This is a genomic window from Sphingomonas spermidinifaciens, from assembly GCF_002351485.1.
GTDB lineage: Bacteria > Pseudomonadota > Alphaproteobacteria > Sphingomonadales > Sphingomonadaceae > Sphingomonas > Sphingomonas spermidinifaciens.
Window position 1 is genome coordinate 227,457 of sequence record NZ_NWMW01000003.1, and the last position, 57,671, is coordinate 285,127.

Annotated in this window: 52 protein-coding genes (1 of these 52 only partly in view); 31 read left to right on the top strand and 21 right to left on the bottom strand. The window is 66.5% G+C overall.

All coding sequences use genetic code 11. The annotated features are described in order from the left end of the window. The 4 genes from COC42_RS16440 to COC42_RS16455 all read left to right on the top strand — a co-directional run. Positions 1-621: the 3' portion of a hypothetical protein gene (locus tag COC42_RS16440; RefSeq protein WP_096344447.1), read on the top strand. Its footprint begins 177 nt before the window's first position; the window shows 621 of its 798 coding nt (coding positions 178-798); the start codon falls outside the window, past its left edge; it ends in the stop codon at positions 619-621. Between the two features lie 93 nt (positions 622-714). After that, a complete protein-coding gene (gene rplM, locus COC42_RS16445; protein ID WP_096344448.1) occupies positions 715-1,194 on the top strand; it encodes a 50S ribosomal protein L13 in 480 nt (159 codons plus the stop codon). Then, positions 1,194-1,739 carry a 30S ribosomal protein S9 gene (gene rpsI / locus COC42_RS16450; RefSeq protein ID WP_096344449.1) on the top strand — a complete coding sequence of 182 codons (546 nt, stop codon included), beginning with the start codon at positions 1,194-1,196 and terminating at the stop codon, positions 1,737-1,739. The genes rplM and rpsI overlap by 1 nt, the downstream gene beginning before the upstream one ends. A 133-nt stretch (positions 1,740-1,872) precedes the next feature. Continuing rightward, the gene (locus COC42_RS16455) at positions 1,873-2,622 is read left to right on the top strand and encodes a class I SAM-dependent methyltransferase (protein WP_096344450.1); all 750 of its coding nucleotides are present in this window, start codon (positions 1,873-1,875) and stop codon (positions 2,620-2,622) included. A 106-nt stretch (positions 2,623-2,728) separates the two neighbouring features. Here COC42_RS16455 and COC42_RS16460 read toward each other — a convergent pair whose 3' ends face one another. Continuing rightward, on the bottom strand, positions 2,729-3,475 hold the full coding sequence (locus COC42_RS16460) for a metallophosphoesterase family protein (RefSeq protein ID WP_096344451.1): 747 nt from the start codon (positions 3,473-3,475) through the stop codon (positions 2,729-2,731). After that, the gene (locus COC42_RS16465; RefSeq protein WP_096344452.1) at positions 3,472-4,305 is read right to left on the bottom strand and encodes a diacylglycerol/lipid kinase family protein; all 834 of its coding nucleotides are present in this window, start codon (positions 4,303-4,305) and stop codon (positions 3,472-3,474) included. The genes COC42_RS16460 and COC42_RS16465 overlap by 4 nt, the downstream gene beginning before the upstream one ends. A 114-nt stretch (positions 4,306-4,419) precedes the next feature. Here COC42_RS16465 and COC42_RS16470 point away from each other — a divergent pair, with 114 nt between their 5' ends. Beyond that, complete coding sequence (locus COC42_RS16470; RefSeq protein ID WP_096344453.1) at positions 4,420-5,757, top strand: Nramp family divalent metal transporter; 1,338 nt, start codon at positions 4,420-4,422, stop codon at positions 5,755-5,757. Here COC42_RS16470 and COC42_RS16475 read toward each other — a convergent pair. Continuing rightward, positions 5,754-7,136 (bottom strand): helix-turn-helix domain-containing protein, encoded by a 1,383-nt coding sequence (locus COC42_RS16475; protein ID WP_096344454.1) that lies wholly within the window; start codon positions 7,134-7,136, stop codon positions 5,754-5,756. The genes COC42_RS16470 and COC42_RS16475 overlap by 4 nt on opposite strands. A 42-nt stretch (positions 7,137-7,178) precedes the next feature. Here COC42_RS16475 and COC42_RS16480 point away from each other — a divergent pair, with 42 nt between their 5' ends. The 4 genes from COC42_RS16480 to COC42_RS16495 are packed head-to-tail and all read left to right on the top strand — an operon-like array spanning position 7,179 to position 10,848. Beyond that, a complete protein-coding gene (locus tag COC42_RS16480; RefSeq protein WP_245844332.1) occupies positions 7,179-7,769 on the top strand; it encodes an NUDIX domain-containing protein in 591 nt (196 codons plus the stop codon). A 45-nt stretch (positions 7,770-7,814) separates the two neighbouring features. Next, positions 7,815-8,939 (top strand): non-hydrolyzing UDP-N-acetylglucosamine 2-epimerase, encoded by a 1,125-nt coding sequence (wecB, locus tag COC42_RS16485; RefSeq protein ID WP_096344455.1) that lies wholly within the window; start codon positions 7,815-7,817, stop codon positions 8,937-8,939. Continuing rightward, positions 8,923-10,224, top strand: coding sequence for a UDP-N-acetyl-D-mannosamine dehydrogenase (wecC, locus tag COC42_RS16490; RefSeq protein WP_096344456.1), 1,302 nt, complete (start codon positions 8,923-8,925; stop codon positions 10,222-10,224). Before wecB ends, wecC begins: the two co-directional genes overlap by 17 nt. Before the next feature lie 36 nt (positions 10,225-10,260). After that, entirely contained in the window at positions 10,261-10,848 is a 588-nt protein-coding gene (locus COC42_RS16495; RefSeq protein ID WP_245844334.1) for a PRC-barrel domain-containing protein, read from the top strand. Here the strand turns inward: COC42_RS16495 and COC42_RS16500 are convergent. Next, positions 10,845-11,528 carry a L,D-transpeptidase family protein gene (locus COC42_RS16500; protein ID WP_245844336.1) on the bottom strand — a complete coding sequence of 228 codons (684 nt, stop codon included), beginning with the start codon at positions 11,526-11,528 and terminating at the stop codon, positions 10,845-10,847. The two genes, COC42_RS16495 and COC42_RS16500, sit on opposite strands and share 4 nt — an antisense overlap. 194 nt (positions 11,529-11,722) lie before the next feature. Here COC42_RS16500 and COC42_RS16505 point away from each other — a divergent pair, with 194 nt between their 5' ends. From COC42_RS16505 to COC42_RS16515, 3 genes are read left to right on the top strand one after another with little or no spacing between them, the layout of a single operon-like run. Then, positions 11,723-12,439: a murein L,D-transpeptidase catalytic domain family protein gene (locus COC42_RS16505; protein WP_245844338.1), complete on the top strand. Its 717-nt coding sequence runs from the start codon at positions 11,723-11,725 to the stop codon at positions 12,437-12,439. Positions 12,440-12,484: 45 nt separating this feature from the next. Then, a complete protein-coding gene (locus tag COC42_RS16510; RefSeq protein ID WP_096344458.1) occupies positions 12,485-12,997 on the top strand; it encodes a CinA family protein in 513 nt (170 codons plus the stop codon). Then, on the top strand, positions 12,994-15,042 hold the full coding sequence (locus tag COC42_RS16515; RefSeq protein WP_096344459.1) for an NAD(+) synthase: 2,049 nt from the start codon (positions 12,994-12,996) through the stop codon (positions 15,040-15,042). The genes COC42_RS16510 and COC42_RS16515 overlap by 4 nt, the downstream gene beginning before the upstream one ends. Positions 15,043-15,093: 51 nt before the next feature. Here the strand turns inward: COC42_RS16515 and COC42_RS16520 are convergent, their stop codons facing one another. Continuing rightward, positions 15,094-15,759, bottom strand: coding sequence for an RBBP9/YdeN family alpha/beta hydrolase (locus tag COC42_RS16520; RefSeq protein ID WP_096344460.1), 666 nt, complete (start codon positions 15,757-15,759; stop codon positions 15,094-15,096). Between the two features lie 174 nt (positions 15,760-15,933). On the opposite strand from COC42_RS16520, the gene COC42_RS16525 reads away from it, so the two are divergent. The 4 genes from COC42_RS16525 to COC42_RS16540 all read left to right on the top strand — a co-directional run bounded on the left by COC42_RS16525 (position 15,934) and on the right by COC42_RS16540 (position 18,681). Beyond that, positions 15,934-16,683, top strand: coding sequence for a TlyA family RNA methyltransferase (locus tag COC42_RS16525; protein WP_096344461.1), 750 nt, complete (start codon positions 15,934-15,936; stop codon positions 16,681-16,683). A gap of 58 nt (positions 16,684-16,741) precedes the next feature. Continuing rightward, positions 16,742-17,362, top strand: coding sequence for a TspO/MBR family protein (locus COC42_RS16530; RefSeq protein WP_096344462.1), 621 nt, complete (start codon positions 16,742-16,744; stop codon positions 17,360-17,362). Continuing rightward, a complete protein-coding gene (locus tag COC42_RS16535; RefSeq protein WP_096344463.1) occupies positions 17,317-17,583 on the top strand; it encodes an accessory factor UbiK family protein in 267 nt (88 codons plus the stop codon). Before COC42_RS16530 ends, COC42_RS16535 begins: the two co-directional genes overlap by 46 nt. A gap of 96 nt (positions 17,584-17,679) precedes the next feature. After that, positions 17,680-18,681 carry an NAD-dependent epimerase/dehydratase family protein gene (locus tag COC42_RS16540; RefSeq protein WP_096344464.1) on the top strand — a complete coding sequence of 334 codons (1,002 nt, stop codon included), beginning with the start codon at positions 17,680-17,682 and terminating at the stop codon, positions 18,679-18,681. Positions 18,682-18,693: 12 nt separating this feature from the next. Here COC42_RS16540 and COC42_RS16545 read toward each other — a convergent pair whose 3' ends face one another. The 4 genes from COC42_RS16545 to COC42_RS16560 all read right to left on the bottom strand — a co-directional run bounded on the left by COC42_RS16545 (position 18,694) and on the right by COC42_RS16560 (position 23,254). After that, positions 18,694-19,314, bottom strand: coding sequence for an FKBP-type peptidyl-prolyl cis-trans isomerase (locus COC42_RS16545; RefSeq protein ID WP_096344465.1), 621 nt, complete (start codon positions 19,312-19,314; stop codon positions 18,694-18,696). 95 nt (positions 19,315-19,409) lie between these two features. Next, entirely contained in the window at positions 19,410-19,616 is a 207-nt protein-coding gene (rpsU, locus tag COC42_RS16550) for a 30S ribosomal protein S21 (RefSeq protein ID WP_034160206.1), read from the bottom strand. Between the two features lie 114 nt (positions 19,617-19,730). Continuing rightward, positions 19,731-21,122 (bottom strand): HlyD family type I secretion periplasmic adaptor subunit, encoded by a 1,392-nt coding sequence (locus tag COC42_RS16555; protein ID WP_096344466.1) that lies wholly within the window; start codon positions 21,120-21,122, stop codon positions 19,731-19,733. After that, positions 21,119-23,254: a type I secretion system permease/ATPase gene (locus tag COC42_RS16560; protein ID WP_096344467.1), complete on the bottom strand. Its 2,136-nt coding sequence runs from the start codon at positions 23,252-23,254 to the stop codon at positions 21,119-21,121. Before COC42_RS16560 ends, COC42_RS16555 begins: the two co-directional genes overlap by 4 nt. A 264-nt stretch (positions 23,255-23,518) precedes the next feature. Between COC42_RS16560 and COC42_RS16565 the strand changes: the two genes are divergently transcribed. The 3 genes from COC42_RS16565 to COC42_RS16575 all read left to right on the top strand — a co-directional run bounded on the left by COC42_RS16565 (position 23,519) and on the right by COC42_RS16575 (position 28,579). After that, entirely contained in the window at positions 23,519-26,908 is a 3,390-nt protein-coding gene (locus COC42_RS16565; RefSeq protein WP_096344468.1) for an RHS repeat domain-containing protein, read from the top strand. Positions 26,909-26,984: 76 nt separating this feature from the next. Continuing rightward, a complete protein-coding gene (locus COC42_RS16570) occupies positions 26,985-27,242 on the top strand; it encodes a spike base protein, RCAP_Rcc01079 family (protein WP_096344469.1) in 258 nt (85 codons plus the stop codon). 2 nt (positions 27,243-27,244) lie between these two features. Next, entirely contained in the window at positions 27,245-28,579 is a 1,335-nt protein-coding gene (locus COC42_RS16575; RefSeq protein WP_096344470.1) for an SGNH/GDSL hydrolase family protein, read from the top strand. Here the strand turns inward: COC42_RS16575 and COC42_RS16580 are convergent. Together COC42_RS16580 and COC42_RS16585 are read right to left on the bottom strand one after the other, a co-directional pair. Continuing rightward, positions 28,533-29,726, bottom strand: a complete 1,194-nt coding sequence (locus COC42_RS16580) for a glycosyltransferase family 4 protein (protein ID WP_096344471.1) — start codon at positions 29,724-29,726, stop codon at positions 28,533-28,535. The genes COC42_RS16575 and COC42_RS16580 overlap by 47 nt on opposite strands. Continuing rightward, complete coding sequence (locus COC42_RS16585; protein ID WP_141395876.1) at positions 29,727-30,983, bottom strand: glycosyltransferase; 1,257 nt, start codon at positions 30,981-30,983, stop codon at positions 29,727-29,729. 42 nt (positions 30,984-31,025) lie between these two features. Here COC42_RS16585 and COC42_RS16590 point away from each other — a divergent pair, with 42 nt between their 5' ends. From COC42_RS16590 to COC42_RS16635, 10 genes are all read left to right on the top strand, one after another. Then, entirely contained in the window at positions 31,026-32,351 is a 1,326-nt protein-coding gene (locus COC42_RS16590; protein ID WP_141395877.1) for a lipopolysaccharide biosynthesis protein, read from the top strand. Further along, entirely contained in the window at positions 32,348-33,409 is a 1,062-nt protein-coding gene (locus tag COC42_RS16595; RefSeq protein ID WP_096344474.1) for a glycosyltransferase family 4 protein, read from the top strand. Before COC42_RS16590 ends, COC42_RS16595 begins: the two co-directional genes overlap by 4 nt. A 25-nt stretch (positions 33,410-33,434) precedes the next feature. Next, a complete protein-coding gene (locus tag COC42_RS16600; protein WP_096344475.1) occupies positions 33,435-34,532 on the top strand; it encodes a glycosyltransferase family 4 protein in 1,098 nt (365 codons plus the stop codon). After that, positions 34,529-35,110: a serine O-acetyltransferase gene (locus tag COC42_RS16605; RefSeq protein WP_096344476.1), complete on the top strand. Its 582-nt coding sequence runs from the start codon at positions 34,529-34,531 to the stop codon at positions 35,108-35,110. The genes COC42_RS16600 and COC42_RS16605 overlap by 4 nt, the downstream gene beginning before the upstream one ends. 11 nt (positions 35,111-35,121) lie before the next feature. Further along, a complete protein-coding gene (locus COC42_RS16610; protein ID WP_096344477.1) occupies positions 35,122-36,324 on the top strand; it encodes a glycosyltransferase family 4 protein in 1,203 nt (400 codons plus the stop codon). Between the two features lie 32 nt (positions 36,325-36,356). After that, entirely contained in the window at positions 36,357-37,331 is a 975-nt protein-coding gene (locus COC42_RS16615; RefSeq protein WP_096344478.1) for a polysaccharide pyruvyl transferase family protein, read from the top strand. Positions 37,332-37,418: 87 nt separating this feature from the next. Further along, a complete protein-coding gene (locus COC42_RS16620) occupies positions 37,419-38,915 on the top strand; it encodes a cellulase family glycosylhydrolase (RefSeq protein ID WP_141395878.1) in 1,497 nt (498 codons plus the stop codon). Positions 38,916-39,315: 400 nt separating this feature from the next. Next, complete coding sequence (locus COC42_RS16625) at positions 39,316-40,521, top strand: nSTAND1 domain-containing NTPase (RefSeq protein WP_141395879.1); 1,206 nt, start codon at positions 39,316-39,318, stop codon at positions 40,519-40,521. After that, entirely contained in the window at positions 40,518-41,876 is a 1,359-nt protein-coding gene (locus tag COC42_RS16630; protein WP_096344481.1) for a GNVR domain-containing protein, read from the top strand. The genes COC42_RS16625 and COC42_RS16630 overlap by 4 nt, the downstream gene beginning before the upstream one ends. Continuing rightward, positions 41,873-42,610, top strand: a complete 738-nt coding sequence (locus tag COC42_RS16635) for a P-loop NTPase family protein (RefSeq protein WP_096344482.1) — start codon at positions 41,873-41,875, stop codon at positions 42,608-42,610. The genes COC42_RS16630 and COC42_RS16635 overlap by 4 nt, the downstream gene beginning before the upstream one ends. A gap of 116 nt (positions 42,611-42,726) precedes the next feature. On the opposite strand, the gene COC42_RS16640 is transcribed toward COC42_RS16635, so the two are convergent. The 6 genes from COC42_RS16640 to COC42_RS16665 all read right to left on the bottom strand — a co-directional run bounded on the left by COC42_RS16640 (position 42,727) and on the right by COC42_RS16665 (position 49,943). Further along, positions 42,727-43,896, bottom strand: a complete 1,170-nt coding sequence (locus tag COC42_RS16640; protein ID WP_141395880.1) for a hypothetical protein — start codon at positions 43,894-43,896, stop codon at positions 42,727-42,729. 194 nt (positions 43,897-44,090) lie between these two features. After that, positions 44,091-45,233, bottom strand: coding sequence for an acyltransferase family protein (locus COC42_RS16645; protein WP_096344484.1), 1,143 nt, complete (start codon positions 45,231-45,233; stop codon positions 44,091-44,093). Further along, on the bottom strand, positions 45,230-46,600 hold the full coding sequence (locus COC42_RS16650; RefSeq protein WP_141395881.1) for a glycoside hydrolase 5 family protein: 1,371 nt from the start codon (positions 46,598-46,600) through the stop codon (positions 45,230-45,232). Before COC42_RS16650 ends, COC42_RS16645 begins: the two co-directional genes overlap by 4 nt. A gap of 47 nt (positions 46,601-46,647) precedes the next feature. Then, positions 46,648-47,478: an SLBB domain-containing protein gene (locus COC42_RS16655; protein WP_096344577.1), complete on the bottom strand. Its 831-nt coding sequence runs from the start codon at positions 47,476-47,478 to the stop codon at positions 46,648-46,650. 14 nt (positions 47,479-47,492) lie between these two features. After that, positions 47,493-48,704 (bottom strand): hypothetical protein, encoded by a 1,212-nt coding sequence (locus tag COC42_RS16660; RefSeq protein WP_141395882.1) that lies wholly within the window; start codon positions 48,702-48,704, stop codon positions 47,493-47,495. 162 nt (positions 48,705-48,866) lie between these two features. Further along, a complete protein-coding gene (locus COC42_RS16665) occupies positions 48,867-49,943 on the bottom strand; it encodes an acyltransferase family protein (protein WP_096344487.1) in 1,077 nt (358 codons plus the stop codon). A gap of 320 nt (positions 49,944-50,263) precedes the next feature. Here COC42_RS16665 and COC42_RS16670 point away from each other — a divergent pair, with 320 nt between their 5' ends. Beyond that, complete coding sequence (locus COC42_RS16670) at positions 50,264-51,664, top strand: sugar transferase (protein WP_245844340.1); 1,401 nt, start codon at positions 50,264-50,266, stop codon at positions 51,662-51,664. 24 nt (positions 51,665-51,688) lie between these two features. Here COC42_RS16670 and COC42_RS16675 read toward each other — a convergent pair whose 3' ends face one another. After that, a complete protein-coding gene (locus COC42_RS16675; RefSeq protein ID WP_096344488.1) occupies positions 51,689-52,171 on the bottom strand; it encodes a PilZ domain-containing protein in 483 nt (160 codons plus the stop codon). A 223-nt stretch (positions 52,172-52,394) separates the two neighbouring features. Here COC42_RS16675 and galU point away from each other — a divergent pair, with 223 nt between their 5' ends. Beyond that, complete coding sequence (gene galU / locus COC42_RS16680) at positions 52,395-53,255, top strand: UTP--glucose-1-phosphate uridylyltransferase GalU (protein ID WP_096344489.1); 861 nt, start codon at positions 52,395-52,397, stop codon at positions 53,253-53,255. Between the two features lie 51 nt (positions 53,256-53,306). On the opposite strand, the gene COC42_RS16685 is transcribed toward galU, so the two are convergent. The 3 genes from COC42_RS16685 to COC42_RS16695 all read right to left on the bottom strand — a co-directional run bounded on the left by COC42_RS16685 (position 53,307) and on the right by COC42_RS16695 (position 57,573). Beyond that, on the bottom strand, positions 53,307-53,699 hold the full coding sequence (locus COC42_RS16685) for a response regulator (protein WP_096344490.1): 393 nt from the start codon (positions 53,697-53,699) through the stop codon (positions 53,307-53,309). Positions 53,700-53,761: 62 nt separating this feature from the next. After that, entirely contained in the window at positions 53,762-56,077 is a 2,316-nt protein-coding gene (locus COC42_RS16690) for a tetratricopeptide repeat-containing hybrid sensor histidine kinase/response regulator (RefSeq protein ID WP_096344491.1), read from the bottom strand. 185 nt (positions 56,078-56,262) lie between these two features. Next, entirely contained in the window at positions 56,263-57,573 is a 1,311-nt protein-coding gene (locus COC42_RS16695; protein WP_096344579.1) for a putative bifunctional diguanylate cyclase/phosphodiesterase, read from the bottom strand. Positions 57,574-57,671: the final 98 nt, after the last annotated feature.

Genomic DNA, 57,671 nt, shown 5'->3' on the forward strand with positions numbered 1-57,671 from the left:
TGGCGGGGCACGTTGACGCACGGCGGGGCGAGCGTCGATGCGCCGGGCGACGCCTTTGCCCGCGCATTGTCGGCGACGCTCGCGCAGCCGATCGTCTTCCGCATCGACAAGGCGGGCGCCGTCGTCGGCGTCGACGAGATAGAGGCGGTTTGGGGGCGGCTGGTCGCCGCGATGCACGCGGCGGCGGGCGATCGCGCCTCTGCTCCGCTCGTCGCGCTGCCACCCGCCGCGCGGCCGGGGATGCTCGCCAGCCTGATCGGCGACGCGATCGAGGCGCGCGCGGCCGGGGACGGCGCCTTTGCCGAGGAGCCCATCGACCTGCCCGCGGCGCCCGTCGCGGGCGGCGGCGCGCCGGCGATGCTCCCGGGCAAGCGGAGCGCCGCGATCGAGGGCGACCGGCTGGTGGTCCGGCTCGCCGCTGCAGGCCCGCTCGCCCTTCCCGCCGGCGCCACCAGCTCGATCGAGCGCACGACCCGGATCGATCCGGCGACAGGCCTGCTCGACGAACGGCGCGAGCGGGTCGAGAGCCGGATGAGCGACGGCACGCTTGGCCAGTTTCGCGAGATGCATTATCGGCTACGGTATCAAGATACCCGTCAGCAAACCCGCCGCCAACCTTGACTTTGCCCGCCCGGCGCGACATTGAGCGCGCCAGCACGCCGCCCCGCAACGGGCGGCGTTCGGTATTCCTCTACCCATAAAGGTCGAAGAGCCATGAAGGCGCTCATGAAGACCACCAAGTCGGTCAAGCCGGCCGAGGTGGAAAAGAAGTGGCATATCGTCGATGCCGACGGCCTGGTGGTCGGTCGCGCGGCGACGATTATCGCCAATGTCCTGCGCGGCAAGCACAAGACGAGCTTCACCCCGCACGTCGATTGCGGTGACAATGTCGTCGTCATCAACGCCGACAAGGTCCGGTTCACCGGCAAGAAGCTGGCACAGAAGACCTATTACAAGCACACCGGCTATGCCGGCGGCATCAAGGAAGTGACCGCGGCCAAGGTGCTCGACGGCCGCTTCCCCGAGCGCGTGCTCGAAAAGGCGGTCGAGCGGATGATCCCGCGTGGCCCCCTCGGTCGCCAGCAGATGCGCAACCTGCGCATCTACAAGGGCGCGGAGCATCCGCACACCGCGCAGAACCCCGAAGTGCTCGATATCGCGGGCATGAACCGCAAGAACAAGGTGGGCGCATAATGTCCGACAACCGCCAGTCCCTGTCCGACCTGGCCGCGCTGACCTCGGGCCAGACGCAGCCGGCGCAGACCTCGACCGAAGCCGAGGGCACGGAGGGCGCCGCCCCCGCCCAGCCGCAGGTGCCGACCACGCCGCTGCGCGAGCAGGAAATCGACGCCTATGGCCGCGCCTATGCGACCGGCCGCCGCAAGGATGCCGTCGCGCGCGTGTGGCTGAAGCCCGGCTCGGGCAAGATCACGGTCAACGGCCGCGATCAGGAAGTCTATTTCGCGCGTCCGACGCTGCGCCTCGTCATGAACCAGGTGTTCCAGGTCGCCGAGCGCGAGGGCCAGTACGACGTCGTCTGCACCGTCAAGGGTGGCGGCCTGTCGGGCCAGGCCGGCGCGGTCAAGCACGGCATCGCCCAGGCGCTGACCCGCTACGAGCCGGCGCTGCGTCCGCCGGTCAAGGCCGCGGGCTTCCTGACCCGCGACCCGCGCGCCGTCGAGCGTAAGAAGTACGGCAAGGCGAAGGCCCGCCGCAGCTTCCAGTTCTCGAAGCGCTGATCGGATTTCGATCGAACGAAGGGGGCGGTCCGGCGACGGGCCGCCCTTTTTCGTGGCGGTTTCGGCGTTCGGCCGCCCATTTTGGTCGCAGCGCGCTTGACCCCGGCCGGCCGAACGGCTTGACCGGCGCGCGATGACCACGCGCGAGGTAACGGGCTTCCTCCCCCGCAACGATGTCCGCCTCGGGCCGGAGGACTGGCGTCACACGCTGGCCGACCGTGCCTTCACCATCGCGTGGGGCGCGATCCAGTGGCCCTGGCTTGCCAAGAGCCTGTCGGGCGGGCGCAAGGCGCAGAAGGCGGCGCTGCTGAAGCGCCTCGACCTCGCGCCCGACGCGCTCCCCAACCTGGGCAGCTGGAAGGCCGATACCGGCCTCCTCCACCTCGTCGTGGACGAGATCGAGGCGCGCCGGCCCGCCGTTGTCGTCGAACTCGGCGCCGGCGCCTCGAGCCTGATCGTCGCGCGCGCGCTTCAGCTTCATGGCGGCGGGCGGCTCGTCAGCCTCGACCAGCATGGCGATTTCGTCGCGGCGACTCGCGACTGGCTGCGCGAGCACGGCCTCGACGCCGACATGCGTGCCGCCCCGCTGATCCCCGCGCCCGCCGGCTGGCCCGGCCTTTGGTACGATGTCAGCGACCTGCCCGACCGGATCGACCTCCTCCTGATCGACGGGCCGCCCTGGACCCTCCACCCCTTCGTCCGCGGCGCGGCCGAGGTGCTGTTCGATCGGATCTCGGTCGGCGGCGCGGTCATGCTCGACGACGGCGCGCGGCCCGGCGAGCGGGTAGTGGCAGCACGGTGGCGGCGCAAATGGCCGCAGTTCGACTTCGGGCTGGAGCTGGGCGGCACCAAGGGCACGCTGATCGGGCGGCGGTTGCGATAACCTCTCTCGGCCCCGGACTTGATCGGGGAACCCAATCATCCGCTCTAAGCGCTCTAGGAGAAAAGAAGCGGAACCCGAATCAAGTCGCAGGTAAAGGTACAGGCGGTCACACCCGGTGGTCCGGTCCGTCCATCACCCGCGCAATCGTCTCGAACGCGCGTCCCTCGACCCGGATCTCGTTGAACGAGGGCCGCGTCTCGCGAACCCGTTCCGACAGCGTGCCGGCGCCGATCAGGCGGACGGTGCGGCCCTCGATCTGATGCGTGACATCGAACGGGTCGTGGACATGGCCCGTCAACACCGCGTCTGCGCCCGCCCTCGCCAGCGCGGCCAGCGCGCGCTCGCCGCCATGCGTGCGCGCCTCGGTCCGGGTCCCCGCTTCGATCAGCGGATGGTGCGCAGTGACGAAGACGAGGTCGCCCTCGCCCGCCGTTTCGACCAGGCGGACGGTGTGCGCCAGCCGCTGCGGCGTCACGAACCCCTTTGACCAGTTGAGCCGAAACTGGAAGCGCGCGGTGGTGCGCAGCGGCGCGATCGTCACGCCGCGCACTTCAAGCGGCCGCTCGATCATCCGCTCGAGAACCTTGTAGCGGCGATAAGGCAGGAACAGCCGCGCGAGGGGGTTGTAGACCGGCAGGTCGTGATTGCCGACCTCGACCGTGGTCGGCCGACCGAGCGATTCGAGCCACGCCGCCGCCGCCGCGAACTCCTCCGACCGCGCGCTCTGGGTCAGGTCACCGGTCATCAGGATCGCGTCCGGCACCTCGTCGCGCACGATCCCCGAGAACCAGTCGAGCGCGGCCTTGTCCTCGGCGCCGAAATGGAGATCGCTGACATGGAACAGCCGAATCATGCCGCCTCCTTCCGCGTGGCGATGAAACGCTCGGCGCTCATGCCGCCGACGATGCGGGTGCCGGGTTCCAGCCGCTCGGGCTCGCCGTCGAACAGCGCCAGCACGGGCCGCCGGCCCTCGATCACCAGATGCCGTGACAGCGCGTGCGTGACGGCGTCCGCGTTGACCCACTCGCCCGTCACCCAGTTCCAGCCAAGCGCCGCGATCGACCGCCAGTCGCGCGCATCGATCCCCGCCACGTCGAGGCCTTGGGGATCGGGCTTGACCAGCACCGCCTGATAGCGGCGGCGCAGCCGCACCGTCCCTGACACCCGCACCCCCTTGCCGAAGGTGCGCCCCCAGGCATGGCGCAGCGCCCGGAAAAGCGCGAGGAAGCGCCGCTGGCGGACCGCCTCTCGCGCACGAAACCACTGCGCGGCGGGGCCGATGATGAGGCCGACAAAGGCGCGGTGCGGTCCCGCCTCGATATAGGGCATGGCGAGCCTGCGATCGTTTTCATGCGCGGCATGGATGATCTCGTGCGGGTCGAGGCTCTCGTGCAGCGCGCGCGCCAACAGATTCATCGTGCCGCCCGGCAGGATCAGGAATCCGCCCTCCCAGTCGGCCAGTTTGCACAGCGCCGCGTTGATCGTGCCGTCGCCGGCGAACAGCACGACGGTGTCGGCGCCGACGCGATCGAGTGCCTCGCCATCCGGCAGCGCTTCGTCGGGAAAGCCCGTGCGGCCGACCAGCTTCAGCCCGCGCTCCTCGAACACCGCCTCGATCGCATCGCATTTCTCGCGCGTGGCCGATCCCGAGCTGGGGTTGGTGACGAACCAGAGATTTTGCATAGGCCCCCGATCTTTCCGTACCCTCAACGATCGGTCCGGACGAAGGATGCAGCCAAGCGACCGCCTTTGCGTTAGGGGTGCGGGTGCGATCGAACCGCCAAGGGGAATAAAGGGATGGCACCACCGCCGCCGGCCAGCGCGACGATGGACGCAGGGCTTAGCCAGAGCCTGCCCGAAAGTTATCGCACCATTGCGGTGCCGGCGCCCGCTGCCTCGTTCTGGCGGCGGCTGGGGGCGTTCGCGGGGCCGGGCTATCTGGTCGCGGTCGGTTACATGGACCCCGGCAACTGGGCGACCGACATCGCCGGCGGGTCGGCGTTCGGCTACACGCTCCTGTCGGTCATCCTCTTCTCCAACCTGATGGCGATGGTGCTCCAGTCGCTGTCCGCCAAGCTCGGGATCGTCGCCGGCCGCGATCTCGCCCAGGCTTGCGCCGAGCAATATGGTCCGGTCGCACGCTATGTCCTGTGGGCGCTGTGCGAACTGGCGATCATCGCCTGCGACCTGGCCGAGGTGATCGGCACCGCGATCGCGCTGCAACTCCTGTTCGGCATTCCGCTCGTCGCCGGCATCGCGATCACGGCGGTCGACGTGATGCTGATCCTCGCGCTCCAGCGCTTCGGGTTCAGGAAGCTCGAGGCGTTCATCGTCGCGCTGCTCGTCATCATCGCGGGGTGCTTCCTCGCCGAGCTGATCTTCGCGCAGCCCGAATGGGCCGCAGTGGCGGCGGGGCTGGTCCCCTCGCCGCAGATCGTCACCAACCCGGCGATGCTTTACATCGCCATCGGCATCCTCGGCGCGACGGTGATGCCGCACAATCTCTATCTCCACAGCTCTATCGTGCAGACGCGCTCCTTTACGCAGGACGAGGCCGGACGCCGCGACGCGCTGAAGCTTGCGACGATCGATTCGACGGTGGCGCTCGCCCTCGCCTTCTGCATCAACGCCTCGATCCTGATCCTGGCGGCCGCCACCTTCCACACCGCCGGCCGCACCGAAGTCGCCGAGATCCAGGAGGCGTATCAGCTCCTCACGCCGATGCTTGGCGTCGGCCTCGCCAGCACGCTGTTCGCCGTCGCGCTGCTCGCCTCGGGCCAGAACTCCACGGTGACGGGCACGCTCGCCGGCCAGATCGTGATGGAGGGCTTCCTCAAGATCCGGCTACCCGTCTGGCTCCGCCGCCTCGTCACCCGGCTGATCGCGATCGTGCCCGCGGCGGTAGTCGCGGCGCTCTATGGCGAGAGCGGCACCGCGCAGCTCCTGATCCTCAGCCAGGTCGTACTGAGCCTGCAATTGCCCTTCGCGGTCTGGCCGCTCGTTCGCTTCACCAGCGATCGAAAGCTGATGGGTGGCTTCGTCAACGGGCCAGTGCTCAAGGTCGTTGCCTGGGCGATCTGCTTCATCGTCATCGGTCTCAACGTGACGCTGCTCGCGCAGACGTTTGCTGGCTAATCCCCGCCGAACGCAAACGGCGTCATGCCCGCCTCGCGATCGCTGACGATGCGGGTCCTTCCTGACGGCGGGGCGCTCCGCTGCGAGCAGTCGGGGCGGGTGCAGGCGGTGCAACCGAGGCCGATTGGCATCGCCCGGCCAGCAAGGTCGACGCCGCGCGCCGCGGCGAGGCCGCCTGCTTCCGCCGCCGCCACGCCGATCGCCACGGCGAACCGCCCGCGCACGCCGCCCACCGGCCCGGCATGCGGCTGCACGCTCCGGGCCATCGTCAGCCAGCGGCCGCCATCCTCACTCTCGACCAGTTGCGTCACGAGTTCGCCCGGCCGCGCGAGCGCCGCGAACACGTCCCACAGCGGACAGAGCCCGCCCTCGACCAAGGGCGACACGCTTGCCCCGGCATAGCGTTTCGACACCTGTCCCGCCCGATCCACGCGGAGCATGAAGAAAGGGAGCCCGCGCGCGCCCACCCGCTGCAGCGTCGTCAGCCGGTGCGCCACCTGCTCGAACCCCGCGCCGAAGCGGCGTTGCAGGAGTTCGACGTCATAGCCCGTCGCCTCGCACGCGCGCAGGAAACGAGCATAGGGCATCATCACCGCGGCCGCGAAATAGCCGATGACATGGCGGCGAAGCAGCCGATCGGCGATACGGTCCGACAACCCGGCGCCGCGGACGATCGCATCGACCTCCCCCTGCACTTCGCCCGCCAGCCGCTCGGCCATGGCAAAGATGCGGCTGGCCGGATCGAGCAGTTCGGACAACTGGAGCTGGCGGGCATGGAGGTCGAGCCGCTTCAGCCGGTCGGGCATCACCTCGACCGGAAGGATGCGCACCGACAGTTGGTGCCGGGTGCGCAGCCGCTCGGCCAGCGCTTGGCCCAGGTCGCCGTTTGCGAGGCGAAGCTCGTCGGCGAGCGCTTCAGCTGCCGCGTCGAGATCGGGGAAATGGTTGCGCCAATGCTCGATCGCGCGGCGCACCTCCCGCGCGACGCGGTCGTGTCCGTCGTCGAGCCCCGCCCCCGCGGCGCCCCGCGAATCGAAAGCGCGCGCGAACGCCTCCGCCCCGCCCGGCGCGCTCGCCAGCCATTCCTCGAGCTCGCCGCGGTCGATGTCGAGGTCGGCGAACATCGGATCGGCCAGCCGCCGCCGCATCGCCGCCGCGCCGCCGCCCGGCTCGCTCGCCGCCAGCGTGCGCGCGTCAAAGTCGAACCGCTCGGCCAGCCGCACGAGCAAAGTAGCCGAGATGGGCCGCTGGTTGCGCTCGACGAGGTTGAGATAGCTTGGCGAGATGTCGAGCGCCTCCGCCATCGCCGCTTGTGTGAGGCCCAGCTGCCGGCGCACGCGGCGGACGGCGTGGCCTGCGATCAGCTTGCGTTCGGCCATCGGCTGTGTCCTTCCCTGTCGCGGCAGAGGCTGGAGGGCAGGTTGAGCGAAGTCAATTCTTCACAAGCGCACATCGAGATCGTCGGGCGCGACACGCCCTACCAGGCCTGGCTCGACGTTGTGCGCCTGCATCTCAGAATCGACGGCGGCACCCCATTTGTGCGCCATGTCGTTCGGCTATGGCACGCGGTCTCGGTGCTGCCCTACGATCCGGAGCGGCAGACGGCGCTGGTGATCGAGACGCCGCGCGCGCCGCTGCTCCACATGGGGCATCCGGGACTGGTCGAAGCGATCGCCGGCGCGATCGATCGCGACGCCGCGCCCGAGGCGGTCGCCCGCGCCGAGGCGCTGGAGGAAGCAGGCGTCCGGCTGGACGATCTGGCGCATGTCGGCCATGTCTGGACAACGCCGGGCGCGACGACCGAGCGGCTCGACTATTTCCTCGCCCGCTATACCGCTGCCGACCGGATCGGCACGGGCGGCGGTCTGGCGCACGAAGATGAGCACATCGTCGTCCACGAGCGTTCTCTTGTCGATTTGTGGGCGCTCACCCACGATCCAGGCGGTATCGACGGCAAGCTGATGGTGCTGCTTCAGGCGCTGCGCCTGCGCGAGCCCGACTTGTTCGCGTGAAGCGGGTTAGCGCTTGCTTCACCCTGCAACGCTAAAGCGGGGGCCATGACCCGCGTCCTCACCGTCTTCGGCACCCGGCCGGAAGCCATCAAGCTGTTCCCCGTCGTCGCGGCGCTGCGCGACCAGCCGGGGCTGCACGTCACAACCTGTGTCACCGCACAGCATCGCGGGCTGCTGGACCAGGTGCTGGAGATTGCCGGGCTGACCCCCGACATAGACCTCGACCTGATGGAGCCGGGCCAGAGCCTTGATCGGCTGACCGCGCGGCTGCTGACGGGTCTTGGCGAGGTGATGGATGCCGAACGGCCCGACCGGGTGATCGTGCAGGGCGATACCGCGACCGCGATGGTCGGCGCGCTCGTCGCCTATTACCGCAAGATCCCCGTCGCGCATGTCGAGGCGGGGCTGCGTTCGGGCGACATCCATCATCCCTGGCCGGAGGAAGTGAACCGCCGCATCGTCGCGCCGATCGCCGACCTGCACTTCGCCCCGACCGAAACCGCGGCAAACGCGCTGCGCCGGGAGAATATCGACCCCGCCACGATCCACGTCACCGGCAACACGGTGATCGACGCGCTCCACTGGACCCGCGCCAGGATCGAGGCGCGGCCCGAACTTGCCGCCGGGCTGGACGACCTCGCGGCACGGTTCGCGGGCAAGCGGATCGTCCTCGTCACCACCCATCGGCGCGAGAATTTCGGGGGCGGCATGGAGAATATCGCCCGCGCCATCGCCGCGATCGCCGACCGGCCCGACACGGCGATCGTCTTTCCCTGTCACCCCAACCCCAATGTGGTGTCGGTGATGGACGCGATGCTGGGCGACCGGCCCAACATCGCGCGGATCGATCCGCTCGACTATCCCCACTTCATCCGCGCGCTCGACCTGTCGACGATCGTCCTCACCGATTCGGGCGGCGTGCAGGAGGAAGCGCCCGCACTCGGCAAGCCGGTGCTGGTCATGCGCGAGACGACCGAACGGCCCGAAGGGGTCGAGGCCGGCACCGCGCGGCTCGTCGATACCGACCCGGCGCGTATCGTTTCCGAAATCTTCAGCCTTCTCGGCGACAAGGCGGCCTATTCCGCGATGGCCCGCGCCCACAATCCGTTCGGCGACGGCCATGCCGCGGCACGGATATCGGAGCTTGTCGCGGATGCCCACCGACGCTGAACTGAAGGTCGCGGTTCTCGGGCTCGGCTATATCGGCCTGCCCACCGCCGCGGTGATCGCCCGCACGGGCGCGCAGGTGCTGGGCATCGACGTGAGCGAAGCGGTCGTCGAGACGGTCAATTCGGGGCGCGTGCATATCGAGGAAATCGACCTCGACGGCCTCGTCTCAGGCGTGGTCGCACGCGGCAATCTGCGCGCCTCGACGCTGATCGAACCCGCCGATGTGTTCGTCATCGCGGTGCCGACGCCCTTCGGCGACAATCACGCGCCCGACATCGGCTATGTGCTCAAGGCCGCGACGACGATCGCCGCGGCGTTGAAGGCCGGCGACGTCGTCATCCTCGAATCGACCTCGCCCGTCGGCACGACAGAGAAGGTTCGCGACCTGCTGGCGAAGCTCCGCCCCGACCTGAAGGTGCCGGGCATGGGACCGGGCACGCCCGACATCGCCATCGCCTATTGCCCCGAGCGGGTGCTGCCCGGCCGCATCCTGGTCGAGCTGATCGACAATGATCGCGTCATCGGCGGCATCACGCCGCGATGCGCGCGCAAGGCCCTGCAATTCTATCGCCGATTCGTGCGCGGCGCGTGCGTCACCACCACCGCGCGCGCGGCGGAGATGACGAAGCTCACCGAAAACGCCTTTCGCGACGTCAACATCGCCTTCGCCAACGAATTGTCGGTGGTCGCGGGCAATCTCGGCATCGACGTTTGGGAGGTCATTCGCCTCGCCAACCGGCACCCGCGGGTCAATATCCTGTCGCCCGGCCCGGGCGTTGGCGGCCACTGCATTGCCGTCGATCCCTGGTTCCTCGTCCACGGCGACCCGGAGAACACGCCGCTGATCCGCACCGCGCGCGAGGTCAACGATGCGAAGACCGGCTATACGATCGGCCGCGCCGAGGCGCTGATCGAGGCGATGCCGGCCGTGCCGGTCGCGTGCCTCGGCCTCGCGTTCAAGGCCAATATCGACGATTTCCGCGAAAGCCCGGCGCTCAAGGTGGCCGCCACCCTCGCCCACCGTTTCGGTGAGCGCGTCCGCATCGTCGAGCCCTATGCCGACGCGCTGCCCAAGGCATTCGACGGCAGCGGCGCCAGCCTGATCGACATCGATACCGCGCTCGAGACTTGCCCGATCCTGATCGTGCTCGTCGATCACGACGTCTTCCGCTCGGTCCCGCTCGAGGAGCGCGCCAGCAAGCACGTCTACGACACCCGCGGCATCTGGCCTGACCAGCCGCAGCCGAGCGTCAACGAGGTGCCTTCGATCCGCCTCGCCAGCTAAAGGAACGCGCCTTCAACAGCCGCGTTTCGCGGTCAGATGGAGACACTTAGCAACCTCGCCGGATGGATCGCCCCGGCCGCGACGATGATCGCGGCAATGATGACCGCGGCTAATCTGGGCGCGCGCGTCACCGGCTGGGGATTTGTCGTGTTTGCGGTCGGATCGGTCGCCTGGTCGCTGGTCGGGCTCTCCTCCGGGCAGACCAACCTGCTCCTCACCAATGGCTTCCTCACGATCGTCAACCTGGTCGGCATCTGGCGCTGGCTGGGGCGGCAGGCGCGCTACGACAAGGGCGGCGAGCGGGCACAGCGCGACAGCCGCGACACCGATGCCGAAACCAAGATCGCGCTCGGCACTATCGTCGGCGCGCGCGTCGTCGATCGCGACGGGACCGCGATCGGCCATGTCGCCGACGCGATGCTCGGCTGCGAGAACCACGCCATCGCCTATCTCGTCATCGGCTGCGGCGGCGTCGGCGGGGTCGGCGAGACGCTGCACGCGGTGGCACCCGACCGGCTGAGCTTCGGCGAGACACTGCGCTTCGAGGGACGGCGCGAGGATCTTTGCGCATTGCCTGCCCTGGCGCCCGACGACTGGCCGGGACAAAAGCCAGAGGCGGCCTAGTTCGCGCCGCGGGCGCCGTAGCCTTGAGCGAAGACGGCGTCATAGGAGACAAAGGACGCGGTTTCCGCCGCCAGTTCGATCCGCGGCGCGGCGCTTTCATCGCCCGCGCGCGCGGCATCGTCGTGGCGCAGGGCGCTGCCGGCATCGGCCACCAGCACCGGCGCGACGGGTGCTGCGGGTCGCGAAGCCCGCGCCACCTGCACCGGCGGCAACTCGCGCGGCTGCTGGCGCGCGGGCCCGCCCGGCAGGTCTGCCACCACGCGAACCGCCCCGCCCATGTCGGTGATCGCATAGAGCTGTTTGGCGAATGCGGCCGGAAAGCGGATGCAGCCGTGCGAAGCGGGATAGCCCGGCAGCTGCCCCGCATGGAGCGCGATGCCCGTCCACGTCAGCCGCTGCATATAGGGCATCGGCGCATTCGAGTAGAGGTTCGACCGGTGGAAGACCTTCTTCTGAAGAATGGTGAACTCGCCCACGGGCGTCGATTTGCCCGGCTTGCCGGTGGAGACGGTCGAGACTCCAATCAGGGCGCCGCCGCGATAGACATAGGCAACCTGGTCCGCGAGACTGATGACGATCGCAACGGCGCCCGCGCCCCCACGATCGGCCCAGACATGCTCGCCATTCCGCAGCGATTGCGCTCGCGATTCGAGGTCGGGAAGTTGCGCATATGCAGGCAACGAACCCCCAGTGATCAGGATCAGCAGGCCCGCAATCAACGCCCCGGTGCGCCGCAACCTTCGTGCCGATGTCGGCGAGTCGTGGTCACAGCGGGACGAACTCGCAGCCGAGGCCAAGTCAAGTCCCCGCTTTTGCAGCCCCATCATGCTATACGCTCGCATATGCCAAGACCAATGTTGGGGCTTAGCTCATCGTGAACGATTTGTTAACCGGAACCGCGTCCCGGCGAGGGATGCTGCGCGCGGGCGGGATCGCCGCTGCCGCGCTGTTCGTGCCGGGCTGCATGCGCCAGCCGCTCCAGTCGGTAAGCAGCCTCGGCGCCAAGCCTGTGCCGCAGCCTGCGCCGGTGCCCCAGCCGACTCCTGTCGCTGCCGCCCCTGCCCCGCTCCCGCGCGTGCCGGGCGTCGCGCAGGCACTGGTCGAGCGCGCCGTCGCCGCGCGCGACGCCAATGCCGGCCAGCTTCGCCAGCGCGACCGCATCGCGATCATCGACTTCACCCCTGCCTCGTACCGCTCGCGCCTCGCCCTCGTCGATCTCGCCAATGGACGCGTCGACAAGCTCCTGGTGGCGCACGGCATCGGATCTGACCCCGGCCACACCTCTTTCCTCCAGCGTTTCTCGAACGACGACGGGTCCGAGGCGACGTGCGAAGGCGCGTTCATCGCCAGCGACTATTATGTCGGTCAGCACGGGCGGTCGCAGCGGCTGGTCGGGCTCGATCCCACCAATTCGAACGCGCTCGCCCGCGCTATCGTCATTCACGCCGCCTGGTATGCGAACAAGGACATGCTGACGACGCACGGCAAGCTCGGCCGCAGCCAGGGCTGTTTCGCGGTCGGCGAAGCCGAGTTGCAACGGGTGTTCGACCATCTGGGCGAGGGTGCGCTGGTCTACGCCGCCAAGAGCTAATACGCTTTATGGGCAGGTTTTTTTGTCCGCCCTACGTTCCGGCGGATGAGCGAAGCCGACGAACTCTCCCCAGCCCTTCCCGACGATGTCGAAACGCTGGCCGCCCGCGTGCTCGATCTGGCCGATTCGCGTGACTGGCGACTCGCTACCGCCGAAAGCTGCACCGGCGGCCTGCTCGCCTCGCTGCTGACCGATGTCGAGGGCAAGTCGAGCGCGTTCGAGCGCGGCTTCGTCACCTATTCGATCGAGGCGAAATGCGAGTTGCTCCATCTCGCCCGCGACATGGTCGAGCGGTGCAACGCCGTCAGCCATGACGTCGCCGTCGCAATGGCCGATGGCGCGCTCGCGGCGAGCCGGGCACAGGTCGCCGTCGCGATCACCGGCTTTGCGGGCGCGGGCGGCCCCGACGACGAAACGGGCCTCGTCCACTTCGGCTGCGCCCGGGTGGACGGCGAAACGATGCACCGCGCGGAACATTTCGGTGATATCGGACGCGGACCCACGCGGATCGCCGCGGTGCGCGTGGCGCTGAAGATGTTCGAGGAGGCGCTTTCTTGACGCACCGTTTCTGGTCGCACCATGCCCATGGCTTCGTCCGCGTCGCCGCCGCGACGCCGCCGGGTGTCGTCGCCGATCCGGCGGCGGCGACCGAGCATGCGGTCCGGTTGGCACACGAGGCCGATGCCGCGGCGGTGGATCTGGTCGTGTTCCCCGAACTCAACCTCAGCGGCTATGCGATCGACGACCTCCATATGCAGGATGCGCTGCTCGGAGGCGTCGAGGCGGGGATCGCGCGGATCGTCGAGGCGAGTGCGGCGATCCGGCCCGTGCTGCTGGTCGGCGCGCCGGTGCGACGCAATGGGCGGCTCTACAACTGCGCGATCGTCGTCGCGCGCGGCCGCATCCTGGGGGTGGTGCCAAAAAGCTACCTGCCCAACTATCGCGAATATTACGAGAAGCGCTGGTTCGCGCCCGGTGTCGGCCTGTCGGGTCTGGAGATCGCGCTTGCCGGACAGGTCGCGCCCTTCGGCCCCGACCTGATCTTCGCCGCCGCCGACCTGCCCGACTTCATCTTCCATGCAGAGATCTGCGAGGATTACTGGGCACCGCTCCCTCCTTCGACCGCCGGGGCGATGGCGGGGGCCTTGATCCTCGCCAACCTGTCGGCCTCGAACATCGTCGTCGGCAAGGCGCGCGAGCGGATGCTGCTCTCGGCGGCGCATTCGGCGCGGACGATGAGCGCCTATGTCTATTCGGCGAGCGGGCCGGGCGAGAGCACCACTGACCTCGCCTGGGACGGTCAGGGGATGGTGCATGAGCTCGGCGAACTACTCACCATCTCCGACCGCTTCGATCTCGCCAGCGAGCTGGTGATCGCCGACGTCGATGCCGGCCGGTTGCGGCTCGAGCGCGCGCGGACGGGCACCTTCAACGACTGTGCGGCGGCGAACGGGCATCCCGAAACGCGCTTCCGCCGCATCGCCTTCTACCACCAGCCCGATTTCGCCGACGTGGGACTGAAGCGGATCGTGCGCCGCTATCCCTTCGTGCCCGACACCCCCGAGACGCTCGACGCCGACTGTTACGAGGCGTTCAACATCCAGGTCGAGGGGCTGCGCCAGCGCCTCGCCGCGACGGGGACGAAGCGGCTGGTGATCGGCGTGTCGGGCGGGCTCGATTCGACGCACGCGCTGCTCGTCGCCGCCAAGGCGTTCGACCGGCTCGGCTATCCGCGCGGCGATATCCTCGGCTTCACCATGCCGGGATTTGCGACTGGCGACACCACAAAGGCGAGCGCCTGGGGGCTGATGCGCGCGCTGGGCGTGACGGGCGAGGAGATCGACATCCGCCCCGCCGCCAACCAGCTGCTCAAGGACATGGGCCACCCCTTCGCCGCGGGCGAGCCGCAGTACGACGTGACGTTCGAGAATGTGCAGGCGGGGCTGCGCACCGACTATCTCTTCCGCCTCGCCAATCAGCGCGGGGGGATCGTGCTCGGCACCGGCGACCTGTCCGAGCTCGCGCTCGGCTGGTGTACCTACGGCGTCGGCGACCAGATGAGCCATTATGCCGTCAATGCCGGCGTGCCCAAGACGCTGATCCAGCACCTGATCCGCTGGACGATCGCGAGCGGGCAGTATGACGAGGGCACCGACCGGGTGCTGGAAGTGATCCTCGGTACCGAGATCAGTCCCGAGCTGGTCCCCGCCGACGAAAGCGGCGCGATGCAGTCGACCGAGGGGCGGATCGGCCCCTATGCGCTGCACGACTTCTTCCTGCACCATGTCGTGCGGCTGGGCCTGTCGCCGTCGAAGATCGCGTTCCTCGCCTGGCACGCATGGAACGATGCGGATGCCGGGCACTGGCCGGCGAACCTGCCCGAGGCGGCGCGGGGTGCTTACGACCTCGCCACGATCGCCAAGTGGCTGGAGTCGTTCCTCGACCGCTTCTTCCGCACCAGCCAATTCAAGCGCTCGGCAATCCCCAACGGACCGAAGGTGGCCGCGGCGGGGGCGCTGTCACCCCGCGGCGACTGGCGCGCGCCGTCGGACGGGAATGCGCGGGTGTGGATCGAGGAATTGCGCGCGGGCTTGCCGGATTAACCCTGACCACACCGTCACCTCGGCTCGGGGGGCGGGGTGACGTAGAGAGAGTCAGCGCAAATAATGCCGCTCGGCCGCCTCGGTGGCATTGACCGACAGCACCTGGCGCGCTTCGCCCGGATTGCGCGGCTGGCCGCGCCGGTCGGCGCCCGCGTCGATCACGCGTTCGAGCAGCTCCTGCCCCTCGATCCAGCTGCCGATCCCGCTGGCGGCGTTGAGATGCCCCTGCGCGCCGGCATCGACGAAATGGCTGCCCCACTGCGCCGCCAGGCTGCGCGCCTTCTCGTTCTCGATCCACGGATCGTCGGTCGAGGCGACGAGGATCGACGGGAACGGCAGGAGCTGGCGCGGCGATGGCTTGAACGCGGCGATGTCGGGGTGGACGTCGGGACGATCGACATCGGCGGGAGCCACCAGCAGCGCGCCGGCGACCGGCCAGCCATAGGGCTGCGGCGACAGCGTCGCCCACCATGCAACCGCCAGACAGCCAAGGCTGTGCGCCACCAGCACCACCGGCGCGCGCGTCGTGCGGATCGCTTGGTCGAGCTTCGTCACCCAGGCGTTGCGATGCGGCTTGTTCCACATGCCGAGCTCGACCCGATGCGTGTCGGGCAGCGAGTCTTCCCACAGGCTCTGCCAGTGACTGGGCCCCGAGTTGCCGAGGCCGGGCACCGTCAGCACGGCGGGCCGCGCTGCGGTTTCGGAGAAGATCGTCATGGCCGTTCTCCTTGAAGTCAGGTGACGAGGCGGCGCCGCAAAGTCGCTCTAGGGTACGGCCGGCAGACCACCGCCTCGTCACCCCCGATTTAATTCCTACTTCTATGGTGTACAATGGCCATGCGGCTCGTCGCAGGGCTTTTGCGTCGGGCCGTTACCGGGTAGGCGCGGCCGATGCCCAAGAAGCGCCTCGACCAGCTGATCGTCGATCGTGGCCTTGCCGAGAGCCGCACGCGTGCGCAGGCGCTGGTGATGGCGGGGCTCGTCTTCTCGGGCGAGCGAAAGCTCGACAAGCCGGGCACCGCCCTGCCCGAAGATGCCGCGATCGAGGTGCGCGGGCGCGATCATCCCTGGGTTTCGCGCGGGGGACTAAAGCTCGACCATGCGCTTACGCATTTCGGCATCGTGGTGACTGGCATGGTGGCAATCGACGTGGGATCGTCGACCGGTGGCTTCACCGACGTGTTGCTGACCCGCGGGGCGGCGCGCGTGTACGCCGTCGATTCGGGCACCAACCAACTCGCCTGGAAACTGCGCCAGGACGACCGCGTCGTCGTTCACGAACAGACGAGCGCGCGCATCCTCACTGACGCGCACATTCCCGAGAGCGTCGATCTCGTCGTCTGCGACGCGAGCTTCATCGGCCTCGCCAAGGTGCTCGAACGCCCCCTTGCCTTTGTCTCCCCCGGCGGCCGCCTCGTCGCGCTGATCAAGCCGCAGTTCGAGGCGGGGCGCGAGGAGGTCGGCAAGGGCGGCGTCGTGCGCGATCCCGCCGTCCATGCCCGCGTCTGCGACGAGGTCGCCGGATGGCTGACCGGCATCGGCTGGACGGTCGAGGGGATCGTCGAAAGCCCGATCACCGGGCCCGAGGGCAATGTCGAGTTTCTGATTTCGGCACGCCGTGCCGGTCCTTCGCCCGATTGATGGCGGCGGCACGCCCCGCTAGGGCACCGAGTCGGCTGACCTGAAGCAAGGGATGGGAATGCGCGAGATCGCCTCGAAGGGACAACTCCGCTGGTCGTTCGCCAGGTGGTCGTTCGTGACGGTGCCGCTGGTCCTGTTCCTCGGATTTGCCGCGGGCGCGGTGGTGCCGTCGGGCGACGCAAATCCCTGGTACATGGCGCTGTCGAAGCCGAGCTGGCAGCCGCCGGGCGCCGCCTTTCCGATCGTCTGGTCGATCCTCTACGCGCTGATGGGCTTTGCGCTCGCGATGATCCTCGATGCGCGCGGCGCCAAGGGACGCGGGATCGCGATCGCCCTGTTTGCGGCGCAGTTCGCAGTCAATCTCAGCTGGTCGATCGTGTTCTTCGGAATGCATCTGGTGAGCGTCGCGGCGGTCCAGATCATCGTCATCCTCGCGCTCGCGATCGCGACCACCTTCGCCTTTGCGCGCGTGCGGCGGCAGGCGGCGTGGCTCTTGGTGCCCTATCTCGCCTGGCTCAGCTTCGCCTCGATCCTCGCCTTCGACATCGACCGGCGCAATCCCGAGGGCGAGACCCTTGTGCCGGCCGGCGCGACCACCCAGATTCAGCTTCGAACCGATTGGATATCCGACCCATGCAGACCGAAAACCGCCTGTTCGACGACCTCGCCAAGATCCTGAATGGCGCCGCGGGCACGATCGCCGGCATGGGCCGCGAAGCGGAGTCGGCCGCGCGTGAACGCGCGCGTGAGTGGATCGGCGGTCTCGACTTCGTCTCGCGCGACGAATTCGAGGCCGTGAAGGCAATGGCGGCAGCGGCTCGCGACGAGAACGACGCGCTCAAGGCGCGGGTCGACGCGCTCGAAGCGAAGCTGGCGGGGGGTACCGCGCCAGCCGCTTAGTTCGGCCCCGAGTGGAACTTCGCCAGGCCGCACCCTCCTTGACGCTTTGCAAAGCTTCCTGCCCTAAGCGACACGTGTCTAGTGTTCGGGGAAGCAATGGCGGTTCTGGTCAGCGGTGCGGCGGGGTTTATCGGAATGCATGTCGCCGATGCGCTACTCGCGCGCGGCGAACAGGTGATCGGCCTCGATAACCTCAACGCCTATTACGACCCGCGGCTCAAGACCGCCCGACTTCAGCATCTGGCGGACCGGCACGGCGACGCCTTCACTTTCCTTCGCCTCGATTTCGCCGACGAGGCTGCGCTCGGCGCGGCGCTCGCCGGGGTCCAGTTCGACCGGATCGTACATCTCGGCGCACAGGCGGGCGTCCGCTATTCGCTCGAAAACCCGCATGCCTATGTTCGCTCGAACCTGGTCGGGCACGTGAACATGCTCGAGCTGGCCCGCGACCGCGGCGTTGCCCACCTCGTCTATGCCTCATCCTCTTCGGTTTACGGCGCCAATGCCAAGCTGCCGTTCGCGGTCGAGGACCGGGTCGATCATCCCGTCTCGCTCTATGCCGCGACCAAGCGCGCGGACGAGTTGATGAGCGAGACCTATGCCCATCTCTATCGCATCCCGCAGACCGGCCTGCGCTTCTTCACCGTCTATGGCCCATGGGGCCGGCCGGACATGGCGCCGTGGCTGTTCACCAGTGCCATCCTAGAGGAACGCCCAATCCAGGTTTTCAACGAAGGACGGATGCAGCGCGATTTCACCTATATCGACGACATCGTTGCTGGGGTGATTGGGTGCCTCGACCGGCCGCCCGCCGACGACGGCGCGCGCAAGGCCGGTGGCAGCCACGCGCCGCACGTCCTCTACAATATCGGCAACAACCAGCCCGAACAGCTCGGCACCTTTATCGAGTTGATCGAGGCGGCATGCGGGAAGAAGGCAATTCGTGACAATCGGCCGATGCAGCCGGGTGACGTGCCGGCCACTTACGCCGACATCGACGCAATCGCGCGTGATAACGGCTTTGCGCCGAAGACCTCGCTGGCCGAAGGAATCACGCGGTTCGTCGATTGGTACCGGGCATATCACGCCCGGCTGTGACGTCCGCGCGCGTCAGGGGCGCGGCGCGGCGTCCGCAGGATTGCCGCCCGGTGCCCCGCCGCCCTGCTGCATCATCTGCTGCTGCTGCATCTGGCGGACCATCGCCTCGGGCACGAAGTCAACCAGCTCGACATCGAAGATGAGGAGCGAGTTGGCGGGCAGCACTTCCTGGCCCGTCCGCGGGTCGGTGCGCGCCTCGGCCCCGTAGGCGAGTTCGGGCTTGATCCAGAACCGGTACTTCGACCCCTTGGGCATCAGCTTCACCGCCTCGCCAAAGCCGGGCACCACGCCCTTGGGGCTCATCGGGGTCGGCTGGCGGCTCTCGTCAAAGACGGTGCCGTCGCGCAGCGTTCCCTTGTAGTTCACAAGCACCAGGTCTTCGTCCGTCGGCTTGGCGGTGCCCGTCCCCTTCTCGAGCACGCGGTACTGAAGGCCGCTCGCCGTCTGCACAACGCCCGGCTGACCCGCATTGTAGCTGAGGAACTGCGCGTTCGAGCCCCGATCGGCGATGACCGCTGCCGTTCCCTTCCAGGCAAGCGCAAAGCCGAGAAGAAGCGCCGCCGCGATCCCGATCCACAGCCAAACGAGATAGCCGCGCTTGACGGGGGCAATCGGAACTGCGGTAATCGACATGAAACAGGGGCCTTTGCACAAGAGAAGGGCGGCGATTGCCGCCGCCCTGTCGCAACCTCATCGGCAAGCCGGCCGCATGCGACCGGCCGGCGGACTTACCGGGCGCCGTCGCGCTCCAGGCGCTTGCGCTCCAGCTTGCGGGCGCGGCGGACCGCGGCGGCGCGCTCACGCGCGCGCTTCTCGCTCGGCTTCTCGTAGTGGCGGCGCAGCTTCATCTCGCGATAGACGCCCTCACGCTGAAGCTTCTTCTTCAGCGCCCGAAGCGCCTGATCCACATTGTTGTCGCGAACGATGATTTGCATAAAGCCGCCGAACTCCGGTCCAAATCGTGTAAATGACAAGGGTCGTCGAAGGAATGCCTCCGAACGTTGGCACCGCCTTACGCGTTGCGTGCCGCCGATACAAGCGCAATCACGTCAGCGTTCCCGCCCCGCAGTGCCCGACAGGTCGAGCACCGGTTCGAGCAGATAGTCGATCAGCCGCCGCTTGCCGACGCGAATGTCGCTGGTGGTGGCAAGGCCCGAGGTCAGCAGCACCTGCTGTCCGTCATGGGTCAGATGGCGCGAATCGAGCGCTATGCGGACGATGTAGAATGACCGCCCCTTGTCGTCGGCGACCGAGGTCTTGCTGACCGACACGACCCTGCCCCGCGCCGAGCCGTAACGGGTAAAGGGATAGGCGTCGAACTTCACATCGGCGATGCTGCCCGCGCGGACCGCGGCAATATCGCGGTTGGGGAGCTGCGCCTCGATCAGCAAGGCGTCTTCCGGCACGACCACCATCAGCGGCTTGGCCGGTTCGACGACGCCGCCGACCGTATGCACGGCAAGCTGCTGGACCGTGCCGTTCTCGGGCGCGCGCAGGCGCGTGTGCGCCTCCATCTCCACCGCGCGCCGATGTTCCGCCTGGCGGACGGAGAGCTGGGTCCGTGCCTCCGCCAACGACGCGAGCGCCGATTGTCTGGCCCCTTCGCCGGTCTTGGCGAGCTGGCTGGCCGCGCGCGCGGTTTCCGCACGGGCTCGTGCCGCCTGCGCGGCGAGCGCGCGGGCGTTGCCCGCCTCGATCGCACGTTGCCGCTCCATCTCGACCAGCCGGAGCCGGGGGGCATAGCCGCGCTCGGTCAGTTTGCGGATCGCAGCGATCTGTTCGTCGAGCTTGGGCAGCGCCGCGGCGGAGGCGCGCTGTTGCGCGTTCGCGGCCGCCACGTCGGCGGAGGAGGCGGCGCGCGCGGCCTCGAACTCGGCGGTCTGCGCGCGAAGGGCCGCGAGGTCGGCCTCGACCAGTCGGCGCTGCGCGGCCGCATCCTCTGCCGCGACGCCGGCCGGTGCGCGAAACACCACCCGCCCGGTGGTCAGCGCGTCCACCACCGCCTGAGCGCGCGCATAGGCGAGCGCTGCGCCCTGCAGCTCGGCACGGCTCTGCGCCACCACGGCCCGCGCCTGCGTCGGATCGAGCTCGATCAGCAGCTGGCCCTTCCGCACCGGATCGCCCTCTCGCACGAGCAGCCTGCGAATGATGCCGCCATCGGGCGCCTGCACCAGCTTGACGCTGCCCTGCGGCGATGTGCTGCCGGGCGCCGAAACCACGACGTCGACCCGGCCGAAAACCAGCCAAGCAAGCGTCGCGAGCAGCGCGGCGATCAGCAGCCAGGCCGTCACCCGCGCCGTGGGCGACACTGGCCGCTCGAGCACCTCGAGCGCGGCGGGCAGGAACTCGGGCTCGCGGATCATGCGATACGCCCGCTCGCGCTCGCGTTCGGCCAACATGGCCGACCGGATCATCACGGCGCTGCGACTGATCGCGTTCATGCGCCCACCCCGGCGGCAACGCCGATCTGTCGCTGATGCAGTTCGCGGAAGCGCCCCTCGCGGTGCACCAGCTCGTGCCACGATCCCATGTCGACGATCGAGCCGCGCTCGATCACCGCGATCTGGTCGCACTGGCGGATCGCCGACAGGCGATGGGCGATAATGATGACCGTCCGCCCCTTGGCGATCGCCTGCAGATTGTTCTGCACGATCTCCTCGCTTTCGGCATCGAGCGCCGAGGTCGCCTCATCGAAGATCAGGACGCGCGGGCTCGTGGAGAGTGCGCGTGCGATCGCGAGCCGCTGGCGCTGGCCGCCGGACAGGTTGCTGCCCCGCTCCTCGATCAGCGTGTCATAGCCCTGCGGCATCCGCCCGATGAACTCGTGCGCCCCGGCCAGTTCGGCCGCGGCGATCACCTGCTCGATCGGCATCGCCGGATTGGCGATGGCGATATTGTCGCGCACCGATCGGTTGAAGAGGATGTTCTCCTGAAGCACCACGCCGATCTGGCGGCGCAGCCAGGCCGGGTCGATCTGACCGATGTCGATCCCGTCGACCAGCACCCGGCCCTGTTCGGGCAGGTAGAGCCGCTGGAGCAATTTGGTCAGCGTCGACTTGCCCGATCCCGACGACCCGACAATGCCAAGCGTGGTGCCCGCTGCGATATCGAGGCTGATCCCGTCGAGCGTATAGGGTCCCTCTCTGTCGTAGCGGAAGCGCACCTGCTCGAAACGGATGCTGCCCTGCAGCGCCGGCAGCGCGGCCGCACTCGCCGCCACGGGCTCGGCCGGCTGGTTGAGGATGTCGCCAAGTCGGTCGACCGACATGCGGACCTGCTGAAACTCCTGCCACAGCTGCGCCATGCGGATGACCGGCGCGGCGACCCGCTGTGCGAACATGTTGAACGCGACGAGCCCGCCGACGGTCAACTCGTTGTTCATGACCGCAAGCGCGCCGAAATAGAGGAGCGCGGCGGTATTGAGCTTCGAGATCAGCTGGATCGCCTGGCTGCCGGTGTTGCTAAGGTCGATCACGCGCTGGTTGGCGGTCGAATAGCCGGCCAGTTGCTGCTCCCAGCGCTCACGCCATTGCGGCTCGACAGCGGCGGCCTTGATCGTCTGGATGCCGCCGATGCTCTCGACCAGCAGCGCATTGTTGGCGGCGCCGCGTTCGAACTTCTCGTCGATGCGCCGGCGGAGCGGCCCTGTCAGCGCGAACGCGACGATGAAGAAGGCAGGCAAGGCGATCAGCGAAATGAGGAACAGCTTCAGCGAATAGAGCGCCATCGCGACGAGGAAGACAATCGCGAAGAGGGGCTCGACGAGCACCGTCAGCGAGGCGTTGGTCAGAAACTCGCGGATCGTCTCCAGCTGGCGGACGCGCATCACCGTATCGCCGACGCGGCGCTTTTCGAAAAAGCCCAGCGGCAGCGAGAGGAGATGGCGGAACAGGCGGGCACCGAGCTCGACGTCGATCTTCTGGCTCGTCTCGGAATAAAGTCGCGTTCGTAGCCAGCCGAACGCCGTTTCCCACAGCGATACCGCGACGAAGCCGATCGCCAGCACCGTCAGCGTCGACACGGCCTGATGCACCAGCACCTTGTCGACGACGGCCTGGAAGAACAGCGGCGCGGCGAGGCCGAGCAGATTAAGGACAAGCGTGATCAGCAGCACTTCGCCGATCAACCGGCGATAGCGCACGATCTGCGGCAGGAACCACGACACGTCGAAGCCGCGCTGCGCCAGCCGCCCGCTCTCGCGTGTGGTGATGAGGACGAGCGCACCGTTCCACATCTGCTCGAACGCCGCGCGGCTGACCTTCGTCACGTCCTCACTGGCACGCTGGACGAGCACCTCGTCGTCGATGACCCGCCCGACCAGAAACCAACCGCCCGGACCATCGGCGATCGCCGGCAATGGCAGACGGTCAAGGTCGTCCCAGCGCGCGAGAACGCGCTTGGCCCGGACACCTTGTATGCGGCGTGCGATGCGGACCAGATCGTCCCCGCTCAGCGAATTGAAATGACCCACCTCGTGGCGCAATTGCTCCGCGCTGGCCGAGACATGATGGATAGCGAGCAGAGCGACGAGCGACTCCAGTCCGCTCTCGTCCGCGATACGCCCTTCAAACATCGATTGATTTCAGCATCTGAACCACTCGAAGCGCCCTCGCGCGCCGGATCGGACGACCGCGGCCCCCGCCGCTCGATCGACCCTTCCGAGCGGACATAGCCTGTAGCCGCGCAATCCCTAAGGCCACGTAAAGCCATTGGTCGTCCCTCCCGCCCACATGGTCGCGAAACACTTTTGGTTGCCGCCCAATTAGGTTCATCTGGCAACAATATCTTTCGCGTCTCGCAACATACGTGAGGCGGGGCAATCTCAGGAAATTGTTAGATGAGCGTCGGGCAAAAAGCGGCTTCGGCTGCGGGGTTTCTTGCGCATGTTGGCGTTAACATCCACTCGGGACCGGGGCTCGATGGCTATGCCAACAGCAGCATGGTCCTGCGCAGTCTTAATTATCTGGGCATCGACAGGGTTCGCGACGCTTTCGCGGTGAACGGCGTCGGGGGCGCCACGGTCACAGCGCTGGCTGATGCGGGGATCAAGTTCGACTTCATCTACTCGCGCGAGCGCGCGCTGGAGGGGAATGAGGGCTTCGACCGGTTCGTCACCGAACTGACGAAGTTCCGCGCTGACCATCCAGGCGGCCTGCTTGCGGTCGAGGGGCTGAACGAGGTCAATCTCAGCGAGATCAAGCATCTCGACGTGAGCGGGCTCGACGCCGCGGCAGTAGTGCAGCGGGGTCTCTACGCCGCGATTAAGGGGTCGGCGGCGCTGAGCGACATTCCGGTCATCAACCTGACCGTCGGCAACGAGGACAAGGCGACCTATCAGGCGCTCGGCGATCTCGGTGCTTACTCCGACTTCGCGAATTCGCACGCCTATACGCCGACCGGCGCGTCGGGCGATCGGCAGATGGAAGAGTCGATCGCACTGGCCAAGACCGGATCGAGCGGTGACCCGGTTTGGATCACCGAAACGGGCTTCACAACGCTGCCGAGCGCCGTCGCGCTGGGCGTGACTGACGCGGTGCAAGCCAAACTGACGCTGACCTCGGTTTTTCACGCCTTCGAAAACGGCGCGGCGCAGACTTTCCTCTACGAGCTGCTCGACAGCAACCTCGACAATGGCCGACCCGAGCGCGAGCAGCATTTCGGGCTGTTCGAGGCCGACGGCACGCCGAAGCTCGCGGCCACGGCGCTTCATAATCTCAACGCCATTTTCTCGGACACCCGGACGGCTGCGGGCGACCGGTCGGCGGTGATGGACGAAACCGCCTTTTCGCTGACCGGCGCGCCCAAGGACACGCACAGCATGACCCTGTCAAAGGGCGAGGGTGTGTTCGACATCGCGGTGTGGCGCGACGCGGTGCTTTGGGACGGCAAGGCCAAGAAAGAGATCGAGATCGCGCCGGCGACGATGACGCTCGATTTCGGCAGCGTTCAGAAGACGGTCTATGTTTATGACCCGCTGAAGGGGCTCGACCCCGTCGCGGTCTATCACGATGTCGACCGAATCAGCCTGTCGGTCGGCGACAGCCCGCTGATCGTCGAGGTTGGTGCGGGTGCCGCCGTCGCGAAGATCAGTCATGACTTCGACGCCGAAGTCGCAATGACCGCGAGCCAGTTCGTGGCCTCGATCGACAAGCTGGCGCAGTCGCCCGACCTCAGCCGCGTGACCCTGACCGACGGTCAGGCGCTGCGCGTCTCCTCCAAGGCTGCGATCGTCGACATGATCGCCAACTATGGTGACGTGCTGGGCAAGATCGCTGGCGGCTACAGCTTCGTGACCACGGTGCTGGGCGACGACTGGCGCGAGGACAAGCAGTACGACTCGACGGGCGCGCTGGTCACCACCATCGACAGCGGCTTCTCGAAGGGTGTGCTGGTGTCGCAGCACGTCATCGGTGCCGACGGGTCGGACCAGAAGCTGCGCTATGTTGGCGGCAAGCTCGTCGAGGACATCACCGTCTCGGCGGCCGGCGATCGGACGGTCAAGCGCTACGACGCGGCGACGGGCGACCTTCAGTGGGTCACCGAAGACAATGCCGACGGCACGCGCCGCTCCTCCGCCTATGAAGGCGGATTGCTCAAGTCGCTCACCGTCATCGAGAAGAGCGGGCGCAAGATCGTCGAGCAGTATGAGGGCACGCGCCTGGCCATGCGCGACGTGTACGAGCCGAGCGGCGATTCGAGCCACTCGGTCATCGACGAGGCGGGTCAGCTCAGCCGGCGCACGATCAACTATGCCGATGGGCGCGTCGAGCAGGTCGCCTATGGCCTGACCGGCCGGGGCTATGCCGAGCAGCACCAGTATTTCGACGCCAAGGGCAAGGTGACCGCCGTCACGCGCTATCGCGGCGACGGGACGATGCATTCAACCGAGAACTACGCGGCGGATGGCGGCAAGGCTTTTGCGACCTATAACGCGGCGGGCAAGCTCGCGACGACGGCCCGCACTGCCGCCGATGGCACTCGCGACACACGCAGTTTCGCCGCCAATGGCGCGACAGTCTCCTGGAGCCAGGTCGCGGCAAACGGCGTCACGACCAACAAAACCTACGATCCCGAAACCGGCGCCCTGCGCCAACAGACCGTTCAGCGTCCCGATGGGTCGAGCGAGATCAACGTGTTCGGCATCAGCGGCCGCAGCTATACCCGGCAGACGTCGGTGCTCGACAGCGCCGGCCGCACCGTGTCGCTGACCCGCTATCACGCCGACGGCACGCTCGATTACACCGAGAATAACAACTACCAGAGCGGCGCGCGTGCGATGACGATGTACGACGCGGCGGGTCGCAAGACGAGCACGGCGCGGATCGAGAGCAACGGCGCACGCGAAACGCTGACTTACGACACCGCGGGGCGGATCGTCGCTCGCACCACCGTCGACGAGAACGGCGTCACCACCATCACGCGCTACAGCTATGACGGATCGATGCTCAGCCGGCTGGTGAACAATCCCGATGGAACGGGCGAGAGCCACCTCTTCAACGTAACGAACCAGCCCTATTCGAAGTCGTCCACCTATCTCGACAAGAACGGCAAGACGGTCGCGCTCGTCCAGTATCGCGCCGACGGGACGCTCTACTTCACGCTCAATCGGGGAAGCAACGCGGTTGCCGAGAGCAATTACGACGCCCGCGGCCGACTGGTCACGTCGCTGCGCACCATGGCCGATGGCAGCCGCACGACCCTCACCTACGCCCCTGAAACAGGCAAGCTCCTGAGCAAGCAGGAAGTGACGGCGACGAGCGATTTTATCACTAGCCGCTATGAAGGCGGGGTGCTGTCGAGCATCACCTCGCGCTTCGCCGATGGCAACTGGAGCGTCGAAACCTTCGCGAACGGCGGCAGCACGCTCGAAAGCTACACCGCCAAGGGTGCCCGCATCAGTACGCGGGTCACCGACGCGACCGGCACCCAGACGCTGACGACCTATGACCCTCTGACCGGAAAACCGGTCGAGACGAAAGTGACGTCGGCGGCCCTCGCCCTCACGCCTTCGAGCGGTCAGAACAGCGCGGCGAGCGCATTGCTCGCCACCACGACCGCGAGCACGCCGATCGCGTTGATGGACGCGGCGCGCTTCGGGGTGAATGCCGCCGCCGTCACCGACTTCTCGGTCGCGTCCTCGTCCAGCTCCGGTCTGGGGCTCGGAATCACCACGATCGCGTCCCGGTCGAACGATCGCCTCCAGACGACTGCATCGATCGGATTATAACCGGAGCGGTTAAACCGCTGTCCTACACGATCGGCTTTCATATAGGTCGCCTGCCGTTCTCGAACGGAGGTGACCTATGCGAAGCGATTACGTCGAATCCCCGCTCGCGCCCGCCGCGGCGCCTTTTCGCATCGTGCCGGACGACGCGGCGCCGCTCGCCCGCCTGCCCAAGGGCATCTACGTCGGCGGGGGCGGCGACGTCGTGCTCCGCGGCATCGATGCCGATCAGGACGTCACCTATCGCAACCTGCCGGACGCGAGCTATATCGCCGTCGCCGCGCAGTACGTGCGTGCCACCGGTACCACCGCGACCGACCTGATCGCGGAGGCCTGAGCATGACCCGGACCTCGGGCGCCCTCGGCGGCATCTCACGGCGCAACCTGGCGCGCATGGGCGTGCGATCGGCACGCCGGCTACCCCACGTCGTCACCGCGATCGGCGACAGCCGGATCGCCGCGCTTTACAACGACAATGCCAACGGCTTTGCGCGGGGCGGCGGCTCGGCGCTCAACTGGGCGAACGCGCTGCTCGGCCAGCGATTGGTGATCGGCCAGACCTTCGGCACCTCGGGCGATCGCACCGACCAGATGCTCGCGCGCATCGACGCGGCGACCGCGACGCGGGCGGGGCTCCTCTATCTGATGGGCGGTGCCAACGACATCGGCATCAGCTATCCGACGCTCGCCACCAGCGGCGCGACCGCCTTCGCCAACCTCAAAACCATGATCGACAAGGCGATTACCGCAGGCATGCAGGTCGTGCTCGAGCTAGAATTGGGCGGCCACGGCTATCCCACAGCACGTGTCGCACAGGTTCGCGAGCTCAATGCGCGGCTGATCGAATATGCCGAGGCAACGCCCGATCTGTTCGTCCACGATGCGCGCGGCGCGATGTGGGACGGCGGCGCGTCGGACAGCGAGATCCGCATGCGCGCCGGGCTTACCTATGACGGGCTGCACCCCAACGCCCGCGGTGGCTATCGCTGGGGCAAGAGCCTGGCCCAGCTGATCGATCGAATTGTCCCGCCCAGGCCCGTCCCGCTGCTTCGGAGCGGCGCGGATCTGTTCGACCTCGCCAATCGGCGGCAGCTGCTCGACAATCCGGTGTTCCAGGTGGGTGCCGGCGGGACGCTAGCCAACGGCGCGACGGGCACCGTCCCGCAATACTGGATCGTGCGCGCGCAGGGCGGCACGACTACCGTCTCGGTTGCCGCTGCCGGCGACGGGCTCGGTAACGAAGTAACGCTTGCCTGTACCTTCGATGCGCAGGGCGATTACGGGCGCCTGCAGCAGTCGCTCGATGGCGCTGCCGACCCGGTCATTGGGTCGGGCAACCGCTTGCAACGCTGGCAGGCGGGCGATGTGGTCGAGGCGTTCGCTCAAGTGCGCCTGAACGGCGTACCCACCAACCTCGCCGCGATCTATCTTCAGCTGCAGGTGAATACGGGGATGGCGCGCGACTGCTACGACCTCGTCTCGCCAGCGGGTACCGGCCAGCTCGGGCCTGATGAGCCATGCCTCCTCACCCTCAAGACGCGGCCGTTCGTCATTCCGACGATCGCGTTCAAGAACTGGCTCAGCGCCTACCTCGTCATCATGGGTGCCGGTGCGGGCTCCGCCAATGTCACGGTGACCCAAATGGGCGTTCGGCGGCGGGAGACGCCGTACTGACCATCGCAGGTCGCTCGCCGCGACCTTCCTTCAGGACGGCTTCGTACAGCTCGTGGATCTCGTCGATCATGCGATCCGCGGTGTAGAGTTCGAGATACCGCGCTCGAATGTCCCGGCGCATTGCCGCCAGCCGTTCAGGGGCGAGTTCGTCGAGCAGGCGCCGAAGCGTCAGGCTGTCGCCCGCGGGAAAAAGGAAGCCGTACTGCCCGTGGTCTAGGATTTCGGTCAGCCCGCCGACCGATGCCGCGACCACGGGCAGCGACGCCCGCAGCGCCTCTACCGCGACCAGCCCGAATCCTTCCCAGCGCGACGGAACCACGAGAATGTCGGCGGCGGCCATCTGTGCCGCCACCTCATCCCGGTGCAGCCAGCCAAGATATTTCACGAAGGGCAGCCGCGGATAGTGGACCCAGTCCTTGTCGACCACTGGGGCGCCGACGGCGCGGACCGATACGCGCTCACCCAGCGGCTCGACCGCATCGAGGAGGATGTCGAGGCCCTTCTGGCGATCGAAGCGGCCGACGAACAGAATCTTGAGCCGGTCGGTCGGCCATTCCGCGGGCCGTTCGACCGGCGGTCGATCGGCGACACCGTTGGGAATGGTCACGATCTTCTCGGGCGGTATGCCGATCGCCACCCCCCGATCATGTTCGAAGCACGAGATGGCGACGATACGATCGGCGCGATAGGCGAGCATCCGCTCGGCGAAACTGATGAGCGAGCGGCGCATCCGGCTGCCCGGGATGTCGAAGGACCAGCCATGCGCACAGTAGATGCGCTTATAGGCGCCCCTCGCCGGGATAAGGCGCGTGACGATACCGGCACCGGTCGAATGCGCATGCACGATGTCGGGCCGGAAGTCGGATACGATGCCCTCAATCGCGTTGCGCAGGAAATATAGACCGGAGGCGCGCGATGGGCGCCGAAAGGTCTCGATTCGTACGCCGCTGTCGAGCAGCGCAGCCTCGAAATAGTCGGTCTGGCTGTCGGGCGCGATCAGGCAGACATTGCCCCTGCCCAGCCGGCGTACCTGCTCGGGGATCAGCTCGGTCAGATAGGTACCGGTGCCGCCGGCGATGCTGTCACAGACATGCAGCACCCGCATGGCGGGCAATCCGGTGGCTGCTGGATTGCCCCCCGCGTCCATTCAGGCCGCTTTAGCCTGACGCGCCATCGCCCGCTCGAACACGTCGAGGGTCCGGGCCGCCATGATGTCGGAGGTCATGTTCTCCAACACATGCGCGCGTCCGGCGGCCGCCAGCCGATCGGCAAGCGCGCGATCGGTGATGATCGTGCGGATCGCACCGGCCAGTGCATCGCTGTCCCCCGGCGGCACGCACAGCGCGGTCTTCCCGTCGATCGACACATCGCTGACACCAGTGGGCAGGTCGCTGGCGACGACAGGCGTTCCGCACAGCATCGCCTCGCACTGCGACAGGCCGAATGCCTCGGTGATCTCGGTCGAGGGAAAGACGAAGGCGTCGATCGAGCACAGGAGCTTCAGCTTGGTGCGATGATCGATACGGCCGACGAAATGAACGCGGTCCGCTACTCCGGCGTCGATCGCCGCTTGCTTCGTCGCCGCGAGATACTCGCCGCCACCGCCGATCGCCGCATGTACGCCATCCAGCTTGGAGAGCGCACGCATCAGCACGTCGAGGCCTTTGTAGCGCGCGATCCTGCCGACAAAGCCGACCAGCGGCGCGTCACCCGATAGTCCGGCCCGCCATTGCCGCGCCTCCGCACGAAGGGCATCGTCAGGGTCGAACGCTTCGCGCTTTAGGCCGAGCGGCACGACTTCATAATGGGCGTCGCGCGGCAGGTCGTTGGATACCAGCAAGTTCTTGTGCGACGTGATGATGACGGAAGTCGCCGAGCGGATCAGGTGGCGGATGAACGGAAGCGAGATCGCGCGCAGCGCCTTGCGTCCATAGATGTCCATGTGGTGCGTGACCACGACCGGCGGCCCGCCGCGCAGCGCCCGGCGCAGCACGAACAGCGCGTTCACATACGGGTTGGGCGAATGGAAGTTGACGAGATCGAACTGCGCAAGATCGATCCCGCGAAACATGCGCAAGCTGATCGGTTGCGCCTTGTAATTCACTACCGCGTGCTGCCTCAGGACCTTGACCCCGTTCATCATTTCGCGCTTCGATCCGGGCTCATGGTTGTTGACGAGCACCGTGACATCATGCCGCTCAGCCGCTTTCTCGGCAACTGTCTGGGTAACTTCCTCGATACCGCCCATAAAGGGAGGATAGAATTTCCCGACGATCAGAATTCGGGCCATCTTCAACCTCGCGATAGCTGGCGGCCCTGGTTCTTTCGCACCCAGGGCTATCTTATGTGGCGCTGCACAAAAAGTGCCGGTATTGGACCCAGCACCGCAATGCAATGGGTCCACGCGCCACGGCGTACGGCCGCTCGACACCTTGAGGAGTAAGCGTTGGGTCCAGAACCAGAAACGGTGACGGGTGCGGCTTCGTCGCGCGGCGTGTTGCGGCGCGTGATGGCCGGGGGCGGCCTGAATCTCATGCTGCGGGCGCTGACGCTCGGCTTTCGTTTCGGCCTCAGCTTCTACATCGTCGCCTTTTTGGGGCTCGAAGCGGCCGGCATCTACGGTCTCGCGGCCGGCGCGGTGGGTGTCGCACCGGCGGCTATCGGCTGGGGTCTAAACTATTTCACCGCGCGCGAGGTCGTCGGCCGGACGCCGGACAAGGTTGTCGCACTCGTCAAGAGCCGGTTGTTCGTGACTCTCGTTTCGTTGACGCTGGGCAGCCTCGGCCTCGCGGCCTTCGGGCTCGCGACGGGCAATTTCACCGATCCGATCTTTCTCCTGATCCTCGTCCTTCTCTGGCTTGAGACGATCGCGCTCGACCTCTACCTGCCGCTCATCGGCCTTGAGCTGGCGACCCAGGCAAATGTCATCGTCTTCGTCCGATCGGCCGTGTGGGTCCCGGTCATCATCGTGCTCGGCATCTACGTGCCCGCCCTGCGCACGCTCGAAGCATTGTTCGTCGCGTGGATCGTCTGCCATCTGCTCAGCCTGGTGCTGATGGGCTTCTTCCTGCGACGCTGGCCGGTGATGGCGGAGCTCAACGCGCCGATCGACCGCAATTGGATCGCGGCGCGGCTTCGCCAATCCTGGTATATTTACTTCAGCGACCTTGGGATCGTCGGGCTCGCCTTTCTCGACCGGTACATCGTCAACTGGATCCTCGGGATCGGCGCGACCGGCGTCTATACCTTCTACTGGTCGATCGCCAACGCCCTGCAGACGATGATGCAGACTGCGGTCGTGCAACTCGCCCTGCCCAGGCTTCTCAAGAGCTTCCGCGAACCGACGCTGGACAATTGGCAGCGCGCGCTGCGCGGCGAGATCGTCAAGACCGGCATCCTCGCCACCAGCCTCGCTGCGGCGATCTTCGTGGCGGTGGAGATCGTCATCCGTTTCGATCCGGGCGGCCGCTTTCCCCATTATACCGGCCTTCTGGCGCTGATGATGATCGCCGCGGTGGCGCGGGCCGGATCCGACCTGCTCAACACGACCATCACCAGCACGGGCCGCGATCGCTATTATGCGATCACCAACGTCGCGGGCGTCGCGATGACCCTGGGCTTCGGCATCTTCTTCATCAGCGAGTTCGGGTTGATCGGCAGCGGCCTATCGGCGCTCGTCACGGCGACGCTGCTGGTGATCGCGCGCGCGGCCTATGTCCGGCGCGTCTATCGCCTCGAGGTCGCCCAGCGCCAGGCGGCGACCGCGAAATGAACACGCCCGTCTACGTAAACGCCCGCTTTCTGGCGCGGCCGGTCACCGGGGTGGAACGCTTTGCGCTCGGCCTTCTGGAGGGGCTTGATCAGCAGCGCGGCGGAGGGCCCGTCACCCTCCTGGCACCCGCCGGGATCGACCAGCCGGCCGCGCTGGGGCATCTCGGCTTTCGCACCGTGGGGCGACTGCGCGGTCATGCATGGGAGCAGATCGACCTGCCCCGCGCAGCGCAGGACGGGGTGCTGGTGAACCTGTGCAATTCGGGCCCGGTCGCGCACCGCCGCTCGCTGGTGGTCGTCCACGACGCCTGGGTCTTTCGTCACCCCGATCATTTCAGCCGTGGCTATCGACTGTTCCATCAGCGGCTCGACCGTCTGCTTGCACGGCGGGCACGCATCGCGACCGTATCCGAGTTTTCGCGGCGCGAATTGTCAGAGGTTCTCGGCCTCGATCCCGCGCGCGTGCCGGTCATTCCCAACGCCGCCGACCATGTGGCGCGCATCACTCCCGACACTGCGATCGTCGAGCGACTGAAACTGGGCGGCAAACGCTTTCTTCTGCTGGTCGGGTCGTTCGCCCCGAACAAGAACCTGCCGGCCGCGATTCGCGCGTTCGAACGGGTGGCGCGCGATGACGAGCGCCTGGTCATCGTCGGCGGGGCGGTCGCATCGTTCGCCAACGATGCGCTCCGCGGCCACAGCGACCGCATCGTGCTTGCCGGGCGGGTTGGTGATGCCGAGTTGGTCGCCCTCTACCGCGCGATGCACGCGCTGGTCTTTCCCAGCCTTTACGAAGGGTTCGGCATCCCTCCGCTCGAAGCGATGCGGCTGGGTCGGCCGGTCCTTGCATCGTCGATCGCACCGGTGGAGGAGGTCTGCGGCGATGCCGCGCTCTATTTCGACCCGAAAAGCGACGACGCGATAGCCGCAGCGATGCGCCGCGTGCTTGACGATCCGGCGCTTCACGATCAGCTGACCGCCGCTGCCGCGACGCGTGTCGCGAAGTTTTCCTGGTCACAAAGTGCCTCGCTGTTGCAGCGCAGCATAGATGGGCTATAAGCCCGGCTCGGCAACGGGGTAGGCTGTGCTGCACATCGTCATCAATGGACGCTTTCTCACCCAATCGATCACGGGCGTGCAGCGTTATGCCCGAGAGATCGTCCATGCGTTCGACCGTCTGCTCGACGCCCGGTCGGACGTGACGATGGAGCTGGTGTGTCCGCCTGCGACCACCGACCTGCCCGTTTATCGCAATATTCCGGTGCGCCGGATCGGCAGCGGCGGCGGCCATCGCTGGGAGCAGGCGAGCCTGCCGGGCGCGGTCGGCGACGGCATCCTGTTCTGCCCCGGCAACACGGCGCCGATCCGCTCGCTGCTTGGCGGGACGAAGACCGTCGTGACTGTTCACGACCTCTCCTACCGCTATTTCCCGAGCGCCTACAGCCGCGCCTATCGCCTCGTCTACAATTTGATGACGCCGATGATCCTGCGCCGCGCCGACGCCGTGCTGACGGTATCGGAGCCCGAGCGCCGGTCGATCATCGAGCATTATCCGGTTGTCGCGCCGCGCCTGGTCGCCATCCAGAATGGCGGCCTGGCCGAGGATGTCGTGATCGACCGCCCCCGCCCCGCAGATCTGCCGCCACCGGGCTATGTCCTGTACGTCGGCAGCCTCAGCAAGCGGAAGAACTTCCCGATGATGTTCGACGTCGCGTGCGAGATGGCCGCCAGCCGCGGTACCCGCTTCGTGTTCGTCGGCGGGACCGAGGCTTCGCTCGAACAATCGGATCGCAGCGTCCCGCCGGACATCGCCGAGCACATCTTGTTCGCCGGTCAGGTCAACGAGACCGACAGGCTGGTCGATTGGTACAACGGCGCCGCCGCCTTTCTCTTTCCGTCGCTCTACGAATCCTCCGGTCTCCCGCCGATGGAGGCGATGGCGTGCGGCGTGCCGGTCGTGGCCTCGCGTATCCCCGCACTTGAGGAACGGTGCGGCGACGCGGCGCTCTATTGCGACGCGAGCGACCGCGCCGACATCATAGCGACCCTGTCGCGCCTTCTCGACGATCCGCTGCTTCACGCCGACCTGTCGGCGCGCAGCCGGGCACGCGCCGCCGAATATGACTGGCGGAACTGCGCGATCAAGACGCTCGACGTCTTTCGCAACGTGGACGCTGCATGACCGGCACGTCTTACCCCGGCTTCCGCACGCTGGTGCGCAGCGATCTCGAAAGGTTCGCCCTGTCAGAGGGGCTGCCGGTCACGCCCCAGCTGGCACTGCGCATGATCTTCCTGATGCCGGGCTTCCAGTTCGTGCTCTGCCGCCGTATCCAGGACCGGCTGTACCGGGTGCCCGTCATCGGCCGCGGGCTGCGCCGCGTCTTCTGGTGGTGGACGACGCGCAGCTTCGGCGCCGAGATCGCGATCGGTGCAGAGGTCGGCCGCGCGCTCCACATTCCCCACCCCTATGGCATCGTCGTCGGCGTGTGCCGGATCGGCGACGGCGTGACGATCCTCCAGAACGTCACCATCGGCAAGAAATCGGCGACCGCGGGCGGTCATCCGGTGATCGGCGACCGCGTCTATCTCTCCGCAGGCGCGGTGATCGTCGGCAACATGACGATCGGCGACGATGCGACGGTAGGGGCCAATTCGGTGGTGACGGGCGACGTCCCCGCCGGCACGGTCGCCGTCGGCGCGCCCGCCCGTATCCTCGATCGCCGTCCGGCAGCCGCCGCTCCGCACCGCTTGCCCGAATAGGAACAGCCCCGATGCGCATCCTGCTGATCGCCACGCTCTTCAAACCATTTTTCGAGGGCGGTGCCGAGATTTCGGCGCATTATTTCGCCACCTGGCTGGTCGAGAACGGGCATGAGGTGTCGGTGCTCGCCACCGCCCCGACCCCCGCGGACGAGACCTGGGGCACGGTCGAGGACGGCTATCGCATCTATCGCGTGTCGATCCCGCGCGCCTACACGCCTTTGGAGGCGAGCCGCGCGCCGGTCTGGAAGAAGCCGATCTGGCACGCACAGGACCTGCTCGACCCGCGCAACGAGGCGGTGGTCGGCCGCGTGCTCGACGCAGTCAAGCCCGACGTGGTCAACATCCACATTCTGCAAGGGATCGGCTATAACGCGTTGAAGGCGCTCGGAAAGCGGAACCTGCCCGTTGTCTACACGCTGCACGACCTGGGGCTTGCCTGCGTCAAGATGGCGATGTTCATCGACGGCAAGGAATGTGCGGGCCAGTGCACGACCTGCGCGCTGTCGAGCAAGGTCAAGACGGGCTATCTCCGCTCGATCGAGCGGCTGGCCTTCATCTCGCCCTCGACCGCCAATTTCGACAAGCTGCGCCAGTTCCAGCCGATCGACGACTATCCCTGCCACCGCGTCCTCAACGCCAATCGCTATCCCCTGCCTGAGCAGCCGCGGGTCGAGAGCGACGTCCCCCGCCTCCTTTATGTCGGCCGCTTGCACGTCTCGAAGGGCGTCGAAGTGGTGCTCGAGGCGCTCGACAGCCTGAGCGAGCGCTACCGCTTCACGATGGACATTCTCGGCGCCGGTCCCGACGAAGCGCGCTGGCGCGAGACCTATGGCGACCGGCCGTGGCTGCGCTTCCACGGCCATGTGACGCTGGAACAGGTGGCCGAGGTGATGAACCAGAGCGACCTCTTGCTCGTCCCCTCGATCTGGCATGAGAATTCGCCCGGCGTCGTCATCCAGGCGCTCGGCCTCGGCCTGCCGGTGATGGGCAGCAACAAGGGTGGCATTCCAGAGCTGGTCAGCGACGGGGTCAACGGCTTGCTCGTCGCCCCTGGCGACGTGGCGGCGTGGCGCGACGCGATCGCCGGCGTGCTCGACGCGCCCGAGCGGCTGACCCCGCTCCGCGCCGAGGCGGCGGCCGCCACCTTTGAGTTCGACCGCGACTATCTGGGGCGCAAGGCGCTCGCCGTGCTGGAAAGCGTCGCTCGCTGACGCCGGCCCCCACCCCTTCAGGAGATAAACCGATGTCCGACATCAAGAAGATCACATTGTACGACTCGTCGGTCACGACCGACAATCTGGGGGACGGGATCATCATGGTCGCGGTGCGCAAGCATCTGCGCGAGGTGTTTCCCTATGGCTTCTTTACCTCGATCCCGTCGCACGATTATCCCGGCAAGGTCGGCCTCGCCAAGGCAAAGGCGTGCGACTATGCCTTTATCGGCGGCACCAACATGATCGCCAGCCATTGGCTGCGCTATCATCAGTTGAAGCTGCGGCTGCGCGACCTGGGCTCGGTCAAGCCCTTCCTGTTGATGGGCGTGGGCTGGCACAAGTACCAGCGCGATCCCGACCCGGTCACGCGCGCCATCTATGGCAAGATCTTTGACCGGACGATGCTGCACTCGGTGCGCGACCGCTACACGCACGACAAGCTGAAGCGCGCGGGCTTCGACAACGTCGTCTATACCGGTTGCCCGACGATGTGGGACCTGTCGCCGACGCATGTCGCGGCGATCCCGACGACCAAGGCCGATCGCGTGCTTTTCACGCTGACCGCCTATCTGCGCGACGACAAGGCGGACCGCGCGATCCTCGACCTGCTCGCCAAGCGTTATTCGAAGGTCTTCTTCTGGCCGCAGATGTACGACGACATGGCGTATCTGGAGGAAATCGGCGCCGACTATCTCGCCAGCGGCAAGGTCGAGATCGTCGAACCCACGCTGGAGGCGGTGAACGAGACGCTGCGCTCGGGCGACATGGACTATGTTGGCCTGCGCCTCCACTGCGGCGTCCTCGCGCTTCAGAACAGCGTGCGCTCGCTAATCGTCATCGTCGACAATCGCGCGGCGGAGATCGGCCGCGACACTGGCCTGCCAGTGGTGAAGCGCGAGGAACTGGCGCGGATCGATCAGTGGATCGACGGATCGGACCCGGTACAGCTTACCCTGCCGCTCGACGAAATCGCCGCCTGGAAGGGGCAATTTGCCGCCCGGTAAGGGTTTGCTAACCCTGTTCGATAACCAGCTAACAAGTTGATCTGAATAAAAGCGCCGAGAACAATTGCGTTCTTCGGGGCTTGTCGGGTGAGCGTTTTCAGGCGGGTTGTACACGCATCGCAGTGGCTGGGCGTAAGCGCAGCGGCGCTGTTGCTGGTGTCGTGCGGCGGGTCGGGGGACGGCGGCGAAGCGAGCGTCACGCCGTCGCCCATCGCACCGGCGCCCACGCCCGTCCCCACCCCCGCGCCGTCGCCAACCTCACCGCCGACCACCGTCGATACAACGACGCTGCCCGCCGACCCGGCAGCCACGACGATCAGCTTTGCGGCGAGCGCGATGTCACCGCAACCGCGCCGGATCACCGGTATCGGCGTTCATCTTGCTCAGGCCGGCCTCTACCCCATCGATCCCGAGCGCACGCTCGCCCTGATCGCGGCGCAGAACAACAACAGCTTCCGCGACGATATCTACTGGAACGCCTTCGCGCCGTCCTGGGACCCGCAGGGATCGCATCTGGAGCCCGCGCTCAAGGCGGCGCTGGACCGGACCGACATGATGCCGGTGCTGATCCTCAACAACGGCAATCCGGCGATCGAGGGCACCAACCCGCCGATCACCGAAGCGGCTCGCCAGGAGTTTGCCAAGTTCGCCGGCCGCGCGGTCAGGGCGGTCGGCCAGCGCCCGGTCATCTACGAGATCTTCAATGAGTGGAATCTGCGCGTCGGCGACCGCTTCAACAAGCTGGTTGGCGCTGGCGAGGCGGGCGATGCGCGCGCCGCGCAATATTATGTGCCGCTCGCCAAGGCAGCGACCGCCGCCGTACGCGCCGCCAATCCGCAGGCGACGGTGATCGTCGGCACTCCCGCCGACGATCCCGACTGGGAGTGGAGCAAGGCCGTCGTGCGCGGCGGCGCGCTGGAGAATGCCGATGGCTTCGGCCTGCACCTCTACGCCCACTGCAATGTCTCACCCTGGAACAATGCGACGGCGCTCATCGGCCGGCTCGAGCGGGCGCGAGCAGCGCTGAACGAGGCGAATGGCGGACGCGAGGTGCCGATCTACGTCACCGAGTTCGGCTGGCCCAACACGTCGGTCGCCTGCGGATTCGATGCGGCTACCGTCGGCGCATATACGGCGCAATTCACGCTCTATGCCGCGGCACAGCCCTGGATACGCGGCACATGGAGCTATCAGCTGCGCGATCAGGCGACCGATGCAGCCGATCTCGAAATGAACTTCGGCCTGTACGACGCGCAATACCGCGAGAAGCCGAGCGCGTGCGCCCCGCGTGAGGCGAATGCCCTGCTGGCCGAGGCTGAGGCCGCCACTCTCCATCGCCCCTCCCCCGACCTGTTCGTCCTGACGCTTCGCACCGCCACCGATACCAAGCTGATCGCCTGGACCAGTCGGGCGGGCCAGACGGGCAGCGTGCGCGTCGGCGGGACCATCGGCTACACTTCCCGGCCGCTTTGCGGAACTGCGGTCGCCGGTTCGGCCGATCGCCTGGTGCAGGTCGGCGTGATGCCCGTGGTCGTCAGCGTACCCACGCTCCAGCTGATGGCGCTTCAGGCACGCGCCCTCTAGACGACAATCCGCAAGCTGTTATGGTGCACCGCAGCAGTGGACGGTGCGCCTGTGCGTTCGTCCTTGCTGCGGCAGTTGCGGGTGTTCGGTTGCGGCATGTTTCAGCTCGGCACTGACCCGGCTGGGCGTACCAGTGCAGAGACTTGTACCGGCGTGGCGAATCGGTAACGGGTGGCCTCAACGATGGCTCGTCTGTTGACCAGGGAGTGTGTGGGTGTTCGATTGGCTGCTGCGCCTTTTTGGCGGCGAACGCCGACCGCCGCGCATTGCGAGTGACTCCGGCCTGTTCGGCGATCAGGGTCTTGCCCGAAACCTGAGCGCCGTTGCGCCGCGCGAGGCGCCCTTACCTATCCGGGTCGAGCCCGAGACCAATCTTGTCGAGGGACCTATCGCTGGCCGTATGCTGATCACCGATGACATGGCGCTGATCAGCAACATCCACTCGGTATTCAACTCAAGCATGCCGGTCGCTGACCGCAATGGCCTGTGGGGTCGCGGGGCGGAACTCAAGCGGCTGGTGGCAAGCGTCCTCTATCAGGGACGCCATGGCATCATCTATGGCGCGCGCGGGTCGGGGAAAACGTCGCTTTCCCGCGTGTTCGGGGATTTTGCGGACGAACACGGCAATCTCGTCCTCTACCATTCGGCCAGCGGCGACAGCGATTTTGCCGGACTGATGCATCCGGTGGCCGTTGAACTCGCAAGCTTTGGCGGCTCCGCGGCGCAGCGCAGCCTGACGCCGCCGCCGCTCCAGTCGATGGACGCACGCAACTTCGGCGGGTGGCTGATCGATCATTTCGACCGACCGATCCTGATCGTCCTCGACGAGTTCGACCGGATCGCCAGCCAGCAGACAAAGGCCGACATATCGAGCCTGATGAAGTTCCTGTCGGACATCCGCGCGCCGATCCGACTGGTGCTCGTCGGTATCGCCTCGGACATCGATCACCTGATCAGCGGGCACCCTTCGCTGCGCCGCCACCTCGAGTCGCTGTACATCGGTCCGATCGCCAAGGAGGAGTTGATCGCGCTGCTCGACCGTTGCTGCCAACAGGTCGACATGACGATCGACGCGGATGTGGCCGACTATATCGCCACCGCGGCATCGGGTTCGCCCTATCACCTTCGCTTGTTCGGTCTTCACGCCGCGCTGTCTGCGGCGGGCGAGCAGCGCCGACAGATCGAGATGCGCGATGCCGAAGCGGGTTTTCGGGAAGCGCTGGGCGAGTGGGAGCGGATCAGCCGCGACAGCAGCGAGACGCTGCGCGCCCTCATCCCCGCCTCCCCGCAGGCGCGAGAGGCAATGTGCGTCGCGGCGATCCTCGACTGTTACGTTCCGCTGTTCGACGCACTGACGCTGCGCAGCGCCCTGATGGACTACGGGTTCGAGCCGGCCGGCATCGACGATCGCGTCGAACAGACGATCCGCGCGTTGCAGCCGGCGCTGATCCAGCCGTCTCCCGGCAGCTACAGCTTCAGCGATACGCTGGCACCGCAATTCTTCGTGCTGATGCTTCGCCGTGGCGGCGACGCCCGGAGGGTCGGGATCGAACAGCGTGATCAGCTGGGGTCCGCGATGACGATGTTGAAGGAAGGATTCAGATGATCCGCGTCACCGACCTGGTCCATGCCCTGTCCCGTCGCTTGCGCTTTGTCCTTCTGGTCGGCGGCGGAGTCTTTGTCGCGGTCATGATCCTCGGCCTTCTGCAGCCGCGTCGCTACACGGCGGCCTCGTCGCTTCTCATCGACGTGACCGAGCGCAATCCCGTCGCCGATCAGGCGGCCCCGAGTCCGCAGGTGATCGACACGGTGATCGGTACGCAGACCGACATTCTGAAGAGCGATCGGGTGTTTTCGCGAGTTGCGCGCGAGGCGGGCCTCGTGGCCGAACAGCCGGGCGACAACGATACCGAAAAGCTCCGGAACGCAGTGATCGCGATGCAGAAGAGGTTCGGCGTCGTCACCGTGCCCGGCAGCAACGTCGTCAAGATCTTCTATAACGCGCCCGATCCAGAGCAGGCGGCCGATATCGCCAATCGTATCGCCGACTCTTTCCTCGCCGAACAGGTTGCCCTGCGCGCCGACCCCGCCCGCCGGAACGCGGCATGGTACGATGACCGGATCGCCGAGGTGCGCGGCCGGCTCGAAGCCGCTCAGGCGCGGCTCTCCCAGTTCCAGCGCGAGCGCGGGATCGTCGGCATCGACCGCCTCGATCTTCAGGGCGACCGGGTCAAGACGCTCTCGGCCGAGCTGACCGCCGCGCAGGCCGCGCAGGCACAAGCCTCATCGGTCGCGGGGATGAGCAACGCGCCCAGCGTCGCCTCGTCCGCCGTGGTCCAGGATCTGCAGCGCGACGTCGCCACCCAGGCCGCCAAGGTCCAGGACCTCAGCAAGACGCTCGGCCCCAATCATCCCGACATGATCGCGGCACGCGCGTCGCTGTCGGAGCTTCGCGCCTCGCTGGGGGCCGCGCGATCGTCGCAGGCCCAGTCGCTCAACAGCGGCAGCGTCGCCGCCAGCCGGCGCGTCGCCACCATTCAGGCGGAACTGGCGCAGGAACAGCAGCGGCTGCTCGCCATCTCGGGCGTACAGGACCAGCTGGCCGTGCTTCAGCGCGACGTCGATGCGGCGCGCCAGACCTATGACGCCGTTCGCCAGCGCTTTAACGAAGCGGCGCTGGAGGGTGAGATCTCGCAGGCGAGCGCCACCCGACTGGATCGAGCGTCCGTGCCGATGCTTCCGTCGCAACCCAATCTGGTGCTCTGGTTCCTGCTGGCGATCACGCTCGGCGCGGTCGCGGGCATTCTGCCGATCATCGTCCGCGAAGTACTGCGGCCCCGGCTCCGCTCGATCGCGGGGACCGCGCAAGCGATCGACATGCCGACGGTCCTCGACTTCACGGTTCCGCTTCTTCCCGGCACCGAAACGCGCCGGCTCGGTTTTGGAGGTTCGACGCAATGAGGATCAGGTCATCCGCCGCCGGCGGCGCTGATCACGCCGCCAATCCCGCATTCGGCGCACCGGGACGCGATGGCGCGCGGGTCACGCCCGGCGTTCGCAGCGCGCCGCAGATGGCGCCGCGACCCGAGCTGATCGCGCTGCATGAGCTCGGCAGTCCGGATGCCCTGAAGATCAGGGCACTGCGCGACACCCTGCTCAGCACCTTTTCCGACCGTCCACACGGGCGCGTCCAGTCCTGGGTGCTCGTCGGCATCGACTGCGAGGCCGAATTGGCGGTACTTGCCGCCAATCTGGCGATCGTGCTCGCGCGGCTGGGGACCCCCACCCTGCTGATCGACGGCGCGTTCGAGAGGCCGATGATCGACCATCTGTTCGGCATGCCGGCAGAGGCGGGCCTGGTGAACCATTATGACGGCAGCGCCGCGATGCTGGCCGCCTATCCCGGCCCGGTCGAAGGCTTGTCGGTGATGCCCGCCGGCGAACAGGCCCCTGCGGCCGCCCACCTTCTCGAACAGGCGCCGATGCTCGACATGATCGAGCGTTGGCCGATCCAGGCCGAGCTGGCGATCCTGTCGCTGCCGATCTCGTCCATGTCGTTCGCGCAGACCATCCGCGGCTTCGACGGCGCGGTGATCGTCGCCAAGAAGCATCGGGCGACCGTCGCCGACACGCGCCGGGCGGTCGATGTGCTCGACAGCGAGAGAGTGACCGCGGCGGCGACCGTCCTCGTTTGAGCGGGCTCCATTCGGCCGAGTTATGCCGGGCCGATCACGCGGGCGGTCAGACGAAATGCGCACATGACAGGGGCGACCGGCGCCGGGCCGGTCGCCCCTTTCATTTGCGCGGCCGGTCAAGCGCCCTGCAGCACGCCTGTCGTTTCCCGTTCCGCTGGCGTCGGGCGCGGTGCCGCGGAGGTCGATTGATCCCGTTTGAAACGCCGCGTCCAGTGCTCGTGATTGCGCAGGAACAGGTCGCTGAACGTATAGCCGACGATGATCGTGGCGAAAGACGGACCGTAACATGCCACGGTGATCGTGTAGATGTTGATCGCCACGATCACGAGCAGCTTACCCTCCTCCTTCACGCGCCGCACTGACAGGATCTGCGCGATCATGAACAGCACGAAGGGGAAGCCGAGGAACAGGTACGTCGTCAGGTAGAAGTTGTCGACCGGCACCGCGTAGCTTGCCAGTGGGCTATATCCCATCGGGTAAGAGAAGCATCCGACACCACAGCCCAGCAGGATGCCCGCCGGGAAAAGATTGTTGAGATGCACGAACGGCATCTGCCAGCTTCGGTTGATGCGGTCGCCCAGGCTGAAGAGCGACCGGCTGATCTCGGTCAAATCGACGCCGCCGAACGCGATGATCAGGATCGCCGGCGCCAGAACAAAGACATAAGACGCCAGCGCCGCCCGCGACAGTACTTCGAACCGCTGCTTCACCGGGAAGATGTAGAAGATCGCGTAGAAGATCGCGAACATCCAGAACAGGCCAATCGCCGTCTTGCTCGTCGTCAGGGCGAGCGCGGAATAGATCAGCGCCATCGTGGCGATGTTGAGCCATTTGGGCAAATATCGGAAGATCAGCAGGAACGGGAAGAACGTCATGAAGGCGGCCATGGTGCTGTCGCCCGCGAAACCACCGTGCCGTACCGCGCCTTCGGCCCACCAGAGCTTTCCGACGACCTTCTTCACGCCGAACGTGTCGATCTCGGCACCGATCCAGGGAAAGGCGACGTGCGGCGACAGCAGGATGCCGATGCAAGAGATCACGACCAGTACATAGAGGAAGGCGCGCGGGAACCAGTGCTCCGTCGGCGTCCGCCCCGAAAACGCCATGCCCACGAACAGCGGAACGATCGCCTTGGCCGCGGTCGTCGCGATGGCGGGCGACATCCGCATGAACACGATGCCGATCCCCATCGATACGAAGACGTTGGCGACGAACAGCGTGGCCGGCAGCGATCGGTTGCGCAGGATCATCTGGTTCACGAACAAGCCGAAGATGACGAACGCCATCAGGTCGGGAACGAACCAGATCGGCGACAGGCCGACCTTGCCCAGATAAAAGCGCAGCGATCCCGTCAACGCATCGCGCAGGGCGTACATCAGGAATGCCGCCATCAGGAACTTGAACTGCCAACCCGAAAACCATTCGGGCTGCTGCGCGTCGGGCACGGTGACCCGCCAGCGCCGGACCGGGGTTTCAGCATTCATGGGCCATTACTTCCCTGATAGACTTGATCGACCGCTCGCGTAGTAGTTGCAGCCGGGCGTCGCTCGATGCGGCGCAGCAGGATCGCCAGCATCGGCTTTTCGACCCACCGGTAAAAGCCGATCGAAGCGATTACCGCCGCACCGATCATCAGGACCGGTGGGAGCAGCGGCAAGGTCGCCCACAGGCCCACTTTGGCGGCGACTGCCGCGATCGCCTTCAACGCGAACGGATGGGTGAGGTACAGCGCGTAAGAGGCGTCGCCGGCCAGCACCAGCGCCGGCACGATCCCTTGTCGCGGCTGACGCGGCTCGAGCCCCATCAACACCGCCGCCACGATCGCGACCGCCGGCACGCCCCCTGTAAGCGCGCGTGACATCCATTGATAGGCGTCCGTCTGATAGTTGATCGTCGCGGCGACCAGCGCGGCGGCGATCACCGCCAACGCAGCACCGGGCGAGATCCGCGGTGCGCGGCGCATCGCAAGCGCCAGCGCGATCCCAAACAGGAACTCGAAGATGATCGTATCGCCCCAGAAGCGGAGCGCTGGCACCGCCGGCCCCAATCGCCCCAGCGCGATCAGGATCACGAACGTCGCGCCGATCAGCGCCAGCCCCGCGCTCCGCCGCAGGCCAAGCGCCGCCGCGAAGATCAGGTAGAACAGCATCTCGAAATTGAGGGTCCAGCCCAGCGACAGCACCGGGAAAATGCCGCGTCCATCGGGATGCGGCCAAGGCAGGAACAGATAGGATGCAAGCGCATGCACGGCGCCATCCGGCGTCCGGTACAGGCCGAGCGCAGTCAGCAGCGTCGCCGTCGTCGCGAGCCAGTAGAGCGGCACGATCCGGATCAACCGGCGAACGAGGAACCGGCCGGGCGCGCCCGGTTCGGCAAAGCGGTCGGCCATCATGTGCATCATGATGAAGCCGCTGATGACGAAGAAGATATCGACGCCCAAGCCCCAGTCGAACGGCACCCTGCCCCAGCTCGCCGCCAGATCGGGCCGGGCCTCGCGCAGTTCATGCTGGGCATGGCCGACGACGACGAGCAGTGCCGCGAAGAAGCGAAGGCCTTGAAGCGACGCGATCTTCGCACGGGCCGTGTCCTCGCGAGGCAAGGGTGAGGGCGTCGCGCCCCTCATCCGACGGTCAGTTGCAGCGCATTATCGCCGGGCGGCAGATCGATGACGACGGGCCGGTTGCCCAGCGCCGCCGTGGCGCCCCGCCCCGGCTGGCCGCAAAGTGGCTGCGCCGTCAGGCTCGGCTGGCCGCGAATCGCCAGCGTCGCCTGGGCACCGACATCCCCGGTCCAGGCGATCAGCCGCCGGCCGCTTGCCCCGCGGGTCAGCACCAGCATCGTGCCCATCGGCCCGCGCTGCACCGACGCGCCCTTCATCGCCCGCACGATCGCGATCGATTCGCGAACCAGGCATGCCGCGGGCTTGGGACGGTAATCATAGTCGTAGATACCGAAATTGGCCTCGATATCGACCGGATCGCGTCCCTGGTCCTTCAGCTGATATATCCAGACGCCGCGCAGCCACGGCGTGGCTCCGGCCCAGAGGATGAACTGCGCCGCGTTGTTCGCGGCCTGATCGCGCGACACGGGGCAGTTTCGCGCGGTCGGCCAACCGAACTCGGTGACATAGATGGGCGGCGCCTTGCCGCTCGGTCCTGCCAGCGATGTGTGCAGCCGCTCGATCTGCCGGATCGTATCGTCGCCGGTGCGGCGCGGGCCGGGCTCGCACTGGTTATAGTAATGCGCCGATACCCCGGTCGCTGCGGGCGCAGCGCTGCGCGACACCGCACTGATCCACTTCCAGCCGGGATCGATACCCGCCGCGCCGACCAGCACGGTCGCCCCGGGCTGCGCGGAACGGACCGCGCGCGCGCCGGCGATGGCGGCGGGAACATATGCGGTCGCCGCGCGCGGATCACCGGCCTGCCCGGCATCCTGCATGAGCGGCCGCCCCTTCGCCGCGCGAAGGTTCCACTCATTGCCGATCTCGAACATCGCGCCCTTCAGTTCGGGCAACTGCGCGGCGGCGGCGGTGAACTTGGCATAGGCCTGACGCGCCGCCGGCGTCAGCGGCGGGTCGAGGTCGGCGCGATCGGGATATTCGGCCCCCAGGATGATCAGCGGCCGGGCGCGCGTCGCCTTGATGAATTGACTGAGCCGGGGCAGCGGCTGCTGCCCGTGGGTGTCAAACCATTGCCAGCCGAGATCGTCACGAAACGAGTCGAAGCCGATCTCGGCAATCGCGCGAGCGCTCTTGTCGATGTCGTATCCATACTCGCCGCCGATGCCGAAATGCGTTGCGACACCGACGATCAGGGGTGCCGGCCGCGCCCGCATGGCGGCAGGATCGAGCACGATCGCACCCGGCGTTCGATCGGCCGCAGCCCCGCTACATCCGGTGGCGGCAAGCAATGCGCCGGCCAAGGTCAACGCCGACTTCGCCGCGCGCGATCGCCGCGCCCGGCCTGCCATTTTCGTCCAGTAGACCATGCCTGCTTCTCCCGGTACTGGCCGGCGTCTGCACGCCCGCGGTCAGGTCAGAAAATGCGCTCCTTTACGACCAGCACGTCGTCGGGCTGCACGAGGTCGTCGAGCGAAACATTGTCGACTTTCTGCCCCTTGCGCCGCACTTCGATCTTCTTTGAGGCGGCCAGCGTCGGCCCACCGGCCTCCGCCATCGCCTGGCGATAGGTCATGTCGGGCCGCAGCGGGAACGAGCCGGGCTTGTTCACCTGACCATAGACATAGACCGTCTCGACCTGGGGCACGAAGATCTGGTCGCCCGGATTGACCCGTCGGCTCGCATCGCCCTGAAGATCGGCCAGCGAAATACGGACGGGCGGCGATTTGTCGCCCGGGGTGAGGATAACGAAATTGGCGCCGTTCTCCTTGACGCCGCCAGCCTCGGCTACGAGCGAAGCAATCGTATAGTCGCGGTTGAGCGCGTAATTACCCGGGTTTGGAACAAACCCCAGCACGGTCACGCGGCTGCTGATGAAGTCGGTCACATCGACATTGACCGAGGGCGAGGCGAGATAGCCGCCCGATGCATAGGCACGGGCAATGTCCTGCCCCAGCTGCAGCGTGGTTTTGCCTGCCGCCTGGATCGGCCCGACAAAGGCAAGGTTGACCGTCCCGTCATCCTTGATCCGCGTCTTGACGCTCAGCCCCTCCTGACCGAACACGGTGATCTGGATCTCGTCATTTGACCCGAGCACATAGCCGGCCGGCGCCGTGGCAGGTCGATTGGCAGTGGCGCGCGCAGGGTTACCGGCCGGGCCGGGCGCCGTCTGCGCAAGCACCGCGCCGGGGACCAGCCCGAGCGAGGCGGCCAGCGCCCCGTGCAGGATCGTGTTCTTGATCGGCATGATCGTCTCCATGCTCAGAAATAGGCCTCGAAGCCCAACCTGCCCTGAACGTCGTTATATTCGGCGAGGCCGTTGTTCGTCTGCCGAGTGATATAGGTTCCGCCAGCGATGATCGCGAAGCGTTCGGAAACGCGGCGACGCGCCTGGGCGTTGGCGATGAATAGGTTGTCCGAACCGATCCGCTGCGCCGGGGCGAGTGGATTTTGCTCAAACCGCCGGTCGCGGCGCTCGATCGAGGCATCGATCGAGAACAACTCGCTGAGCGCGCCGCGCCCCACCAGGCCATAGCTGGTTTCGAGCGCGTAGCCCGATGCGACCAGCGTGTCGTTGGTGATCTTTCGCGACGATTGCAGCGACAGCAGCCACCGCGGCACCGCGCGCGTGGTCAGACGGATGTCCCAGCCGGCGCCCTCATAACGGTCGATGACCGCGGGCGTGCTGTCGGTCCACAGCGCATGGACGTCGATATGCGCGGCCAGGATCGAGGAGATCGCACGATCGAAGATCACGCCGGCCTTGTTCACCTGCGTGCGCACGCCGACATTGGGCCGGGTCGAGTTGTCGCGCGTATAGCTCAGCCGGACGACCCCGAGCGACGGTTTGGCATAGGCGATTGCCGCCGAATAGCTGTTCGTCCGCTGGTCCGCATAATCGAAGTCGCGATCATTGTCGCTCGTCGACCGCAGATAGCCGAACGACGGATAGAAGCCCGAGGATCGGGGGCACTCGACCGTGGCCCCCAGCGTCGAGAAAGACTGCAGGTTCTCGACCTGCACGTTGAGGTCGCCATAATCGGCGCGCTCGCGGCGGAAGGAGGCGGTGGGCTTGACGCTGCACGTCCCGAACACGCGGACGTCGCCATCCACGCCGCCCAGAAAGCGCGGGCGGCTGCGCTCGCTGTTATCGACATACTGGTCGTACGCGACCAGACCGGACAACGAGAACGACGCAAGCGGCGTGGTGCGGTTGAAGCGCGCCTCGAGCGTGGGCGAGACGATCAGGTCCGCGGCCGAGGGCACCAGGTCCGCGTCGGTGCGGACGATGTTCGAATCGAAGGTGGTGAGGACCGCAGTTCGCACATTCAGCCCGTTCCGCTGCATATATTGCAGGTCGGCCTGATCCTGCGGCGACGCCTTCAGGTTCGGCAACGTCTGCGCAGCGGCCATGGTCGGTGGCAAGGCCGACGCCAGCGCGGCGATCAGAAGACGGCCGCCACGAAATCGCATGCGCGTTCGCTGATTGCCGGTGTCCCGATGCGTCAAGCCCACGCCAGTCGCCCCTCAATAGAGTCCAGCGTTCGTCCTCTACACTGCCGATGCTGCAGTGCAAGAGGGACGCCTGAAACGGCCACTAACTGTCCCGTATTCGCACTCGCCGCAGAGAGCCAGTCAGCTCTGAACCGCGGTTACCCGACGCGCGTTCGTGATGCGTGTCAGGAAGCGGCGCACGGGCCGGTCGTACAGACGATCGACGATGGATGCAGCAAGAAGAATTCCGCCGGCCAGCGCGATCGTCCCCCAGCCGCCCAGATTCTGATACGGATAGTTCAGTCCCTTGAGGAAGATGCCTCGCACCAGCGCGATGATCGGCATGTGCAGGATGTAGATGGCGTAGGAGGCGACACCGAGCTCGCGCATCACCGCACCGCCGCCCGCATTCTCTCGAACATTGGCCGCCGCGATGATCATCAGCGGGTAAAGCGTGGTGATGAGCAGCAGGTCGGTGACGGCCCGCGCACCGGGCCCCGGATCGATCATGAACGAAAGCAGCAGCAGCGGCGCAAGGACCCAGAACGGCGCGCGCAGCCATGGCAGCCGATCCTTCGCCACGTAGATGACGGTGCCGACGTAGAAGGAGAAAATCGTCCGCGCGAAACCGCCAGGCAGCGTCGCAAAGGTCCAGCCCATGTCCAGGCTGCCGTGATCGGCCGTCGCCCATATAAGCCCCGCGAAACTGGCTGCCAGCAACAGCCCGAGCCGCCATCCCGTCAGCCACAGGATCAGCGCGGCATAGACGATGTTCACGATCAGCTCGAAGGTGAGCGACCAGCTGGGGAAATTAAACGGAAAAGTCTCGCCCCGACCGATCGCCAGTTCGGGCGGCACCGGCACGAACAGCGCGTTGAGCCCGAATGCGGCGAGCAGCGGGCCAGCCTGAATCCCGCCCTCCGCCGCCAGCTTGGGCAGCAGGACGATCAGGCCCAGCGCTGTCCCAAGAAGATACAGCGGATAAAGGCGAATGACCCGCAGCAGCGCGAAACGCGCCGTCGACATTCCGACCGTTAGGCTGTCGGCATAGGCATGGGCGATTACGAAGCCGCTCAGGGCGAAAAACAGATCGACCGCCAGGTACGAACCCGGGAGCCAGTCGCGGAACAGCCCGTCGGGCGCATGCCGGGTGAGCACGGCAAGCGCCGCGACTCCGCGCAGGCCGTCGAGTTCGACGAAGACACGCCTCTTTTTCATGATCTTGGCGCTCCCGCTTTGCCGACGAAGTGACCGTCGGACCTGTCAACCATTATTGCTGCATCGCCGCAAGCGTTCGCAACTGCACGCAGGTGGCCGCAGCGGCCGTCCACTTCGTCGAATTGTTCATCGGCTGGTCACGTCCGCCCCTTCTCTTACGCTCTTGTTTAGTGCCGTTGGCGCCGATTTGGATCAAACATGGTTTCCGACTCACGCTCTACAACGTCGTTGCATCGCAGCTATCCTCGCGGGTATGATTGTGCAGTGCAGCAGCCGCGTGCGAAGGGGATCGCCGGTTCCGGCGATAGGGGGAGTTCGCGATGATCGCAGGAGACACGATGCTCGACATCGGACTGGACAGTGGCGCACGGACCGCCCTTCGCGACGCGCTGCATCGCCGCAATCTGCGCATGCGCCTCTATGTGCTGCTGATCGTCATCGACCTGTTCTCGCTGACCACGGGCTTCACGCTTGCCAATGTCGTTCGCGACCAGCAGTGGCTGTCGCCGGGTGGCGTCGATTTGTTGATGGCGACCGTGCCGGTCTATTTCATGTTCGCGCTCGGCAGCGATGCCTATAGCCGGCCCGCCGTGACCAGCGGCCGGCGGACGATCAGCCTGTCGCTATGGCCGCTGATGATCACCGCGCTGGCGATCCTGACGACGCTGTTCCTGTTCCGCGTCAGCGCAGAAGTATCGCGCCTGGCGTTCGTCTTCAGCATCGGCACCAGCGCGGCGCTGATGATCGCGCTGCGTTACGGCGTGGTCCGGGTCGTTCGCGATACAGTCGCCAACAGCCTGGTTTCCGAACTCCTCATCATCGACAATGCCGACTGGTCATGGCCGATCGAGGGCGACGTGATCTATGCCGATCGCATTGGCCTCAATCCCGACGTCAGCGACCCGTACATGCTTCATCGCTTTGCCGAACTGTGCGACAAGTATGAGCGCATCGTGGTCCGTTGCAGCGCCGATCGCCAGGCGGACTGGGCACTGGTCCTACGCGGCGCCAACGTGATCGGCGAGATTATCATCGCAGGCTTCGGCTCGATCCCGGTGCTCGGGCTCAAGCAGTTCCGCGATCGCCCCTCGCTGCTCGTCGCGCGTGGGCCGCTGAGTTACAGCGACATGGCGAAGAAGCGGGCGCTCGACCTGGCGCTAACGATTCCGATCGTGATCGCCGTCGCACCGCTGCTGGCGATCATCGCGATCGCGATCAAGCTCGATTCGCCGGGCACCGTTCTGTTCAAGCAGGAGCGGATCGGCCGCGGCAATCGCATTTTCCACATCCTCAAGTTCCGCAGCATGCGCGCCGATCTCTCCGACGGGCGTGGCGCCACGTCGACGCGGCGTGACGACGACCGCATCACGCGCGTCGGACGCTTCATCCGCCGGACCAGCCTCGACGAGTTGCCGCAGCTGTTCAACGTGTTGCTGGGCCAGATGAGCCTGGTCGGGCCGCGCCCGCACGCGCTAGGCTCGCTCGCGGGCGATCGGCTGTTCTGGGAGATCGATCGCGAATATTGGTACCGCCACGCGCTCAAGCCGGGCATCACGGGCCTTGCCCAGGTGCGCGGCTTCCGCGGTGCGACGCATCGGCCGGAAGACCTCAAGAACCGGCTCCAGGCCGATATCGAGTATCTGAACGGCTGGAGCCTGACGCGGGACATCGCGATCCTGTTCGCAACGCTCAACGTCCTCGTACATCGCAACGCCTATTAAGAGCGCTGCGACGCCCGGTTCAGGTCAACGGGTGGCGTAGAACAGGCCAAGCGCGGGAATCCAGGCGAACGCCGCCAGCAGCGCGAGCGTGGCGATCCGACTACGCGGCGCCTGCTTCAACGACGGCACTGCGAGCGAGGGCAGGACGGGAACTCCATCCTCGCCGAACTCGATCTTGGATGACATCGCGGCAGTCACGCTGCCGGGCGGGAGCGGGCGGAGAAAGCGGGCGCCATGCTCGCTGCCCCGCTGCCACACGATTTCCGCCTCGATCGAGCCGACGCCGGCGATCCCAAGCATGACGATGTCGCCCGCCTTGTGGAGCGTCGGCGAAACCATGCGGCAACCCTCACGCGTCAGATCGGCAATCGCGATCGTCGTCGGCAGACCGTCGGCAAGGCGAAGCACCCCCGTGCGGCCGATCGCCTGACGGGTGTCGTGTCGCCGCTCGGCAACGACATCTTCCGGTGCGGAATCGAAGTCTGTCTTGCGCAGCGCGAGCGTCACGAGCGGGGGCCCTTTCGAGGAAGCGGGGGATGGCGACTCCGATTTGCATGAACGAGCTTAGGAAAAGCTTACCGGTTGTCGCTTTAGTCCAACGTTTCATCGCAATCATCCGATCGAGCTTCACACCTATAGCATGCCCTCTTGGCCAAGCTTGCTGCACCGCAGTAAGAGAGCTGCGACGCCGCCGCTGCGGCACTGGGGCCGACCACGAAAGGACAATCCGATGACGATCAAGCCCGTACGCAAGGCCGTTTTCCCTGTGGCGGGCCTCGGCACCCGTTTCCTGCCGGCGACGAAGGCGATGCCGAAGGAAATGCTGACCGTCGTCGACAAGCCGCTGATCCAATATGCCGTCGAGGAAGCGCTCGAAGCCGGCATCGAGCAGATCATCTTCGTCACCGGCCGCGGCAAGGGCGCTCTCGAGGATCATTTCGACGTCTCCTACGAGCTCGAGGCGACGATGAAGGCGCGCGGCAAGTCGATGGCCGCGATCGACGGCATCCGGCAAAAGCCCGGCTCGCCCGTCTATGTTCGCCAGCAGGAGCCCCTTGGCCTTGGCCACGCTGTCTGGTGCGCGCGCGAGATCGTCGGCGATGAGCCCTTTGCGGTGTTGCTGCCCGACGAGCTGATGGTCGGCGGGTTCCTGCGCCAGATGGTCGAAGCTTACAATCGGGTCGGTGGCAACGTCATCGGCGCTCTGGAAGTGCCCGACAGCGAGACTGACAAGTACGGCATCATCTCGCCCGGCAAGGTCGATGGCCGGCTGACCGAGGTTCGGGCGCTGGTCGAGAAGCCCAAGGGAAAGGCGCCGTCGAACCTGATGATTCCGGGGCGCTACATCCTTCAACCCGAAGTGATGCGAGTCCTCGACAATCAGGCCCCCGGCGCCGGCGGCGAAATCCAGCTGACCGACGCCATGGCCAAGTTGATCGGCGACCAACCGTTTCACGGCTTCACCTTCGACGGACAGCGTTACGACTGCGGCGACAAGGCAGGGTGGCTCACCGCCAACATCGCACTCGGACTAGCGCGTGAAGACCTTCGCGCGCCAGTTCGCGACTTCATCGCGACGCTCGATCTCTGATCGACGTGACAGGGCGTCCGGGTCCCGCGTCGCGCGGCCCGGACGTCGGCGTCAGAAGATCACGTCGTCCGCGTTGGTACGGCGAACGAGGATCCGGCCGATCGCATCGAACAGCGAATCCATCGCGACCGGCTTGAACAACACCTCGTCGGCGCCCAGCCGTTTGCACCGTTCTGTCAGATCGGGCGCGGTGTCGGCGGTCACGACGATGATCGGCAACGATCGCTTGGCATCGTCGCGCGAGCGGATGCGCTCGATTGTCTCAAACCCGTCCATGCCGGGCATGCGCAGATCGACGAGGATCACGTCGAAATCCTCGGCCTCGATCCTGGCGAGCCCAGCCTCGGCTCGGTCCGCTTCCGCCATTTGCGCGCCGGCGACGTCCAGCATATCCCTGACGACCCGTCGGTTCATGGCGTCGTCTTCGATGAAGAGAACGTTCATCGCCGGTTCTCCGGCTGAAAAACGTTACGGGGGCGGTTTGCGACCATGAGCGTGCTATCTGCCTAAGCCGCTTCGGTGACAAGGGGTGGATGCGTGGACTGCACCCCAAATAGGCGCTCCGTGAGGACGGGGCCGGAAATCGGCTTCTCGATCAGCGTCATCGCTGCCATCTCCGTCACCTGCCGGACGCTCTCGGCATCCGGTTCTTTCCAGAGAACAAAGGCGGGCTTCCCGTGTTCCGCCGCCGCCAGGGCAAGATGCCGAAGTGCCTCGATGCGCGCGATGTCATCCTCGCCGAGCGCCGCCACGTCGGCCAGCAATCGCGCCGCACCGGCAAGCTTGGTCCGAGCATCGTCGACGTCGTCGGCAAAGACGATCTCGCCCGCGCGCGGCATGAGCAGGGTCCGCAACATCGCGCGGGCAATCGGATTCCGCTCCAGAATGACGAGGCCGCCGCCCGCTGTCGGCGCGACGACCTCTGCCGGCGGCTCGGCCGCAACCAGTGGCAGCGTGACCGTGAAGGTCGACCCCTGCCCTTCCCGGCTCTCGACGGCGATCTCGCCGCCCAGGGCTCGGGCGAGATTACGGCAGATGGTCAGGCCGAGACCGGTGCCGCCAAACTGCCGCGTGGTCGTCGAGTCGGCCTGGCGAAACGACTCGAAGATCTCGCCGTGCTTGTGCGCCGGGATCCCGATGCCGGTGTCGCTGACCGACAGAGTGAATTGCTTGCCGTCGTCCGTTACACGCGCTGCCAGCCCGATCGCGCCCGCGTGGGTGAATTTGAGCGCGTTGCCGAGGAGGTTGAAGGCGATCTGACGAACGCGGCTGCCATCGGTGACGATCCAGCCTGGTGCTCCGGCAAGGTCGAGCTCGAATCTCAGCCCCTTGGTTCGCGCCTGCTCGGCCCACATCTGCGCCACCCCGGACAGCAGTGCACGCAGGTCGACCGGCTCGGGCGCGATCGTCAGATGGCCGGTTTCCATCTTGGCGACGTCGAGGATGTCGTCGACCAGCGCGCGCATCGCGAGGCCGGCGCCATGGACGACCTCGATACGGTCGCGCTGTGTCCCCGCCATCGTCCGGTCGGCAAGGATCACCTGGGTCATACCGAGGATGCCGTTGAGCGGGGTTCGGATTTCGTGGCTGGTCGTCGCAAGAAACTCGGTCTTGGCGGCCAGCGCCTTGCCGAGCGCCGCGTTCGACGCCTCGAGCTCGACATTGGCGTCGCGCACCTGATTGCGGCTGCGGCGAAGCGTCACGATGCCGAAGCTGAGCAGCCCGACGACGATGATCGCGCCGCCCACAACGCCGAGCGTCAGCGCCCGCTGGAATCGCGCGCGCGACCGCTCGAGCGCAACGCTCGCGCGCAGCTCCTCGGCCTTCAGGCGCGCGATGCGCAATTCCTGGTTGGCGAAATCGAACCGTGCCGCCATCAGGGCGGTGTTGGTTGAGGCCGCGAGCCGCGTCTCCTCATCGGTCAACCGCCGAAGCGCCTGAAGATGCGCGAGCGCAAGCGACGTGTCGCCGCTCGCTCGATAAACTTCGTATGCGGTGGAATGCGCATCGCGGAAGCTGGCGTTGGTTTGAGCGGTATCAACATCTTTGAAGGCTGCATCAATCCAGTAGCGGGCACGCCTCCCGTCCCCACGCTGGAGCGCGAGTTGCCCGGCAATGGCCGCGATTTGCCGATATTGCGCACGCGCTTCTGGGCGACGAACGATAGAAAAAGCGCGGCGGATACTTGCAGCAGCCGCGTTGTAATTGTCGAGTGCAAGTTGCGCCTTCGCGATATTGCCAAGTATTCGTACAGCGAATATTTCGCTTCGTTGATCGACCGCGATTTTTAGGGCGCGCTGGAATTCGGCGACGGCATCTTTGTAGCGCGCATCAAGTAGCAGGCCCGTGGCCCGATTATTGTACAAGGTGAGCAGAAGGATAGGATCGCCGACATCAATCGCTTCCGACTGCGAGTAGTATCGGTCGGCGTTCTCGAAATCACCGCCATCGATATATAGATTTGCGATGTTCTGAAGGGCGATTGCCTGCCCCCTCGGATAGTCGGACGATAGAAATGCGCGGTGCGCAGCCTGATATGCCTTGAGCGCATGGGCTGATTTGACCTGTTCGCTAAAAATGCCGCCTTTGGTCAAAAGTATGTCACCAAGGAGTTTGGTGGGCGACGCGCGCCGAGCCAATCGCTCGGCGCTGGCGTTGAGTATCGCGGCCGCTTTGACACGGCCAATACGCAACAATGCCTCGCCGCCCAGCCAGCGCGAATAGGCAAGAGCGCGCTGGCGGTCGCCGAGACTTGGCAGCTTCACCGCGACTCGTTCGGCTTCAAGTGCGTCGCCAAAAGCAGCCTCGGGGTTCGTGAGCATCGCCGCACGTGCCGCCTCGATCGACTGCCGAATCGGGGCAGGCGCATCATCCGCGACTTGGGCCTTCGCGGGAGCAGCCGGAGTTACGCTCCAAAGCGCGAAGGTTATAGCCAACCAGATGGAACGGCATCTTCTCACGCTTGAGGTGTAAGGTGCAAACCGTTTCGATCGCGTCAACGACGCGCTTAGGCGCGCTTCCAGAAGCTCTCGGGCCGACCGAAGCTCGGCCGCATCGCCGCGGCGGCGGTGAGGTGCCGGTCCTCGGCCAGGAACTGGCGCAGCGCGCCAATCGCGATCGGACGGCTGATGAGGAAACCCTGCGCCATGTCGCAGCCCATCACGCTGAGCAGCGCCATCGCGGCGGGCGTTTCAACACCTTCGGCAGTGACTTCCATGTCGAGCGCGTGGGCGAGGTCGATCGTCGAACGGACGATCAGGGGGTCGCGGTTACTGCTCGTCAGTTCGAGCACAAACATCTTGTCGATCTTGAGCTCACGCGCGGGCAACTGCTTCAGATAGGCGAGGCTCGAAAGCCCTGCCCCATAATCATCGATCGCCAGCGTCACACCGATATCGGCGAACATGCGAAGATGACGGATCGCGCTGTCGGGATCGCGGATGACCGCAGTTTCGGTGATCTCGAACCCAATCCGCGCGGAGACGCCGCGTACCATCGTGCAGACCTGATCGACGAACTCCGCATCGGCGAGCAGCAGGCCCGAAATGTTGACGAAGACCGGGATGTCGTGGCCGCTGTCGGCGAGCACCTGCTGATCGGCGAGTGCCTGCCGGATCGTCCACAAGGTGAGCGCGCCGATCTTGCCCGATTCCTCGGCCAGCGGGATGAAGTCTCCCGGCAGGATCAGGCCGCGTTGCGGATGTTGCCAGCGGACCAGCGCCTCGACGCTAGTAATCTCCTGTCGGCGCAGATGAACCTTGGGCTGGTACTGGAGGAAGACCTCGCCATTGTCGATCGCTTTCGACAGGTCGCGCATCAGCGACAGGCGGTCAAAGGCATGATCGGCACGGCTGAGGTCGCGAACCACGTCCCGCTGGTCGGCGCGAGCCTGACCGAGGGCAGCCTCGGCCGCCTCGACGAGGCGGACGTCATCGCGTTCGTGGCTCGGCATCGCCGCCCCCGCGAGCAGCAGCTCGATCGTGTAGGGCTCGCCGTCGAGATCGAGGGGGCGAACGAAGCTTTCGCGCAGGCACCGGATCGCCGCATCGGCGGCGGTGGGCAGCGCGCCTTCGAACGCGATCTCCAGCATCGAGCGCCCCACAATGCGCACCCGCGCGGCTGGAAGCTGCCGCGCCATCACCGACGCCACGTCCTCAGCCAGCAGATCGGCGCGCGCGCGGCCGAGGTGGCGGCGCAGCGCCCCGAAATTGACGATCTCGGCAAGCAGAAACAGCTGCCAGGCCGGCAAGGCGCACGGCACGGTCCCGCTCGAAGGGACGGACGGCACGTCGGCCGGGTTGAGAGCGTCGGACGGCATCTCCATCCGACATAGAAGCCAAGCCGTTGCAATCGGGTTAACCGACTCGATGTCCCACAATGACCCATTATGCTGATCAGATCGGCTTGAGAAATCGT

Bases quoted from the DNA above. Each gene is read 5' to 3' on its own strand.
- wecC (WP_096344456.1), top strand. From the start codon at position 8,923: ATGCCCACCGACGCTGAACTGAAGGTCGCGGTTCTCGGGCTCGGCTAT.
- COC42_RS16460 (WP_096344451.1), bottom strand. From the start codon at position 3,475: ATGATTCGGCTGTTCCATGTCAGCGATCTCCATTTCGGCGCCGAGGAC.
- rpsI (WP_096344449.1), top strand. From the start codon at position 1,194: ATGTCCGACAACCGCCAGTCCCTGTCCGACCTGGCCGCGCTGACCTCG.
- COC42_RS16555 (WP_096344466.1), bottom strand. From the start codon at position 21,122: ATGAACGCGATCAGTCGCAGCGCCGTGATGATCCGGTCGGCCATGTTG.
- COC42_RS16650 (WP_141395881.1), bottom strand. From the start codon at position 46,600: ATGGTCTACTGGACGAAAATGGCAGGCCGGGCGCGGCGATCGCGCGCG.
- COC42_RS16530 (WP_096344462.1), top strand. From the start codon at position 16,742: ATGCGCGAGATCGCCTCGAAGGGACAACTCCGCTGGTCGTTCGCCAGG.
- galU (WP_096344489.1), top strand. From the start codon at position 52,395: ATGACGATCAAGCCCGTACGCAAGGCCGTTTTCCCTGTGGCGGGCCTC.
- COC42_RS16525 (WP_096344461.1), top strand. From the start codon at position 15,934: ATGCCCAAGAAGCGCCTCGACCAGCTGATCGTCGATCGTGGCCTTGCC.
- COC42_RS16545 (WP_096344465.1), bottom strand. From the start codon at position 19,314: ATGTCGATTACCGCAGTTCCGATTGCCCCCGTCAAGCGCGGCTATCTC.
- COC42_RS16495 (WP_245844334.1), top strand. From the start codon at position 10,261: ATGGAGACACTTAGCAACCTCGCCGGATGGATCGCCCCGGCCGCGACG.
- COC42_RS16565 (WP_096344468.1), top strand. From the start codon at position 23,519: ATGAGCGTCGGGCAAAAAGCGGCTTCGGCTGCGGGGTTTCTTGCGCAT.
- COC42_RS16685 (WP_096344490.1), bottom strand. From the start codon at position 53,699: ATGAACGTTCTCTTCATCGAAGACGACGCCATGAACCGACGGGTCGTC.
- COC42_RS16570 (WP_096344469.1), top strand. From the start codon at position 26,985: ATGCGAAGCGATTACGTCGAATCCCCGCTCGCGCCCGCCGCGGCGCCT.
- COC42_RS16605 (WP_096344476.1), top strand. From the start codon at position 34,529: ATGACCGGCACGTCTTACCCCGGCTTCCGCACGCTGGTGCGCAGCGAT.
- COC42_RS16670 (WP_245844340.1), top strand. From the start codon at position 50,264: ATGATCGCAGGAGACACGATGCTCGACATCGGACTGGACAGTGGCGCA.
- COC42_RS16510 (WP_096344458.1), top strand. From the start codon at position 12,485: ATGAGCGAAGCCGACGAACTCTCCCCAGCCCTTCCCGACGATGTCGAA.
- COC42_RS16535 (WP_096344463.1), top strand. From the start codon at position 17,317: ATGCAGACCGAAAACCGCCTGTTCGACGACCTCGCCAAGATCCTGAAT.
- COC42_RS16655 (WP_096344577.1), bottom strand. From the start codon at position 47,478: ATGCCGATCAAGAACACGATCCTGCACGGGGCGCTGGCCGCCTCGCTC.
- COC42_RS16625 (WP_141395879.1), top strand. From the start codon at position 39,316: ATGCTGATCACCGATGACATGGCGCTGATCAGCAACATCCACTCGGTA.
- COC42_RS16635 (WP_096344482.1), top strand. From the start codon at position 41,873: ATGAGGATCAGGTCATCCGCCGCCGGCGGCGCTGATCACGCCGCCAAT.
- COC42_RS16455 (WP_096344450.1), top strand. From the start codon at position 1,873: ATGACCACGCGCGAGGTAACGGGCTTCCTCCCCCGCAACGATGTCCGC.
- COC42_RS16475 (WP_096344454.1), bottom strand. From the start codon at position 7,136: ATGGCCGAACGCAAGCTGATCGCAGGCCACGCCGTCCGCCGCGTGCGC.
- COC42_RS16610 (WP_096344477.1), top strand. From the start codon at position 35,122: ATGCGCATCCTGCTGATCGCCACGCTCTTCAAACCATTTTTCGAGGGC.
- rpsU (WP_034160206.1), bottom strand. From the start codon at position 19,616: ATGCAAATCATCGTTCGCGACAACAATGTGGATCAGGCGCTTCGGGCG.
- COC42_RS16465 (WP_096344452.1), bottom strand. From the start codon at position 4,305: ATGCAAAATCTCTGGTTCGTCACCAACCCCAGCTCGGGATCGGCCACG.
- rplM (WP_096344448.1), top strand. From the start codon at position 715: ATGAAGGCGCTCATGAAGACCACCAAGTCGGTCAAGCCGGCCGAGGTG.
- COC42_RS16645 (WP_096344484.1), bottom strand. From the start codon at position 45,233: ATGAGGGGCGCGACGCCCTCACCCTTGCCTCGCGAGGACACGGCCCGT.
- COC42_RS16520 (WP_096344460.1), bottom strand. From the start codon at position 15,759: ATGACGATCTTCTCCGAAACCGCAGCGCGGCCCGCCGTGCTGACGGTG.
- COC42_RS16580 (WP_096344471.1), bottom strand. From the start codon at position 29,726: ATGGACGCGGGGGGCAATCCAGCAGCCACCGGATTGCCCGCCATGCGG.
- COC42_RS16630 (WP_096344481.1), top strand. From the start codon at position 40,518: ATGATCCGCGTCACCGACCTGGTCCATGCCCTGTCCCGTCGCTTGCGC.
- COC42_RS16690 (WP_096344491.1), bottom strand. From the start codon at position 56,077: ATGCTCACGAACCCCGAGGCTGCTTTTGGCGACGCACTTGAAGCCGAA.
- COC42_RS16665 (WP_096344487.1), bottom strand. From the start codon at position 49,943: ATGAAAAAGAGGCGTGTCTTCGTCGAACTCGACGGCCTGCGCGGAGTC.
- COC42_RS16575 (WP_096344470.1), top strand. From the start codon at position 27,245: ATGACCCGGACCTCGGGCGCCCTCGGCGGCATCTCACGGCGCAACCTG.
- COC42_RS16640 (WP_141395880.1), bottom strand. From the start codon at position 43,896: ATGGCGTTCGTCATCTTCGGCTTGTTCGTGAACCAGATGATCCTGCGC.
- wecB (WP_096344455.1), top strand. From the start codon at position 7,815: ATGACCCGCGTCCTCACCGTCTTCGGCACCCGGCCGGAAGCCATCAAG.
- COC42_RS16595 (WP_096344474.1), top strand. From the start codon at position 32,348: ATGAACACGCCCGTCTACGTAAACGCCCGCTTTCTGGCGCGGCCGGTC.
- COC42_RS16540 (WP_096344464.1), top strand. From the start codon at position 17,680: ATGGCGGTTCTGGTCAGCGGTGCGGCGGGGTTTATCGGAATGCATGTC.
- COC42_RS16660 (WP_141395882.1), bottom strand. From the start codon at position 48,704: ATGCGATTTCGTGGCGGCCGTCTTCTGATCGCCGCGCTGGCGTCGGCC.
- COC42_RS16560 (WP_096344467.1), bottom strand. From the start codon at position 23,254: ATGTTTGAAGGGCGTATCGCGGACGAGAGCGGACTGGAGTCGCTCGTC.
- COC42_RS16695 (WP_096344579.1), bottom strand. From the start codon at position 57,573: ATGCCGTCCGACGCTCTCAACCCGGCCGACGTGCCGTCCGTCCCTTCG.
- COC42_RS16615 (WP_096344478.1), top strand. From the start codon at position 36,357: ATGTCCGACATCAAGAAGATCACATTGTACGACTCGTCGGTCACGACC.
- COC42_RS16470 (WP_096344453.1), top strand. From the start codon at position 4,420: ATGGCACCACCGCCGCCGGCCAGCGCGACGATGGACGCAGGGCTTAGC.